We start from the raw sequence: 57,101 nt of genomic DNA, 5'->3' as shown, positions 1-57,101 counted from the left end.
TCACGTCGTATTCCACACCGGACGGTTTAATGATCATCATGCCGCTTTCGCGGTCAACCGCGCTGACGTTGCCCCAGGTAAAGGTCACCAGCTGGTGGGCGGGCAACGCCAGGTTTGCTGCCAGTACCTCGGCTTTAAGTTCGTCTAGCATGTCATGCCTCCTTCCTGCATACGGGCTTCAATCCAGCGGCGCGCCTGGATAATCTCCAGCACCGGCTCTTTTGCTTTTTCGGTCCACATTTCAATCAGAAATGCGCCGCGATAGTTCAGTTGATGCAGCGTGTTAAACACGCCAACGAAATCGACGCAGCCCTCGCCAAACGGCACGTCGCGGAACTGTCCGGGGCTTTGTGCGGTGACGGGTTGGGTATCTTTCAGGTGAATAGCCGCAATGCGGTCAATGCCCAGCGTCAGCTCGGCGGTGACGTCGTTACCCCACGCGCTCAGGTTGCCAACGTCCGGATAAACGCTGAACCACGGTGAGGCGAGCATGTCGTCCCACTTTTTCCATTTGCTGATGGAGTTCATAAACGCGGTGTCCATGATCTCCACCGCCAGCATCACCTGTGCGGCGGCGGCCTGCTCCACGGCCCAGGCCAGCCCGTCGGCAAAGCGCTGTTGCGTCCCCTCGTCATGCGCTTCGTAATAGACGTCATACCCGGCAAGCTGGATGGTGCGAATGCCTAAATCACGCGCCAGCCTGATGGCTTTGCTCATGATCTCACGGGCGCGTTCGCGCACGGTTTCATCGCGGCTGCCAAACGGGAAGCGACGGTGTGCAGACAAGCACATAGAGGGGATCGCCACGCCGGTTTCCAGCATCGCTTCCACCAGAGAGGCGCGCTGCGTGGTGCTCCAGTCGAGGCGTGATAATCGCTCATCGGTTTCATCGACAGACATCTCGACAAAATCGAACCCGCAGCTTTTCGCCAGTACCAGCCGCTCGGGCCAGGAGAGATCTTTTGGCAGCGCTTTTTCGTAAATACCTAACGGATGCTGACGCATGGGTACGCTCCCCAGATGTCGCGAATGTGCGAATGGAATGCCTGTGCCACCTGCGGCGGATTGGCGGCGCCTGCCAGCGCGCGTCCGGCAATAAAGGCTTTGACGTTGATTTGCTTAAACAGCGGCAGGTCGGCGGGGGTGATGCCGCCGGTAATAGAAAGCTGCAAACCGATCTCGGAGAGCGCTTTCATTTTTGCGAGATCCTCCTCACCCCACTGCTGGCCGCTCGCCTGTGCGTCACGTCCGCGGTGATAAATGGCCTGCTTCACGCCGATGCGATGCCATGCGCGAGCATCGTCCAGCGTCCAGTGACCAAAGAGCTCCATCTGGATTTCTCCCCCGCGGCGCAGGGCCACCTCGTGGCCGCGTTCAACGGTGGCCAGCGGGGCGGCGCAGATGATGGTCATCCAGTTTGCACCCGCGCCAAATGCCTGCTCTGCCAGGGTTTCTCCGGCATCGGCCACTTTCCAGTCCGCAACGATGATTTTATCCGGGCACTGCTCGCGCAGGGCGCGCACGGCGTTTAGCCCTTCGGTCAGGCACAAAATGGTGCCCGCTTCGACGATATCAACGTGATCGGCAAGCAACGCGACATCACGCTGCGCGGCCTGAAGAGAGGTATGGTCGAGCGCCAGCTGCAGTAATGGTCGGCTCATAGGTTGTTCTCCTTAACTCGGGCGTGATAGCCCTGTAGTGCTGAAATCAGTAGCTGATAGCGCTGATACTTGCGCTGATAGGCCTCATGGGCGCGCATGTCAGGCTCAATGACACGAATGTCGTGTCGGAGGGCGCATTGCGCCGCATGGAAATCGGGATACACGCCGGTGCCGACCAGGGCGGCCAGCGCCGCGCCGGAACAGCCGGTCTCTTCCAATTGCGGCAGTTCAATCGCCAGTCCGCTGACGTCCGCGAGCATTTGCATCCATACGTCCGAATGGGTTGGGCCACCCGTCACGCGCAGGGCATGCACGTGGGTAAAGCGCTCGAGCATGCGGTTGAGGTGGGTCATGTGGCAGAACACCACGCCCTCATAAACCGCCTGTAGCAGGTGCGCGCGCGTGTGTAGCGCCTGCATTCCGTAGAAACCGCTGGTCATCTCCAGCCCGGCGTTGCTGCCATAGAGGAACGGCAGGAAATACACATCGCTTTCGGCTTTCGGCAGGCTGGCGACGGCGTGGTTGATCTCGCTGAACGACATGTCGCCCCACTGCGCGGTGAGCCACTCAAGGTTGCCGGACGAGGTCGGGCTGGCTTCGTGAACGATGTACTGCTGCGGATGCACGTAGCGGCCATAAACGTAGGGGAAGGGTTCGTTGCTGCGAAGCGCACTGGCGATCCCGCTGGTGACGGCCCAGGTGCCCATCACGGCGTTCAGCGTGTGCTCGTCCTGCAGTCCGGCGCAGAGCGCGGTGGAAACCACATCAAACAGTCCCCCCACGACGGGCGTGCCCGCCGCGAGACCGGTCAGGGCGGCTGCCTGAGCGGTGATTTCCCCGCAGATTTCTGCTGAACCGACAATCGGCGGTAGGGCGCCGTCAATCTCGCTGATCCCGAGCCAGCGCGTAAGCTGCGGGTCATACTGCCCGGTATTCATGTTGTAGAGATTGGACTCGGAGATGTTGCTCTCTTCACCGCCCTTCATGCCGGTCAGGCACCAGCGCAGATAGTCGTGCGCCATCATCACGCAGCCAATTTGCTGATACCGCTGCGGCTCGTTCTCTTTGACCCAGCGCAGAAGCGAGGCCGGATGCCCGGTCCACAGCGTCTGGCGCGTATGCGGGTAGAGTTTTTCGGGAATGCCGTCCTGCTGCCAGCGCTGCACAATCTCCAGTGCCCGGCGATCGGAGGAGAGGATGGCGTTGCCCAACGGTTGGTCTTGTTTATCGAGCAGAAACAGCCCCTTACCCTGCGCAGAAATGCCGACCCCATTGATCTGGTTGCCGTTTACGCCTGCATTCTTGAGCAACGCGGCGATGGTGGCGTGGCAGTGCTGCCAGAGCTGATGCATATCCCGCTCGGCGTAGCCCGCTCGCGGGCTGAGCGTGGCAACGGAGCGGCGTTCGATACAAACTTCTTTGCCCTGGCGGGTGTATAAACCGGCTTTTAGATAAGTACCGCCACAATCGATACCCAGCCAGAAGGGCTCTTTTTCACTCATCTTCATCTCGCTTAATTGCCGGGTGGCGCTTCGCTTACCCGGCCTACTGTTCGGTTTTCTCCCTCTCCCCGTGGGAGAGGGCTGTGGTGAGGGCATCAGGCCGCACGCTTATGGGGATTTACCGTGGGATTGGGCTCTGCCCCGGCATCGCATTTCGCCGGCAACAGCAGGGCCAGCAGCGACGCCAGCGCGAGTGAAACGGCCAGGCAGTAGACGCCTGCATCTTTGCTGTACAGGGTGATCAGCACGCCAACGGCATACGGGCCGCAGAAGCCACCGAGGTTACCCAGGGCGTTGATCACGCCGCGCGCGCCGCCTGCCATTTCGGCGCTAAACAGTCTTGCCGGTATCGTCCAGAACACCCCCGCGGCGGATTGCAGGAAGAAACCACAGCCCACCAGTGCGGCATAGGCCAGCCAGATGTTTGCTTTCAGGGCAACGGAGAGGAACATGCAGAGCGCGAAGCCAATCAACGGCAGGGAGACAAACAGCTTGCGCTTGCCGGTGCGGTCAGAAAGCGAGGAGAACAGGAACATGCCCGCAATGGCGCCGATGTAGGGCAGGATGGCGAGCATCCCCACCTGACCAATACTGGTGTGCGTCAGCTCCTTCAGAATGGTCGGCAGCCAGAGGGTGTAACCGTAAATCCCGGTCTGATAGAAGAAATTCAGGGCGATCAGCTGCCACATGGTTTTGTCAGACAGCACCGCGCTGAGCGAGGCATTTTTCACCTCTTTTCCGGCGATGGCCTGCTGTTCAGCCGCCAGCGTTTGCACCAGATAGTTTTTCTCGGCCGCTGAGATCCAGCGGGCTTCCTGCGGACGGTCGTAGACCGTGAATGCCCAGAGCACCAGCACAACAATGGACATCAGACCTTCAATGATGAATAGCCAGCGCCAGTCAAGTGCGGTGATAATCCATCCCGACAGCGGGGCGGTAATTATCCCGGCGATGGGTACGAACATGATCACAATTGCGTTGGCGCGACCGCGTTCGGCATCCGGGAACCAGTTGCTGATCATGGTGAGCACAACGGGTAGCATCCCGCCTTCCGCCACGCCGAGTAAGAAGCGCAGCACCAGCAGCTGGTACTGATTCGTCACGAGACCCGTGAGCACCGAGATCACCGCCCAGGCGACCAGTGACCAGCCGATAAATTTCTTGCCGCTACCGTGCACCGCAATCTTGCCGCCGGGTACCTGCAGGAACAGATAGCCGATAAAAAATATGCCGCCCGCGAGGCCTGCCATGGTGGCGGTAATACCTAATTCTTCGTCCATACCTCCCGGCATTGCAAACGCGATATTCACGCGGTCCATATATGAAATAATACAGGCGATAAGAATAGGAGGAATGATTCTTAGCCAGCGCTGGCGCGGAATGTCCGTATGTAGAGCATGAGTAGAAATATTCATAGTTAATCTCTCAGTAGGTAACCGGAATAAACTTTTCTTATTGTTATTGCGTTGCTTTATTCATTGCGCTGATACCGTCGCGCAAAATGGCGATGCGATAGCTGACATCAGCATTAGCATTTATTTCCAGTAATTTAATACCGGAGAATTTCAACGTTGCGGCGCTCGCCGCAGTAAAGAGTGCTTTTGCACGTTCAGTGGACATCAAACTGTCGGCACAGAAGGAAGAAAATGGCGCGTGCAGATCCTGCCATTCACCGTACTCGCCGCTGGTGGTCGTACCCGAGAACATCAAGGCCCCCAGTTTCCCGGCATTAAGCGCGGCCTGAACGTGATCAAGCGGAAGGGTGGTGTTACGGCCTTCGATGGCCGACCGCGCCCAGTTGATGCAGACGCTGATATCCGTGTCTTTCACCACCTCCAGCACCTGCTCTAAGGGCAGGAAGCCTTTACGGGGTGCGACGCCGGTCATGGCATCGCAGTGCTCCAGCACCAGGTCGCAGCCCCAGTCCCAGCTTGTTATTTCACGGACGGAGCGGGAAAACGCGTCGGTGGCTTGTTCGACCGAGGCATTGCCCGCCTGCGGGGCCGCCTGCATCTCAAGAGCAATCACTTTCCCCGGGAAGCGGGTATTCACAGCGTTAATTTTTTTGTGCAAATGTCGGTAAAAGTCCACGCACGCTTTACGCTGCGCGTCGTCAGCCGAGGCCAGGCCAAACGCGCCGTTGATGCCGCGGCGCCGCATGGTTTCCATAACTGCCGTGACCACGATTTGCCAGTCCCCCGGGGTATGGCGGAACAGCCATTCGTCACCAAGGGGGTGAAGATTTTCAAGGCAAGGCTGTTCCAGCCCGCGAATATTCGGCGTGTCGGAAAGTTCACGCCAGAAGGTTTGTTCTTCTTGTTCCCCTTTCTGGTGAAACGAGGGTGCGCAGGGGTACGCACCAATAATAAAACCGGTATTAGTCATTTCGCGTTCCTGTATTTATACCCGTCATACTTCAAGTTGCATGTGCGTTGGCTGCGCTCGTTCACCCCAGTCACTTACTTATGTAAGCTCCTGGGAATTCACTCTCTTGCCGCCTTCCTGCAACTCGAATTATTTAGGGTATATCAGAAAATTAATCTAATTCGCTGATTGCCACTTTCACCACAATCTTACGAATTGTGGTTTCCTTGTTTTTAATACAGGCAGGACGGTGCACATCCTGCGGAAAAAATATGGCATAGCTGCCGGGTATCATTTCGATAAACGACTCATTTTCACTGTTGTGATAAAAAATAATATCGCGCTGTTCCAGCAATGATTCGCTTATTTCGTTATTACCAGTATCAATAGCGATACCGATTTTCTCTTCACCCCAGGCCAGGAATTGGATATCCAGATAGCGGCGATGCACTTCCGGGCGATTCTCGTGCAGATCCTTTGTTGTCAGGTCGAGAACCTGGGCAAAAATGTTGCGACCTTCAATTTCTACTACGCCTGGCTCCAGGGTGGTGAAATCCGTCGTGCGCAGAAAATGAAGGGCTTTTTCAATCGCCCGCGGCAGGCGACACGGATTTGGCTGGGAAATATGTCCGAATATCATGGCCCACTCCTTACAGAGACTGGATTTTCGCCCACACGCTGTCGTCAACCGTGATGCCGTTGCTGCGGTTCTCTTCAAGCAAACGGGTAAATTCATGCCCTGGCAGACGGATGGCGACATTTTCATCCGCGCGTTCGGCGGTGGTGATGAAGTCCATAATGCGCTGCAGTTTGGCATCGCGGGTTGGGCCATCGATCAGGCGATCCACCTCAATGGCGATGAAGATCTGCGATACGCCGTACTCGTCGCTGTTGTCCTGGGTCACTTCCGCGACGGAAGATCCGTTTGAGAGCAGGGTGGCGATCATATCGAGCACGATGGATAAGCCGGACCCTTTCCAGTAGCCCATGGGCAGAATACGGCGGTTTTTCTCGATCACGCCCGGCTCTCTGGTGAGGTGACCTTCGTCGTCAAAGCCGCCATCTACCGGCAACGCGCGCCCGGCCAGGCGGTTCACCTCCAGCATGCCGTAGGAGAACATCGACATCGACATGTCGACCATGGTGATCGGGTTCGACGGAATGGCAACGATCAGCGGGTTTGTGCCGATGCAGCACTCTTTTGATCCCCACGCGGGCATCACGGCAATCGAGTTGGTCCAGCAAATGCCGATATAGCCCTTCTCCGCCGCCTGCCAGCCGTAGCTGCCGCCGCGCATCCAGTGGTTCGCGTTACGCAGTGCCACCAGACCAATGCCGTGATCGGACGCCAGCTCGGTGGCGCGATCCATCATCTTCTTCGCCGTCAGGTTGCCAATGGAGCGCTGCGCATCCCACTGTTCGATGGCGCCTAATGTCATCACCCGTTTGGGCTGGGCGTCAGGAATGATATCCCCTGCATCAAGCTGCTGAATAAAACGCGGGAAACGGTTTACACCATGCGAATAGACGCCGGATTCCGTGGTGCGGGCAAACATCTCGGCGCAGGCGTCTGCGGTTTCCGCTTTCACGCCGCGGTCGAGCAGAACCCGATTGAACGCCGCTTTCAACTCTTCGAAGGTCACTTTCATCCCTGTTCTCCTGTTCTTTTAAGGGCAAGTGTGAGTGCTTTTTTATCGCTAAATTCCACTATGCGAAATCTGATTTCAAATATGGCGATCAAATTTTGTCAGATCAACGACATTCATGTTTTTCAAAATCGATTAAAATCAACTGGTTGTGTTTTTTCTGTTGAGATCGTGAACTGACCCACACTTTGCGCTACCATCAGGGCGCGCTAAACAGGAGCCATGTAATGAGCATGAAAGAGAGCGAAATGACGCAAGAAAAAGAGAGGCCAGCAGGCAGCCAGAGCTTGTTTCGCGGCCTGATGCTGATTGAGATCCTCAGCAACTATCCGAACGGGTGTCCGCTTGCACATTTATCGGAACTGGTGGGGCTGAATAAGAGCACCGTGCACCGCTTGCTGCAGGGGCTACAGTCGTGCGGGTACGTGACCCCGGCACCCGCCGCGGGCAGCTATCGCCTGACCACCAAATTTATCGCCGTCGGGCAAAAGGCGCTGTCGTCGCTGAATATCATTCATGTGGCCGCTCCGCACCTCGAAGCGCTGAACATTGCGACCGGCGAGACGGTGAACTTCTCCAGCCGGGAAGATGACCACGCCATCCTGATTTATAAGCTCGAACCGACAACCGGTATGCTGCGCACGCGCGCCTATATTGGCCAGCATATGCCGCTCTACTGCTCTGCGATGGGCAAGATTTACATGGCGTTTGGCCATCAGGATTACGTGGCAAGCTACTGGGAAAGCCATCAGGAACAGATCCAACCTTTGACGCGCAACACCATCACTGAACTGAGCGCCATGTATGATGAACTGGCGGAAATTCGCGACCGCAGCATGGCGATGGACAAAGAAGAGAACGAGCTGGGCGTCTCCTGTATTGCCGTGCCGGTGTTTGATATTCACGGCCGCGTTCCGTATGCGATCTCTATCTCGCTATCGACGTCGCGCATGAAGCAGGTGGGCGAGAAGAACCTGCTCAAGCCGCTGCGCGAAACGGCAGAGGCTATCTCAAAAGAGCTGGGTTTTAACGTACGCGAGGCGTAACAGATGAACCGATTTATCATGGCGGATGCGGAAAAATGCATCGGGTGCCGCACCTGTGAAGTGGCCTGTGCGGTCGCGCATCAGGATGACTTCACCGCAGAGGCTTTTACCTCTCGCCTGCGGGTGGTGAAGGGGGACGCCTACACTACGGCGGTGGGTTGCCATCAGTGCGAGGAAGCCCCCTGTGCCAATGTCTGCCCAACCCATGCCATCAGCCTTACGGCAGGCGCCTGGCTTGTTGAGCAGACGCGCTGTATTGGCTGTAAAAGCTGCATGGTCGCCTGTCCGTTTGGGGCGATGCAGGTACGGCTGGTGGGAAGCAGGGCACAAGCGCTGAAATGTGATTTATGTGTGCAGCGCGAAGGCGGACCGGCCTGCGTGGAGGCCTGTCCAACCCACGCGCTGCGCTGCGTTGATCCTGCCAGTATTCGGGCTGAAAGGCTTACTGCATTTTATTGAAATTCCACGTAAACGTCAGACTGTAGCGCCAGTCTCTGTTGCGACTGTCTGTCGGAACATCCCCGACGGGTCTTGCCGCCTCAACCGTGATGCTATAGTGGCGGGTATCGCCTACCATCACGCCAGCCGCCACTGACCCGAGCCGCTGATGAGGCAAGCCGGAGGTGTTAAACCAGGTTTGCGCGGTATCGGCCAGGATGTAGGGCTGGATTGTGGCAAGCCATGTGCTCTCTTTTCGCATCTGGATATAGCGCAGTTCTACCTGCCCGCCATAGCCGTAATCACCGCTTGCTTCGCTGTCCTGGTATCCACGGCCAAACCGCTGGGCACCGAAGCTAACGCGTTCGGGTTCTGGCAACGTGTTGTTTGACCAGTCCCCCTCCCAGGACGTTGATAGCCGCCACTTATCGGCAAACAGCCAGGCTGCGTCCAGATAGCTTTTCGTGAGCGTAAAATTAATATCGGGCCTGGGGGCCGAGACGATATCGGCTCCCATCGCATCCATACCCTGACGCACGTTGAGTCGGCCGCTGATGCTGGCGGTTGTGAACTGATGTGCACCGTTGATGCCCACTTCCAGCGCGGGATAACGCGCGTGCTGGTTGACGGAGTCCAGACGATAGGTTTTGCCCAGCAGTCTGGCCTGCAGGGCATAATCATCCTGGCGGTCGGTGTAATCAAAACCGCTGGTCAGATTAATTTGTGATTTTTGCGTCAGCAGCAGGGGATAGCCAAACGTCACGCCGCCGTTGTATTGCGTTGTTTTTTGCTTCGAATCGACGCTGATATTATTCGGCAAAGAGAGCAGGGGCGAAAAATCTCGCGGATCTTCACGGTAATAGCTGCCTTTGAGCTGCATCGTCAGCCCTTCATCGTTTAAAAACTGCTGCCAGTTGAGCCCGACATAGTTTTTTCGCGTGTTGCTATCTAACGGCACAAGCGTGGCTACGCCAAGCTGATCGCCATAGCTTGTCATGTTGCTGAGCGTGCCGTTCAGCATCATTAAATCTTGCCCTTTACGGGTATCAATCGTCGACGCGATATTCCAGCTCCGCTCCTGGTTGCCGGTGATTTGCATCGCCGCCGCGCCATAGATATTGGTTGGCAGCTGCGCGTTAGCCGTAACCGGAACGTTCGGGGTGCGCGTCATCAGCTGGCTGTAGCGATCGAACGTATCCTGAGACAGCGGTTTTTCCGCCATGATTTTTTCGGACAAACGTTTAAGACGTTCGGCGATGTGCGGGTTATTACTGGTGATGTCGCTATGAGCGACATAGCCTTCAACCAGAACAATTTTAATATTGCCCTGCTGGAAATTATTATCGGGCAGCCAGGCATAAGAGAGTGGAAAACCGTCGGCCTTATAGCGTTCCGTAATATCGTTTACCAGCCCCGTAAGCGTTTTTAGCGGCACGGTTTTTCCAGCGTAAGGCCTGAAGGGCTGAAGTAATTCCTTCAAGGGATAACGCGTGCCGCCAATAAACTGAATGTGATGAATGGTAATGGGCGTTTCAGGCGTCAGCGTTGACTTCGGTTTTTCTATTTTGACGTTCGGCTGTGGCGCGGCCTCAGTCTGTTCGGGGGCAACGTTACGAGAAACTTGCGCCGGGTTATCGGGGTTAATAATAGAGGGCAGAGTATCGGCGCGGGCCATGCTCAGCACAACCAGCCCCGTCAGCGAAAAAAGGAAGTGGTGTTTCATCGCGCTATCCCTGTTCGTCATCCCCGGTTGGGGTAAATGTCGCTGAATAAAGCGCCCCTGAACCAAGGGCGCAGACAGGCAGTAAAAGGATTACTGTTTTGGCGTCAGTAGGCTCGAGGTTAACGTGTTGAGCCCGTTAATCGGGTTTGTCGTAGATGTGTTTTGGGTTGTGCCTGCATTGGCCGTTACACCCGCAGTCAGCGTATTGAGGGTGGTATTGACCGTTGTGCTCAGGCTATTGTTTGTGGCTGTCACATTGGCATCGGCCGTCAGAGATCCTGTGCCGCTGCCTCCGGTGGTTGATGTGGGTTTCACTAGCGTACCGCTATCCGTGACCGTCTGGCCGACATTTTGAACGACCTGACCGACACCGCTAAGCCCGCTATTGCTGCTGCTAATGTTGGTCCCCACGCCGCTGACGGTGCCACCCACCTGAGTCAGCAGACCGTTGACCGGTGTGCCGAGACCCGTTGTGGTGCCTACGGTTTGCGTCACGCCTTGTACTCCGCCCAGCGTCTTGTTAGCCAGGGTCGTGGTATCGGTTGTTACCTGAGTGACAGCAGGGCTGCTTACCGTGTTGGTGAGACCCGTGCCGGTGTTACTGACCAGTTGTCCGGTACTGTTTACCACGCTGCCCGTCAGGCCGGTTACGCCGCTGACCGGGGTTCCGGAAGTGGAACTCGCCAGGCCCGTGCCTACCGTTGAAACGGTATTGCCGAGGGAGGTGACCGACGTGGTCACGCCTTTAACCGTGGTACCCACACCGTTCGGGTTGTTTGCATCGCCAACGCCAGTCGTAACGCCTGTCCCCACGGTGGACACGGCACTGCCAACACCGCTGACGGTGGTTGAGACGGTTGACGTGACGGGATTATTTGTCGGAAGCTGGCTTCCGAGGCTATCCACAGTGGATCCGACGCTGGTCACGGTTTTACCGGCATCACCCAGTATCGTATTTACGCCTGCGGTAGTGGTTCCTCCACTGCCTCCTGAGCCTGAGCCTGAGCCTGAGCCTGAACCTGATCCCGACCCTGAACCAGAACCCGTTCCGGTGCCCGATCCGTTGCTGCCCGAACCGCCATTGCTCGCGGTTGTGCCACTTCCATCATCTGAGCCGCTGCTGCTTCCCGTCGCAGGGTTATTTTTGGCCGTTGAGTGAGATCCGCCACCGCTTCCACTACAGGCAGAAAGAGAGAACGCGAGCAGTACCGCAACAGCAATAGCGCTGATGCGACTAACATTATTAGGTAGCATATGAATACTCCACGCAAAAGAACGCCGAGCGGCGTATTAGTGAGTATATGCAGTATTTTTAAATATGCATGAAAGCGACTCAGGAAGGTATTTTGCTGCGTTGAAGAGGGTTATTTAAAATAACAATAAGTTAGCAGATTTAATTTTTGCTTAATTATTGAGAGGGTGGTTAGCGAGCCTAAATTAAAGGAATATTCCTAAGAAAACTCAATGGGAATGATAAATGAAGCGCTACAGGATATATCCTTAATATAAGATTCAGATCACGGAAAAATAAGGCTCTTCATTTGAAGAGCCTTATTTTTAACAATTGCCTTCTTGCCAGGCTTTTTCGATCTCTTCGGCGAGAATTTTAACACCCGCTTCGATTTTTTCCGGGTCGGGGACGTAGTTCATGCGCATGCACTGATGGGTATGCGGCCATGGCTTATCCAGACCCGGGAAGAAATAATCGCCCGGCACCATCAGCACGCCGCGCTTTTTCAGGCGCTGGTAAAGCAGTTCGGTAGAGATAGGTAAATCCTTAAACCACAGCCACAGGAAAATCGCCCCTTCCGGTTTGTGGATAAGGCAGCGTTCTTCCGGCAAATAGCGACGAAGTGTCGCGATCGTCTCCTGAACGCGCTGGTAGTAGAACGGCTTGATAACGTCATTCGACAGACGCAGCAGGTCCTTGCGTTTGATCATTTCGCACATCATTGCCGGGCCAATGCCGCCCGGAGAAAGGCTGATAATGCCGTTCATATTGGTGATGGCGGTGATGATTTTCTCATTGGCGATGATGATTCCGCAGCGGCTGCCCGGCAGACCCAGCTTAGAGAGGCTCATGCACAGGACAATGTTCGGGTTCCACAGCGGACGTGCTTCGCTGAAGATGATGCCCGGGAACGGCACGCCGTAGGCGTTATCGATCACCAGCGGAATACCGTGCTGATTGGCCAGCGCATCCAGCTTCATCAGTTCGTCATCGGTGATCACGTTGCCCGTTGGGTTAGTCGGGCGCGATACGCAGATCATGCCCGTCTCTTCGCCAATATGCAGGTGTTCAAAATCGACGTGATATTTGAACTGGCCTTCCGGCAGCAGCTCGATGTTCGGGCGCGCAGAGACGAACAGATCCTCTTCCAGGCCGGAATCGGCATAGCCGATATACTCCGGCGCCAGCGGGAACAGCACTTTTTTGGTGGTGCCGTCCGCGCGACGTCCTGCGAACAGGTTAAACAAGTAGAAAAACGCGCTCTGGCTGCCGTTTGTCAGTGCAATATTCTGTGGTTCGATATCCCAGCCCAGCTCGTCACGCAGCATTTCGGCGAGGAGTGCCAGCAGCTCGGTTTTCCCCTGCGGGCCGTCGTAATTGCAAAGCGCATCGGTTGCTTTGCCGCTTTCCAGCATCTGAGCGAGCAGGGTCTGGAAATAGGTATTCATCTCCGGGATTTGAGCCGGGTTTCCGCCGCCGAGCATGATTGCGCCCGGTGTGCGCAGCCCGTCGTTGAGGTCCTCCATCAGGCGAGTAATGCCTGAATGGCGGGTAAATTTGTCGCCGAAAAGTGAAAACGTCATAGCAGGTGATCTGTCGAGCTTATTTTGAAAGTGGGTAACCATAACGCTAGCACCGTGTTGGTGCAAATCGGGTGGTGTGGTCCGATTTGTGGTTTTATAGGGCGGGAGTGGATTTGTGTAGTGAATAGTTCTGGAGCTTCTCCCCTCTCCCCATGGGGAGAGGGTTAGGGTGAGGGGTATGATCTACTGATTCCCCGCCCAGACGACCATCACCTTATCGCCATCATGTTCACGTACGAATCCATACCCCTCTTTCAGCGACAGCGTGGTTTGCTTGCCTTCACCAATCGCCGGGTGGCGGGCGCGGAACTGACCCAGCGTTTGCCAGTGGGCGACGGTTAAGGCCTGCTTGCCCGTGACGTCCTGCCAGTTCATATCCGAGCGGGTGCCCTGCAGCGGGTCGGAGCCTGTCGGCCCGAACGGACGCTCGGACTCATCCCCGTAATAGATTTGCACGCTGCCCGGTGCCAGCAGGAGCAGCTCCGCCGCGCGCTGGCCCCCTTCGCGGAACAGACGCGTATCGTGTGATGAGAGGTAGCTCAGCACATTGAAGCTTTGCAGCTTCTCCGCCATCTGCTGCCAGGTGAGATCCATATCGGCCAGGCAATTTACCGCTTTCGCCGCCTGCTCCTGATAATCAAAGTTGATCATCGCGTCGAAGCCGTGGCGGTAATAATCGCTCTGCATCACTCCGTGACCCCAGGATTCGCCGGTCATCCAGAACGGTGCGTTGTCGAGCTTTTTGTCCGGGTGAGCGCCTTTCCAGGCGGCCAGCGCCTGGCTTGCCTGGTCTTTCAGCTGCTGCCAGGCCGCAAGCTCAACGTGCTTCGCGGTATCCACGCGGAAACCGTCGATGCCGTAGTCACGTACCCACTGGCTGAGCCAGTGGGTCAGGTAATCGCGCGGGGTATAGCCCGGAATAGCTTTCGCGTGGGTATCGGGTTTGTGTTGATAGAAATTGGGTAGCCCGGAAGGGGCGGTGGATTCCGTTTTCAGGTCGGGCAGGAACGCCAGCGACATCGTTAAATCATCGAAGCCGGGGTTGTCGTAATCACCGATGTCGGTGCGGATCCACTTTTTACCCCACCATTTTTCCCATGCGGCTTTGTCGCTGAAGTTGATGTAGTCGTTGAAGCTATGCCAGGTCTGGCCTGCGCCAGGCTTCCAGTCCGTCCAGTGCTCTCCCAGCGTCTTTTTCAGCTCATCACCCTGCAGGTACAGGGCGCCAAACTGATACGCCTGCATGTCCGCAAGCGTCGCGTAGCCCGTGTGGTTCATGACGATATCAAACAGGATGCGAATGCCGCGCTTATGCGCTTCATCAACAAGCTGACGCAGGTCATCCCCGGTGCCCATGTTGGCGTCGAGCGTTGTCCAGTCCTGGGTGTAGTAGCCGTGGTAGGCATAATGCGGGAAATCACCTTTGGTGCCGCCGCCTACCCAGCCGTGGATCTGCTCAAGCGGGGAGCTTATCCAGAGCGCATTCACCCCCAGCTGCTGCAGGTAATCAAGCTTGCTGGCCAGTCCCTTGAGATCCCCGCCGTGGAACGTACCAATCTCCTGCATGCCGTCTTTGTGGCGGCCATAGCTGTTGTCGTTGCTCGGGTCACCATTCACATAGCGGTCAGTCAGTACAAAATAGACGGTGGCGTTTTGCCAGCTAAACGGCGCCGGCCTGTCGGTTTCGGCGCGCTCAAGCAGCAGCAGGCCGTTACTGTTGGCGGCTGGCTGCAGGGTGATTTTTCCACCTTGTACGTTCACCGTCTGTTTACTGTAGAAATCGCGCACGACGGAGCCTTCCGGGAAGGTATGGCTGACGTCCAGCGTCAGCGGCTTACCGTCCCACTTCGGGCACTGGCGGATAACGTTGGCCACCGGCTGTTCTGTCGCGCTCTGAACCGCCAGCAGCAGCGTGGGCGTGCCGGAGCGTGTATCGATTCGCATCTGGTATTTACCGTCGCGGAAAAGGCGCCACTGCGGCGGTGTACCGTCACAGGGCTTGAGCGACAGCATCTCATTGAGTTTTATCGCGCCTGTGGGCTGCCAGCACGTCTTGTCAAAACTGAGCGTAAGAGGACGCGTACCCTTCGCAAGCTTTGCCTGGCTGGTGAAAATCCCGGTGCCTTCGGCGCGAAATGCGTCAAACCCCGGCGATGACCAGTCGGCATGTGCCAGTGCGGGTAACATCAGAAAGGCTATTGCGGTGCGTTTCATTCCAGGTTCCTGTCGCGGCATTTTTGACCAGTTTGCCAGCCGGCGGGCGGGAAAAACTCATCCCGTGTCGCTTTCTGCCAGGAGGATGCGTGAGGATGAGTGATCTTGCGCAAAATTAGGCAGTTATCTGCGATAACGCACACATTTTTCCGGAAATGATGTTTTTATGAGCAAGTTTCAGGTGACATAGTTTCGGAATTGGACTATTTCTATACGTGCTCTTGAAGTCTATTTTTGATATGATTTGAGATTCCGCTCTCAAATTTGTGAAAAAAATAAGGTGTTGGGATGATTACATCCGACCAGGAGACCTAATGATATCGACTCCCATTCGACGATATGGGGCTGCGATACTCATGTTACTCACCACGGCATTTTCGGGTGGGGTGCTTGCGAAGACGCACACGGATACAACGAGTAAGAAAGCCCACGTAATAAAGACGACAAGTAGTAAGGTTAGCAGTAAACAAGAGTATTCTCGCAATAGTGCAAAGAGTAGTTCACTTCCTGATTTGCGAAAATACCCTTCCGGAACACCAAGGAAAAAAGCGTTTCTCCGGACGGTAATGCCTTACATCACGAGTCAAAATGCCGCGATTACTGCGGATCGTAACTGGCTGATTTCCAAACAGTACGATAGCCGCTGGTCGCCATCCGAGCGCGCGCGTCTGAAAGATATCACGAAGCGCTATAAGCTGAGCTGGAACGGGAACACGCGTCGTGTGCCGTGGAATGCTCTCCTTGAGCGTGTGGATATCATCCCGGGCAGCATGGTTGCGACCATGGCTGCAGCCGAAAGCGGCTGGGGAACGTCTAAGCTTGCGCGTAACAACAACAACCTTTTCGGCATGAAATGCGTGAAAGGTCGTTGTACGAATGCGCCTGGCAAGGTGAAAGGCTATTCGCAGTTTGAATCCGTGAAGGATTCCGTGAACGCCTACGTGGTGAATCTGAACACGCACCCGGCCTACTCATCGTTCCGTAAATCACGCGCTCAGCTGCGTAAAGCGGACCAGGAAGTGACGGCCAGTACGATGATCCACAAGCTGAAAGGGTATTCGACGAAGGGACAGAGCTATAACAACTATCTGTTCGCCATGTACCAGGATAACCAGCGCTTAATCGCCGCTCATATGTAATCTCAAAAAACGCCTTCCACTGGAAGGCGTTTTCTTTTCTATATCAGCACCTCGCTGTGGCGATCCCGATACTCCTTCGGCGTGGTGTCATACTCTTTGCGGAACACCGAGTAGAAATATTGCAGCGACGGGTAACCGCACATCTGCGAGATTTCGTTGATCGACAGCGACGTGGAAACGAGCAGGCTGCGTGCTTTCTCCAGCTTTTCAGCATGGATGACGGCATGAATGGTTTCGCCCACCTCTTCTTTAAAACGCTTCTCCAGATTCGAACGCGAAATGCCCACCGAATCCAGCACCTGATCGACCTTAATCCCTTTGCAGGCGTGGTTGCGAATATAGTGCATGGCCTGAATGACGGCCGGGTCGCTTAAGGAGCGATAATCGGTCGAGCGACGTTCCACGACGCGAACCGGTGGCACCAGCAGGCGCTGAAGCGGCAGAGATTCTTTATCCAGCAGACGGTGCAGCAGCTTCGCCGCCTGATAGCCCATTTGACGCGTGCCCTGAGCCACGGAAGAGAGCGCCACGCGGGACAGATAGCGGGTAAGCTCTTCGTTATCAATGCCAATCACGCACAGCTTTTCGGGCACCGGAATGTGTAAGTGTTCGCAGACCTGCAGCACGTGCCGCGCGCGGGCGTCCGTCACGGCAATAATGCCGGTTTGCGGCGGAAGCGTTTGCAGCCAGTCAGCGAGACGGTTCTGCGCGTGCTGCCAGTTTTCCGGGGCAGTTTCCAGCCCCTGATAGACCACGCCGCGATACTTCTCCTGCGCGACCAGCTGGCAAAATGCGTGTTCACGCTCAACGGCCCAGCGCTTGCCGCTGGTGGCGGGTAAACCATAAAACGCGAAGCGGTGGACGCCTTTCTCTTTTAAATGGAGAAACGCGGCTTCAACCAGGGCATGGTTATCGGTGGCAATATAGTGAACCGGCGGATAGTGTTCGGGCGAGTGGTAGGAGCCGCCGACGCCCACGATCGGCACGTCGACGTCGGTCAGCAGCTGTTCAATGACGGGGTCGTCATAGTCGGCGATGACGCCATCGCCCAGCCAGTCTTTAATGTTCTCCAGACGGGTGCGGAAATCTTCTTCAATAAAAATATCCCATTCGGATTGCGACGCCTGCAAATATTCACCCACGCCTTCTACCACCTGACGGTCATAGGCTTTGTTGGCATTGAATAACAACGTAATGCGGTGACGCTTTTCAAACATGGCTCACTTCCCAATTAAGTCACAATACCGTTATCAGGCCCGTCGCTTGGTGGCCGAGTCCATCCAGACTGCCAGTAAAAGAATGGCTCCCTTGACGATATACTGCCAAAACGTCGGGACGTCCATCATACTCATCCCGTTATCCAACGACGCCATGATAAATGCCCCCATCACCGCGCCCGCGACGCTGCCGATACCCCCTGCGAGGCTGGTGCCGCCAATAACGCAGGCGGCGATAGCATCCAGCTCGGCGATGTTGCCCGCGGAGGGAGAACCGGCCCCCAGGCGCGAGCTGAGGATCAGCCCGGCGATGGCGACCATCAGGCCGTTAATGGCGAAGACCGCGAGTTTGGTGCGTTCGACGTTAATCCCCGACAAACGGGCAGCCTCAAGGTTGCCGCCGATGGCATAAATACGGCGGCCAAACGCGGTGCGCGTCGCCATAAACATGCCGCCCAGCAGCAAAAGCGCCAGCAGCAGGACGGGGGTCGGGACACCGCGATAGTCATTCAGAAGCCAGATGGCACCCAGCACAATGACCGCCGTCAGCGCCTGACGTCCCACCACCGAGGTTGATGCTGGCGACGCCAGCCCCAGCGCCTGACGGCGCATGCGTCCACGCCACTGCCACGCGACAAACGCCAGCAGCCCCGCCACGCCGATGGTAAAGCCCACGCCATCCGGGAGATAGCTTTGACCAATCTGCGACATGGCCGCGCTGGTCGGGGAGACGGTGGTACCGTTGGTGATGCCGATTAAGATCCCGCGGAAGGCCAGCATCCCCGCCAGGGTGACAATGAACGACGGCACTTTACGGTAGGCTACCCACCAGCCGTTCCAGGCCCCCAGAACCAGACCCAGCACCAGCGTGACCGCCACGGTCAGCGGCAGCGGCCAGCCGAGCCAGACGTCAAAAATGGCCGCCACGCCGCCGAGGAGCCCCATCATCGAGCCGACCGACAGATCGATTTCCGCGGAGATAATCACGAACACCATGCCCACGGCCAGAATGCCGGTGATAGCGGTCTGGCGGAGCAGGTTGGAGACGTTACGCGCGCTCAGGTACGAGCCATCGGTCATCCAGGTAAAGAAGAGCATGATGACGATAATGGCCGCGATCATCACGAACACCTGCAGGTTCAGCGCTTTTAGCCCTGCGAACGCACCGGGCGTCGGAACGGCGACTTTGATATCAGACGGATTGCTTTTCGACATGACGTTCGCTCCTTAAAGCGGCTTCCATCACCTGCTCCTGCGTCAGGTTCTGGTTAATCAGATTGGCTTTCAGTTTTCCCTCGTGCATGACCAGCACGCGGTCGCTCAGGCCGAGCACTTCGGGTAACTCAGACGAGATGACAATGACGGCAATCCCTTGCTGTACAAGCTGATTAATCAGTTTGTAGATTTCATATTTGGCACCGATATCAATCCCGCGCGTGGGCTCATCGAGGATTAATATGCGCGGGTTGAGCAGCAGGCAGCGCGCCAGAATCGCCTTCTGCTGGTTGCCGCCGCTCAGGCGGCCAATGGCCAGTTCCGGTGAGGAGGTTTTGACCTTCAGACGGGCAAGCGACTGGAGGATGCACTGCTGCTCGGCGGCATCGTCCAGGCTGCTCAGCGCGCCGGAGAAGCGATCGAGTGCCGCAAGCGTAATGTTTTTCCCCACTGCCATGACCGGCACGATGCCGTCCTTTTTGCGGTCTTCCGGCACCATAGCAATGCCGTGGGCAATCGCCTGCTGGCAGTTGTCGATTTTCACCGGCTGGCCGTCGATATAAATCGTGCCCTCCCAGCGCCCCGGCCATACGCCAAACAGACACTGTACGGCCTCCGTGCGCCCGGCACCGACTAACCCGGCAATACCGAGAATTTCGCCGCTGTGCAGAGAAAACGAGACGTTATTGACGCGCTTAATGTGGCGGTTAACGGGGTGCCACGCGGTCAGGTTTTCCACGCGCAGCACTTCATCACCTTTGGTGTGAGGCTCATTCGGGTAGAGCGCCGTCAGCTCGCGCCCCACCATCATGGTGATGATGTCATCTTCGCTCATGCCCGCGGCTTCACGCGTGCCGATGTGCTGACCGTCGCGGATCACGCAGATGGTGTCCGAAATGGCTTTGACCTCGTTAAGCTTGTGCGAAATGTAGATACAGGCGATGCCGTGGTTTTGCAGATCGCGGATGATATTGAGCAGAACCGCGGTTTCCTGTTCGGTGAGCGAGGCCGTTGGCTCATCGAGGATCAGCAGCCTGACCTGCTTATTGAGCGCTTTAGCGATTTCAACCAGCTGCTGTTGCCCCAGGCCCAAGTCGCCCACGCGGGTATCCGGTGAAATGTGGAGGCTCACCTGCGCCAGCAGCTTTTCACAGCGGAGCGTCATGGTGTCGTAATCCAGCACGCCGTGGCGGGAGATTTCGGCTCCGAGGAAAATGTTCTCCAGCACGGTGAGATGTTTCACCAGCGCCAGTTCCTGGTGGATGATGGCGATACCTTTGCGTTCGGTATCGCGAATGTGAGTTGCCTGGATCACTTCGCCGGCAAAGACGATTTCGCCTTCGTAGCTGCCGTGCGGGTAGATCCCACACAGCACTTTCATCAGCGTTGACTTGCCTGAACCGTTCTCGCCACACAGCGAAACCACTTCGCCGGGATTTAGCCGGAGACTGACGTTGTCGACGGCTTTCACCGTGCCGAAGCGCTTGGTGATGCTTTTCATTTCAAGTAAATAAGGCATAACTGCTCCACATAACCCGAGGAAAGAACAGTGCAACGTGATGCGCCCCCGCAGAGCAGGGGCCGCGCCGGATTACAGTTCGCTCTTCTTGTGGAAACCGTCCTTAATGACGGTGGCGTCAATGTTCTCTTTATTGACTTCAATAGGGGTGAGCAGGCGAGCCGGAACGTCTTTCAGCCCGTTATTCAGCGTGGCGTCTGCTTTTGGTTGCTTACCGTTGCCCAGTTCCACGGCGATTTCCGCCGCCGTATTGGCCAACTCGGTAATCGGTTTGTAGACCGTCATGGTTTGGGTGCCGGCGATAATACGTTTTACGCCAGCCAGATCGGCATCTTGCCCTGAAATGGCGACTTTACCCGCCAGCCCCTGGGCGCTCAGGGCCTGAATCGCACCGCCTGCGGTGGCATCGTTGGAGGCCACAACCGCGTCAATTTTGTTGTTGTTGGCCGTCAGCGCGTTTTCCATAATCTTCAGGGCGTTTTCGGGTAACCATCCGTCGGCCCACTGATCGCCAACCACTTTTATTTTCCCGTTATCGATGTACGGTTTAAGGACCTTCATTTGCCCTTCGCGGAACAGCTTGGCGTTGTTATCTACCGGCGAGCCGCCCATCAGGAAATAATTGCCCTGAGGCACTTTGTCGATCAGGCTTTGTGCCTGTAATTCGCCGACTTTTTCATTGTCGAACGAAATATAATAATCAATGTCCGCATTATTAATCATGCGGTCATAGGCCAGCACTTTTATGCCTTCTTGTTTGGCTTCTTTCACCACGTTACTTAATACCTGGCCGTTATAGGGGATAATGACCAGCACATCGACGCCGCGGTTAATCATATTCTCGATCTGCGACATTTGCGTTTCTTCGTTGCCGTTAGCTGACTGAACAAACACATTCGCACCGAGTGATTCCGCTTTCTTCACAAAAATATCGCGATCTTTTTGCCAGCGCTCCAGACGCAGGTCGTCAATCGCCATGCCAATTTTGACCTCCTTGGCATGCCCTGCAAAGCTTGCAAGGAGGAGCGTAGTGCAGAGCGTTAGGGTCAGGTTCTTTATCTTCATAATTATTAGGCCTTTTTGTAGGGGTATGTGTTGCTGAGATAAAAGAAACATTCACTGCTGGGACGCAGCAAATTTTTAACGCGGAAAGGCAGGCTGGCAATTACAGATTTTTATCTTCTCATTATGATATTTGGTTTATTTCTGAATTTATGACCGCGATCGGATTTTAAAATACGTAACGTCTTAATTACATTTGATTCTGGAATCCGCGCCGAAAAATAGTTTGCCTGCGCATTATTTTGCGAGCCAGCGCACAGTTGTGCATTCTCTCAATAGCAGTGTGAAATAACGTAATTGAGCAACCCAAAATGTCTATTCACTATTACTCCTGTATCAACGACTCGCCGCATACCCTGATTATGGAGCTCAATATGCAAGCTTATTTCGACCAACTCGATCGTGTTCGTTACGAAGGCCCAAAAACGACCAATCCTTTAGCATTTCGTCACTACAACCCGGATGAGCTGGTGCTGGGTAAGCGCATGGAAGATCATCTGCGCTTTGCCGCCTGTTACTGGCATACCTTCTGCTGGAACGGCGCCGATATGTTCGGCGTGGGCTCCTTTGACCGCCCGTGGCAGCAGCCGGGTGAGGCCATCGAACTGGCAAAGCGCAAAGCCGATGTGGCGTTTGAGTTCTTCCACAAGCTGAACGTGCCGTACTACTGCTTCCATGACGTTGACGTGTCGCCGGAAGGGGCGTCGCTGAAAGAGTACCTGAACAACTTTGCGCAGATGGTGGATGTACTGGCGGCAAAACAGCAGGAAAGCGGCGTGAAGCTGCTGTGGGGCACGGCAAACTGCTTCACTAACCCACGCTACGGCGCAGGTGCGGCAACCAACCCGGATCCGGAAGTGTTTAGCTGGGCGGCCACGCAGGTGGTGACGGCAATGAATGCCACGCATCAGCTGGGCGGCGAAAACTATGTCCTGTGGGGAGGCCGTGAAGGCTATGAAACCCTGCTCAACACCGACCTGCGTCAGGAGCGCGAGCAGATTGGCCGCTTTATGCAGATGGTTGTCGACCACAAGCACAAAATCGGCTTCCGCGGCACGCTGTTGATTGAGCCAAAACCGCAGGAACCGACGAAGCACCAGTATGACTACGACGTGGCGACGGTGTATGGCTTCCTGAAGCAGTTCGGTCTGGAAAAAGAGATCAAAGTGAACATTGAAGCCAACCACGCCACGCTGGCGGGCCACTCTTTCCACCACGAGATCGCGTCGGCGATTGCGCTGGGCATCTTCGGCTCTGTCGATGCGAACCGTGGCGATGCACAGCTGGGCTGGGACACCGATCAGTTCCCGAACAGCGTTGAAGAGAATGCGCTGGTGATGTATGAGATCGTCAAAGCGGGCGGCTTCACTACCGGCGGCCTGAACTTTGACGCCAAGGTGCGTCGCCAGAGCACCGACAAATACGATCTGTTCTACGGCCACATTGGCGCGATGGACACCATGGCGCTGGCGCTGAAGGTAGCGGCACGTATGATTGAAGACGGCGAGCTCGATAAACGCGTGGCGAAGCGCTACAGCGGCTGGAACAGTGAGCTGGGCCAGCAAATTTTGAAAGGTCAGTTATCGCTTGCGGAGATCGCGAAGTACGCTGAACACCATCAGCTGGCGCCGCAGCACCAGAGCGGGCACCAGGAGCTGCTGGAAAATCTGGTCAACCACTACCTGTTCGATAAATAACGGCATCCAGCTTGTAGGCCCGGTAAGCGCAGCGCCACCGGGCATTTTCACTTAAGGAATCCACTATATGTATATCGGGATCGATCTGGGCACATCGGGTGTGAAAGCCATCCTGTTAAGCGAGCAGGGCGACGTGTTAGCAACGCAGACTGAAAAGCTGCAGGTTTCACGTCCGCATCCGCTGTGGTCGGAACAGGGCCCGGAGCAGTGGTGGCAGGCAACGGAACGTGCAATCAAGGCGTTAGGTGAACAGCATTCTCTGCGTGACGTGAAAGCGCTGGGGATTGCCGGGCAAATGCACGGTGCAACCTTGCTGGACAGCGAGCATCGCGTGTTGCGTCCTGCGATCCTCTGGAATGACGGCCGCTGTGCGGAAGAGTGTGCGCTTCTTGAGGCGCGCGTACCTACGTCTCGTGAGATTACCGGCAACCTGATGATGCCCGGCTTTACCGCGCCCAAGCTGCTGTGGGTGCAGAGACACGAGCCGGAGATTTTCCGGCAGGTGGCGAAAGTCCTGCTGCCGAAAGACTATCTGCGCTTTCGTATGACGGGCGATTTTGCTTCCGACATGTCCGATGCCGCCGGCACGATGTGGCTCGACGTGGCGAAACGTGACTGGAGCGAGGCGATGCTGGATGCCTGCCACCTGACCCGTGAACACATGCCCGCGCTATTCGAAGGTAGCGAGGTAACAGGCACATTGCTGCCGGACGTTGCGGAACGCTGGAATATGTCTGCCGTGCCGGTGGTTGCCGGGGGCGGTGACAATGCCGCAGGGGCCGTGGGCGTCGGCATGGTTGAGGCAGGTCAGGCGATGCTGTCGCTGGGAACCTCTGGCGTCTATTTTGCCGTCAGTGACGGCTATCGCAGCAATCCCGAAAGCGCGGTGCACAGTTTCTGTCATGCGCTGCCAGGAAAATGGCATTTGATGTCGGTGATGCTGAGTGCAGCGTCGTGCCTGGACTGGGCGGCGAAGCTGACCGGGATGGCCGATGTTCCTGCGTTGATTGCCGCAGCACAGCAGGCGGATGAAAATGCCGGTACCGTCTGGTTTTTACCGTATCTGTCAGGCGAGCGTACGCCACACAACAATCCGGAAGCGAAAGGGGTGTTCTTTGGCTTAACCCATCAGCATGGTCCGGCAGAACTGGCGCGTGCGGTTCTCGAAGGCGTCGGATATGCGCTGGCTGACGGAATGGACGTGGTTCACGACTGCGGCCTGAAACCCGCAAGCGTCACCCTGATTGGCGGCGGTGCGCGAAGCCCTTACTGGCGACAAATGCTGTCGGACATCAGCGGGTTGCAGCTGGATTTCCGCACCGGTGGCGATGTTGGCCCCGCGCTCGGCGCCGCGCGTCTGGCGCAGATTGCTATGAACCCGGAAAAACAGCTTTCACAACTGCTGCCGCAGCTTACGCTTGAACAGGCGCATTTGCCTGACGCGGCGCGCCATGCGCGGTACGCGGAAAGGCGCGACGTGTTCCGCAAAATCTACCAGCAGCTGCTGCCGCTAATGACGTAAATTCGCTTGTCCGGGAGAGGCACGAGGATGTCCTTTTTTGGTCTGTGCGCGCCTTCCTTTCCTTGCCAGTATGGTGTCACACCCACTGGCGAGGAGAACCATCATGTCACGCATTGCACTCATCAACATTGATACTCAGCAGTCCTTCCATCACCGCAATTACTGGCAGGAGGATGACATTCCCGCGTTTCAGCAGGCGATGCTGGGGCTGATTGAAGGCTGCCAGGCGCGCGGTATTCCGGTCGTTGATATTTTTCATGTGGATGAAGACGGCCCATTTACGCTGGAAAGCGGCTATGTCAAACCGATGGCCTTTTTGCGTCATCAGCCGGATGTGGTTTTCCAGAAACACGTTCATAATGCCTTCACGGATACCGGGCTCGATCGCTGGCTGCGCGAGCGCGATATCAATAGTGTGATTATCTGCGGCATTCGCACGGAGCAATGCTGTGAAACCACCGCCCGGGTGGCATCCGATCTGGGGTATGCTGTGACCTTTGTGAGCGAGGCAACGCTGACGTTCCCCATGACGTACAAGGGCATTACCCTTAGCGCAGCGGACATTCGCCACCGTACCGAAACGGTACTGTCCGGGCGTTTTGCCGACATTAAAACGGTAGCGGAGACGCTGGAGTCACTGTAATGCCCATCGACGTCTGGTTCGTGATGTTGCCCGGGGTGCTGTCATTAGACATGACCGGCCCGGCAGAAACCTTTGTGCTGGCAGGCGACGCGTTTCGTCTGCATTACATTGGCCCGCAGCCGGAGGTTCCGACGTCGATAGGTCTGACGATGAGCGGCATCCAGCCGTTGCCGGAAAGCCTGTCTCCGGGCAGCTTGCTGGTCCTGCCGGGGGTGAGCGACTCCCGCTTTCAGTTCTCAACCCCGCAGGCGCAGCAGATTCAGCACTGGCTGATGCGCCGGCAGCCGCAGATCCAGCGCCAGGAAATCACCGTGATGTGCGTCTGTTCAGGAGCGTTGCTGGCGGCGAAATCGGGCCTGCTGAATAACAAACAGTGCACAACTCACCATGACGTTATCAGCCGTTTACGCACCGCGGCCCCTACGGCGACGATTAAAGAAAACCGCATCTTTGTGCAGGACGAGAACATCTGGACCAGCGCGGGGATCACGTCGGGCATCGACCTGGCGCTGCATATGATTAACCGCCTGTGCGGCCCCGAAAAGGCGCTGAATGTGGCGCGCGAGATGGTGGTCTGGTTCCGCCGTTCTGGTGACGATCCCCAGCTCTCCCCGTGGCTACGCTACCGCAATCATCTTCATCCGGCGATTCATCGGGCGCAGGATGCGCTCACAGCCGAGCCGCAAAAAGCGTGGAACTTGCCTGATATCGCCGCGCTGGCGCACGTCAGCCCGCGCCATCTCACCCGGCTTTTCCAGACACATTTAGGGATTAGCGTCCGCGATTATCTGGAGCAGCTGCGTCTGGCGGTGGCGGAACAGTGGCTATTGCAGGGGCGCGGCGTGGAGCAGGCTTCCCTGGCGGCAGGGTTTTCCTCCCCGCGCCAGTACCATCGCGCCCGGCAGCGAAGCGTTAGCTGACGAAGCGGCGAACGTCTATTTTTTGCAGCAGCATCGACAGCAGCAGGCTGATCGCCAGGGTCGCAGCAAAAATCCAGATGATATCCAGCACCGGCCAGGTTTTAAGCTCGACGCCTCGTGTCCGAAGCGCGTGGATCACCAGCGCGTGAAAACCGTAAATCCCGAGAGAGTGTCGTGAAATGACGCTCAGTACGGGAAGGTGACGCGCATTCAGGGTGTTTTTAACGAGCGTGAGCAGCGATACGGCACAGATAAAGACCATCGGCCCGCAGTAGAGATACCAGGTATCGGCAAAATTACCGCGCCATTGAAGCTCATGCAGCGTCCCGCGTGAAATCACCGCCACGCCGGCGATAAACAGTGCCCCGCAGAGCCAGTTCAGACCGCGTTTTTGCGTGTCCATCATCCCGATGGCGCGCCCCAGCATGCCGTAAAGCACGTAATAGAAGGTATCGCCGTTGATATAGAGGTTCACCGGCAGCCACTCAAATCCGTCGATTTTCTGCGAGACCGTATTCGGGTTGGCGACAATGCCAATCACCACCATCAGGGCCAGAAGCATTTTCCCGCTGACGTTTTTCACCTGAATGAGCGGAGAGACCAGATAGATCACGATAATGGCGAAGAAGAACCACAGGTGGTAGAACACCGGTTTTTGCAGCAAATATTTGAGGGATAACCCGGCGTTAATGGAGGTGAACAGGGTGATATAGAGCAGGGCAACGGCGCTGTAGAACCCCAGGCAGGCCGCGATGCGGATGAAGTGCCGCGGCTGCGCGCTGCGTTCGCCAAAAAAGAGAAAGCCAGAAATCATAAAGAACAGCGGCACGCTGACGCGCGACGCAGAGTTGAGAATATTGGCGATATCCCAGTTAACGGGGCTGATGCTGTGGGCGTTCGTGACGTACCAGGTCGTCGTGTGGATCATGACCACCATCAGACACGCTATTCCTCGCAGGTTATCAATCCAGTTAATTTTTGACGGCATCAGTTCCTCGTATTCCCTGTAAAGTGAATGTGACTCCCATTGTCCAAAAGTCTTCGTTTGGAAAATTCTGAGTTTTATTCGCAGGCTTGCCGGGAGACCGCGAGATTCGCAGAATGGCTGACCATAATCTATAAACGTATTGATACTAAAAATAACAGCCACTGACCAGGACGGTAATAAAAATGATGATGAAGCGTGTGGCATCACTCATTCTGCTTTTCATGCTGGCGGGATGCAGTGCGCCACAAGAAGCACCAGTGCAAAAAGCCCAGCAGGGCAAAATGAGCCCGGAACGTTCACTGAATATGGAGTCACTCTGCAAGGACCAGGCCGCACGCCGCTATAACTCGGACGTGCAGAAAATCAACGTCACCGGGTTTGAGCGCTTTCAGGGCAGCTATGAGCTCAAGGGCTATACGGCGCGTAAAGAAGGCTTTGTCTGCTCGTTTGATGCGGACGGCCAGTTTTTACACCTCTCCATGCGCTAGCCTGCTCGCATAATCAACAGCCAGACGCCGTCAGCGCCCTGGCGTGAATGCTTATTTCCCAATTTTCCCTAAACAACCCCGTTTCGTACTGTATATCTTGCAGCCAGCGGGTATACTGGTCCCTTCCATTTAAAACCACACGTATCCAGCACGAAATACTATGCAAAAGTTTGATACCAAGACCTTCCAGGGCCTGATCCTGACCTTACAGGATTACTGGGCTCGTCAGGGCTGTACCATTGTTCAACCTTTGGACATGGAAGTCGGCGCCGGCACTTCACACCCGATGACCAGCCTGCGCGCGTTGGGGCCAGAGCCAATGGCGACCGCGTATGTGCAGCCTTCCCGTCGTCCGACCGATGGTCGTTACGGTGAGAACCCGAACCGTCTGCAGCATTACTATCAGTTCCAGGTGGTGATTAAGCCATCACCCGACAACATTCAGGAACTGTACCTCGGGTCGCTGAAAGAGCTGGGTATGGATCCCACCATCCACGACATCCGTTTCGTGGAAGATAACTGGGAAAACCCAACGCTGGGTGCCTGGGGTCTGGGTTGGGAAGTGTGGCTGAACGGCATGGAAGTGACCCAGTTCACTTACTTCCAGCAGGTTGGCGGTCTGGAATGTAAGCCGATCACCGGTGAGATCACCTACGGTCTGGAACGTCTGGCGATGTACATTCAGGGCGTAGACAGCGTTTACGACCTGGTCTGGAGCGACGGCCCGCTGGGTAAAACCACCTACGGCGACGTGTTCCATCAGAACGAAGTGGAACAATCCACCTATAACTTCGAATACGCGGACGTGGACTTCCTGTTCACCTGCTTCGAGCAGTATGAGAAAGAAGCGCAGCAGCTGCTGGCGCTGGAGACTCCGCTGCCGCTGCCTGCCTACGAGCGTATTCTGAAGGCCGCCCACAGCTTCAACCTGCTGGACGCCCGCAAAGCGATCTCCGTGACTGAACGTCAGCGCTACATTCTGCGTATTCGCACCCTGACCAAAGCCGTTGCAGAAGCTTACTATGCGTCCCGTGAAGCCCTTGGCTTCCCGATGTGCAACCGAAACAAATAAGAGGCGGCCATGTCTGAGAAAACTTTCCTGGTGGAAATTGGCACCGAAGAGCTGCCACCAAAAGCCCTGCGCAGCCTGGCTGAATCTTTTGCTGCGAACGTGACTGCCGAGCTGGATAACGCTGGCCTGGCGCACGGTAAAATTGAGTGGTTTGCTGCTCCGCGTCGTCTGGCGCTGAAAGTGGCAAACCTGGCGGCGTCTCAGCCGGATCGCGAAGTCGAAAAACGTGGCCCGGCGATTGCCCAGGCGTTTGACGCGGAAGGCAAGCCGAGCAAAGCGGCGGAAGGCTGGGCGCGCGGCTGCGGCATCACCGTCGATCAGGCCGAGCGTCTGACCACCGATAAAGGTGAGTGGCTGCTGTATCGTGCCCATGTGAAAGGCGAAAGCGCGGAAGCGCTGCTGCCGGACATGATTGCCACGTCTCTGGCGAAGCTGCCCATTCCTAAGCTGATGCGCTGGGGCGCGTCCGATGTGCACTTCGTGCGTCCGGTTCACACCGTGACCCTGCTGCTGGGCGACACCGTTATTCCGGCGACCATTTTGGGCGTGGCGTCCGATCGCGTGATTCGCGGCCACCGCTTTATGGGCGAGCCTGAGTTCACCATCGACAATGCCGACCAGTATCCGCAAATCCTGCTGGAGCGCGGCAAGGTCATTGCTGACTATGAACAGCGTAAAGCCAAAATCAAAGCGGACGCGGAAGACGCGGCGCGTAAGATTGGCGGTAAAGCCGATCTGAGCGACAGCCTGCTGGAAGAAGTGACCTCGCTGGTGGAATGGCCGGTTGTGCTGACCGCGAAGTTCGAAGAGAAATTCCTGGCCGTTCCGGCTGAAGCGCTGGTTTACACCATGAAGGGTGACCAGAAGTACTTCCCGGTCTATGCCAACGACGGCAAGCTGCTGCCAAACTTCATTTTCGTGGCGAACATCGAATCGAAAGATCCGAGCCAGATTATCTCCGGTAACGAGAAGGTCGTGCGCCCACGTCTGGCGGATGCCGAGTTCTTCTTCAACACCGACCGTAAAAAGCGTCTGGAAGATCATCTTCCACGCCTGCAGACCGTACTGTTCCAGCAGCAGCTGGGTACGCTGCGCGACAAGACCGACCGTATTGCGGAGCTGTCCGGCTGGATCGCTCGTGAAATCGGTGCCGACGTTAACCACGCGACGCGTGCGGGCCTGCTCTCCAAGTGTGACCTGATGACCAACATGGTGTTCGAATTTACCGACACCCAGGGCGTGATGGGCATGCACTACGCGCGTCACGATGGCGAAGCGGAAGACGTGGCGGTTGCCCTGAACGAGCAGTATCAGCCGCGCTTTGCGGGTGACGAACTGCCGTCCAACCCGGTAGCTTGTGCTGTCGCAATTGCCGATAAGATGGACACCCTGGCGGGTATCTTCGGTATCGGCCAGCATCCGAAAGGCGACAAAGACCCGTTTGCGCTGCGTCGTGCTGCGCTCGGCGTGCTGCGTATCATCGTTGAGAAGAACCTGAACCTGGATCTGCAGACCCTGACCGAAGAAGCGGTGCGTCTGTACGGCGACAAGCTGACCAACGCCAACGTTGTGGATGACGTGATCGACTTTATGCTCGGTCGTTTCCGCGCCTGGTATCAGGATGAAGGTTACACCGTCGACACCATTCAGGCGGTGCTGGCGCGTCGTCCGACCCGTCCGGCTGATTTCGATGCGCGTATGAAGGCGGTTTCCCACTTCCGTACGCTGGAAGCGGCATCTGCTCTGGCGGCGGCCAACAAGCGTGTCTCCAACATCCTGGCGAAGTCCGACGAGACGCTGAACGAGCGTGTGAACGCCGCGACGCTGAAAGAGCCGGAAGAGATCGCCCTGGCGATGCAGGTTGTGGTGCTGCGCGACAAGCTCGAGCCGGTCTTCGCGGAAGGTCGCTACCAGGAAGCGCTGGTGGAGCTGGCCGAGCTGCGTGACGTCATCGACGCCTTCTTCGAGAAAGTGATGGTAAACGTAGAAGATAAAGAGCTGCGTATTAACCGTCTCTCTATGCTCGAGAAACTGCGTGAGCTGTTCCTGCGCGTGGCGGATATTTCGCTGCTGCAGTAATGTGCCCGTTGTGACAAATGCTAAAAACCCGCTTCGGCGGGTTTTTTTATAGTGTGTTGCTGAAAATTTAACCTTGAAATGGTCAACCCATTCCCGCTATCCTTATCCCCGTTAACTTTCTCGCGCTGGAGTGCCCCCCAAAAATGAACAAACACGACTGATGAATTTCGATCCTTGCTAAACGCCATCGCGTCGGCAGGGGATGTTTTGATTTCATTCAGGAGTGCTTATGGCTCATTTTGCGCAGTCCCCTTCTTTTATTTTGCATCAGGTCACCTGTCAGTTTCCGACGGGCGATACCCTTTTTGGTCCGCTGAATCTCACGCTGGAACCCTCCCTGTGTGCGCTGGTTGGCCGCAACGGCAGCGGAAAAACGCGTCTGCTGCGTCTGCTGTCGGGGCTGGACGAACCGGCTACCGGTCATATTGAACGCTTTGGCTCGCATGCCTGGGTGGCGCAGCAGCATGTTATTTCTTCGCAGACGACGCTGGCTGAACTTCTCGGGTATGACGCGATTTTTGCGGCGCGTAAGCGCATTGACAGCGGTGATTATCAGCCTGACGATCTGGCGTTACTCGACGGCCACTGGGATATAGCCGAACGTCTGAGCGAAGCGTTTATCAATGCGACGCTCCCACCGTTTGAGCCTGATAAGCCCGCCATAGAACTCAGCGGCGGCGAGCGCATCCGCGCCCTGCTGTGCGGGGCGTTTACGGCGGGCGCGGACTTTCTTCTGCTGGACGAACCGACTAACCATCTGGATCGACAAGGCCGGGTGTGGTTCTACGACCAGTTGAGTCGGTATCAGGGCGGCGTGCTGGTGGCCTCTCATGACCGCGAACTTCTGGAGCAGGTGCCGCGTATTCTTGAGCTGAGCGCCTCGGGTCTGCGCAGCTACGGCGGAAATTATGCGGATTATCAAGCCCAGCGCGATGCCGAACAGCAGGCTGCCCGCGCGGCGCTGGAACATGCGGCAACCGAGCGCAAACGCACCCGCGCGCGCATGCAAAAAGAGCATGATGACAGCCAGCGGCGGTCGGCAAAGACGTTACGCACCGTCGATACCCTGAATATCGCATCGTTCGAGCGGGTCAAATATAAAGGCGCGGCAAAGGAGCGGATTGGCTCCTGGAAAAAACAGCACAGCGAGCAAAATGAAGCGCTGAACGCCGCGGTTAACAAGGCGCGTGAGCGGGTTGAAGACGATAACCCGGTCATGTTCACCCTGCCGGGAAGTCAGATCCCGGAGGGGAAGCAGGTGCTGGTGCTGGAGGATCTGGTGCTGCAGCATGTACCTGTTCCTCCGCTCAACTGGCGGATGGACGGACCGATGCGTGTGGCGTTAAAGGGGCCGAACGGCTGCGGGAAGTCGACGCTGTTAAAAACCCTCCTCGGCGAGGTTGCCCCACGGTCGGGTAGCTGTAAAGTGTCCGTCAGCTGCGCTTATCTCGACCAGCATCTCTCCCGGTTCGATCTCTCGCAGTCGGTCATGACGCATCTCAATTTGAGTCATACCCCTCTGGAAGAGGGGGTATTGCGAACCCGTTTAGCGCAGCTTCAACTGGGGGCTGACAAAGTGATGCTCCCATTGGCGGCGCTCAGCGGCGGTGAGCGTCTTAAGGCTGCCCTGGCCTGCGTGCTGTGGCGCGCGGAAGCCACGCAGCTTCTGCTGCTGGATGAACCGACCAACCATCTGGATCTGGCTTCAGTCCAGGCCATTGAAGCGGCGCTGGCCGGTTTCCCTGGGGCACTGCTGGTGGTATCACACGATGAGGCGTTTTTAAGCGGCTTAACGTTAACGCATGCGCTGGTGTGGGAAGAGGCGGGGTGGCGTTGTGATAGCCTGTAAAACACAAGCCCCCGCAAAGGCGGGGGCATTCAATCTTCACTACGCGATCTGCTTGCTGAGTGCAGGGTTGGCCTGAATCAGGCGCATCAGCCGTAACTCGGTTGGGGTGGGTTTCTCACGTTTTGACTCCCACTCCTGCACCATAGCCACGCTGACACCCATCGCTCTGGCGAATTCTTCGGTTTTCAGTCCTGTCCCTTTGCGCAATTGCTCATATTCTGTAAAGGGATTGGATTTTTGTTGCAGGGTAATCGTCTGCGGTACATCTTTAAAAATGATCTGTTCCAGGCTACTCAGCAGCTCAAACTCAGGATCTTTATATTCCATTGAGGACTCCTCTTAAATCTCACATCGTGATCAAGAACATCAGAGAGCCAGTTAAGAATAGTCCCTAATACCAACCCAGGATCGTCACGGGTGTGATTAATCGTGCGGTAACGATCGCTGTATCCGATTCAGCAATATGGAGAGTTATGCTAATTCCCTGATTAGTCATATGTCGGCTTCGCCAGGTATTTTTTTGTAAATGGTAAGAAATAAATCGGCAATAGCCGTTTTGCATGAAAAGAGTATCTTGCAAGGCTGACCTGGACTATCCTTGTCAGCGTCGGGCACGCGTGTGCCGGTGTGCGCTTTTTTGGGTGAAAGGAGTAATAAAATGGCGACAGGAAAGTCCTGCTCTCGCTGGTTTGCGCCTATTGCGGCGTTGTTGATGGTTGTTAGCCTGAGTGGGTGTTTTGATAAAGAAGGCGATCAGCGCAAAGCGTTTATCGATTTTCTGCAGAATACAGTGATGCGCAGCGGCGAGCGGTTGCCAACGCTGACTGCGGATCAGAAAAAGCAGTTTGGCCCCTTTGTGTCCGATTACGCCATTCTTTATGGTTATTCACAGCAGGTGAGCCAGGCGATGGATTCCGGTATCCGCCCGGTAGTGGATAGCGTGAACGCCATCCGCGTTCCACAGGATTACATGACGCAGCGTGAACCATTGCGCCAGTCCAACGGTGCGCTTGGCGTGCTGAGCCAGCAGCTGCAGAATGCGAAAATGCAGGCTGACGCGTCACGTTCTGCGCTGAAGCAGGGCGACGATCTCAAACCGGTCTTCGACAAAGTGTATGAGAAAGTGGTGACCAAACCGTCAGAAGCACTGCAGCCGTTGATTCCGGCCGCGCAAATCTTCACGCAGCAGCTGGTCCAGGTGGGTGACTTTATTGCCCAGCAGAATACGCAGGTAAGCTTTGTTGCCAACGGTATTCAGTTCCCGACCTCCCAGCAGGCAAGCCAGTACAATACGCTGATTGGGCCGCTGGCCTCTCAGCATCAGGCCTTTAGCCAGGCCTGGAGTGCCGCAGTCGCTGCCACAGAATAAACCGAAAAAACCCCGCTTCTGGCGGGGTTTTTTTATGCGTTGCGAAAATAACGCTTGTCATTCCTCTACCACATCGGTATAACTATTCCCGTCGGTTTGTTACACAGACCTAAAGCAGTTTAGTAAAGCAGTCCAGATTGTTATCCATAGATACCCTTCGTAGTGACCCTTCCTTCATCGCTTAAAAATCTGTAACGCAATCCATCAAGCCGGAAGGCACAATATATTTGTTAATAAGGTAATTTCTATGTCTGCTAAAATGACTGGTCTGGTAAAATGGTTCAACGCTGATAAAGGTTTCGGCTTCATCACTCCTGACGATGGCTCTAAAGACGTGTTCGTACACTTCTCTGCTATCCAGAACGATGGCTACAAATCTCTGGACGAAGGTCAGAAAGTGTCCTTCACCATCGAAAGCGGCGCTAAAGGCCCAGCAGCTGGTAACGTTGTAAGCCTGTAAGCTTCCAACCCAGTAGCAAAGAATTTAAAAACCCGCCTTCTGGCGGGTTTTTTCGTTTCTACCGTTGCACCTGCGGGTTCACGCAGTTTCTCTCCACCTTTCCGCTAAGGGCGGCAATAAGGTTATCGACCGCGGTGGCCGCCATGTTGTAGCGCGTCTCATGGGTGGCTGAGCCGATGTGGGGCAGGGCAACCACGTTAGGCATTGTCAGCAGCGGGGAGTCCACCGGCAGCGGCTCCTGCTCAAACACGTCCAGACCTGCTGCATGGATCTCACCGTTTTTCAGGGCCTCAATCAGCGCCTTCTCATCCACCACCGGGCCACGACCCGCATTGATGAAAATGGCTGACCTCTTCATTTTTTCAAACGCCTCTTTGCCGATCAGATGACGGGTTTCGTCCGTTAGCGGCAGAACCAGGCAGACAAAATCGGCTTCCTGCAGCAGGGTATCCAGCTCGCAGTAACGGGCGTTGAAGCGTTCTTCGGCTTCACTGTGATGGCGACGCGCGTTATACAGAATCGGCATGTTAAAACCAAAATGCGCGCGCTGCGCCAGCGCCAGCCCGATACGCCCCATACCGACAATGCCCAGCGTTTTGCAGTGAACATCCACACCGAACCAGTCCGGACCAATGCTTTTTGTCCATTCGCCCGCTTTGACGCGCTCAGCCACTTCCACCACGCGACGGGCCGTGGTGAGCATGAGCGCCATCAGCGTATCGGCCACGGTTTCCGTCAGAGCATGCGGGGTATGCATCAGCAGGATTTTGCGGGCGTTAAGCGCATCCACGTCGAAGTTGTCGTAACCCACGGAAACGGTTGAGGTAGCACGAAGCTTCGGCATTTTCTCCAGCAGGGCGACATCTACTTTTTCGCTTGAACCCAGCAGGCCTTCCGCGCTCGCGAACGCGTCGGCATGCTGTGCCACGGTTTCCGGGCGCAGGTTCTTCACCTGCGTGACGGTGAAGTGCTCTTCAAGGCGTTTCTGCAGATCTTCCGGCAGGGTTTTATACAAAATGACGGACGGCTTCATGCTAATCTCCGTTGATTTTTTAAGGATTCAGGCGTGGCGAGCGCCGACAGGGTGTTGTTGATTATTAGCAGGCTTAACAATCAGAGTAAGCCATACCGAGGCGAAAAGCGCCACCCCCATAAAGATGTACGATGCGGATGGGCTGCCGGTGGCACCGTTCAGGTAACCGACGAACCAGGAGCCGCAGAACGAACCCAGCGCACCCATACTGTTAATCAGCGCCATCGCCCCCCCCGCCACGTTACGCGGCAGCATCTCGGGGATGATGGCAAAGAACGGTCCGTAAGGGGCGTACATGGCCGCACCGGCAACCACCAGCAGCGTATAAGAGACCCAGAAGTGGTTTGCGCCCACGGCCCAGGAGCCAATAAAGGCGAAGGCAGCAATCAGCAGCAGCGGCCAGACAAAGAGCTTGCGGTTCTGCAGCTTGTCCGACGCCCAGGAAACGATAATCATCGCGATGGTTGCCGCCAGATACGGTACGGATGACAGCCAGCCTACTTCGACCATACCGAGGTTTTCACCGCCGCTGCGGATAATGGACGGCAGCCACAGCACAAAGCCGTACACGCCAATGCTCCAGGTAAAGTACTGCGCGCAGAGCAGGATCACGTTACGCGAGCGGAAGGCTTCACCATAGTTACGCACCGCCTTCAGACCTTGCTGTTCTTTGTCCAGCTGCGCCTGCAGCGCTGCTTTTTCATCTTCGGAAAGCCACTTCGCCTGGGCAGGTTTATCTTTCACCAGCACCCACCAGCAGAAGGCCCAGATAATTGCCGGTACCCCTTCAATGATAAACATCTCGCGCCAGCCGAAGGCCTGGATCAGGTAGCCGGACACCACCGACATCCACAGTACCGTGACCGGGTTACCGAGGATCAGGAAGGTATTCGCGCGCGAGCGCTCAGATTTGGTAAACCAGTTGCTGATGTAGATCAGCATCGCGGGCATAACCGCCGCCTCAACGACGCCGAGGATAAAGCGAATGGCGGCCAGGGCAGGAATATTGTTCACCATGCCGGTCAGCGACGCGCAGGCGCCCCACAGGATCAGACAGATGAAGATCAGCTTACGCACGCTGCGGCGTTCCGCATAGATCGCGCCGGGGATCTGGAAGAAGAAGTAGCCCAGGAAGAAAAGGGCACCCAGCAGGGAGGAGATCCCTTTGGTGATCCCGAGGTCCTCGGTGATCCCTGCGGCGGACGCGAAGCTGAAGTTGGCACGGTCAAGGTACGCCAGGCTGTACGTGATAAACACGATTGGCATGATGTACCACCAGCGTTTTACTGCATTGGTCGAACTGTTCATAGGCTTGCCTCTGTTGTTGAGGTTGTTACCGCCGTTGTCTGTAGGGTACACGGTGGCTTAATTATCTGGTGCGGCTTGCTGCCTCACCCTGGCCCTCTCCCACAGGGAGAGGGAATTTAAACGCCGAGCTGTGCTCGTGTTGGTAATCCTTCGCTGTCGCCCTGCACCTGAATGGCCAGCGAGCCAATCTTGTTGCCTCGCGCGACGGCCTGCGGCAGCGTTTTACCTTCCAGCAGGGCGCTAATCACGCCCACGGCAAAGCCGTCACCTGCGCCGACGGTGTCGACGACGTTCTCGACCTTCACTGCCGCGACCGCGCCCTGCTCGCCGTTGGCCGTTTTAAACCACGCGCCATCGGCACCGGTCTTCAGCACCACCGCTTTTACCCCTTTATTCAGGTAGAAGTCGGCGATGCCTTCCGGCGTGCTTTCGCCGGTCAGAATCATCCCTTCTTTCAGGCCTGGCAGAACCCAGTCCGCCCGGAACGCCAGACGGTTCAGTTTCTCCACCATTTCCGCTTCGCTTTTCCACAGCACCGTACGCAGGTTGGGGTCGAACGATAGGGTTTTCCCCTGAGCTTTCATGGTGGTCGCGGCATGATCCAGCAGCTCATACGAGCTGGCAGAGAGTGCCGCGGCTACGCCGCTCAGGTGCAGATGACGTGCGGAGGCAAAGTAATCGGCGTGGTAATCCGCGACAGAAAGGTGGCTTGCAGCCGAGCCTTTGCGGAAATACTCCACGATGGGATCGGTTCCATTTTCGACCTTGGATTTAAGCTGAAAGCCGGTAGGGAAGCGTCCGTCGAGGGTGACCCCTGCAGCATCAATCCCCTCTTTTTTCAGCGAATCGAGAACGAAATGGCCAAAGCTGTCATCCCCCACGCGGCTGACCCAGCCCACGTTCAGGCCGAGACGCGCCAGGCCGGTCGCGACGTTGAGTTCAGCGCCTGCGACGCGTTTGATAAAGTGCTCCACCGCACTCAGCTCGCCCGTTTCGGTGGCGACAAACATGGCCATGGCCTCGCCGATCGTGATGACATCCAGCGTCTTGTGCATGGTTTACTCCTCGCGCAGCAGGTTGACGTAATGGCGGGTAACGGCGGTTAAATCCGACCCTTCCAGCGGGAATTCGATACCGCGCGGGGCATCGGCAGGCAGCTGGCCGAGCAGATCCAGCCAGCGCGCATCGGCGCGGTCCGGTGCGACGGCGCGGAAGTTATCTTTATGCGGCACGGCGGCTTTCACGTGGATATAGCTCACCGCAGGGGCCAGATGACGCGCGGCCTCTTCCGGGGAGTCGCCCACCCACAGCCAGTTCCCCATGTCGAAGGTCAGCGTGACGGGAAGCGCCATTTCCCGACAGGCGGCCTGGAAGCGCTGCATGGGCGCGAGCTGTCCGCAGTCGGTCTGATCGTTCTCCACGACCAACGCCATACCGCTGGTGTTCAATAGCGTACGCAGGGCGTCGAGTGGTTGCGTGTCGCTGAAATGGCCGAGGGAAACCTTCAGCCACAGGGCGTTCAGGGTGTTGGCTTCAGAGAGATAGTGGGGCAGGTCCGGGTTGAGGGTGCCGTCGGGCATAAACAGGGCGGCGGGTGCGGAGTAGCACGCCAGCAGACCCAGCAGCTCAATGGATTCGCCCAGCGCGGGCAGCGCCAGCAGCTCTTCGCTGTTGAACAGTTCCCGGCGGATCTCCACGCCGTCTGCCCCCGCGCCAGCAATAACGGGGAGCATCGCCCGTTGACCGCCCGCCTGTCGCACCTGTTCCGCACCGTACGCGGCGGTGACCACCATAATTTTCCTGCCCATCTTCGGACTCCATCGCAACATATCAATACTATTACGCTAGATGGAACCGGTTCCAAAGAAAAGGTCAGGATGTTGAATTTATGATCGCTATCACAAGGGAAATTTAACGCGCGGTGGAGCCACGAACGATCAGCTCGCCGGAGAAGACCTGCTCGCGAACGGCATCGCTGGTGCCTTCAATACGACGAACGACTTGTTCAACAGCAGCATAGCCAATCTGCCAGGTGGGCTGTTTGAGGGTAGTAATGCCGACGCCAGCCAGCTCCGCCCACTCCAGTTCATCAAACCCCAGCAGACCGATGTCGCTGCCCCAGTGCAGGCCAATGCGCTTGAGCGAGCGGGCAACCTGCAGCGTCAGCGCCCCGTTGGCGGAGATAACCGCTTTGCGCATCCCACGATGGCGCGTATGGAACTGACGCAGGGTGTTGTCGAGCTGCCCGGCTTCGTGAAGCGGCGTTTCGGCATTTTCGGCGATCACGCCGGGATAACGCTCCAGCGTGGCTCGAAATGCGCTCAGGCGTTCACGTCGGGTATTGACCATCCCCAGCGGTTCACTCAGAAACAGAATGGCCTCGAAGCCCTGTTCAATCAGATGTTCGGTGGCGGTCGTGGCGGCCTGGATGTTATCCAGCCCGACCACGTCGCAGGCAAATTCCGGGATTTTACGGTCGATGAGGACCATGGGCAGGGAGGATTGCTGCAGGCGATTCAAGCCTTCTTCACGCATGCCTACCGCGTTGACCACAATCCCTTCCACCTGATAGCTGCGCAGCAGGTCGAGATAATGCAGCTCCTGGTCGACTTCGTTGTTGGTATTACAGACCAGCGGCGTGAAACCCTTCTCGCGACAGGCGGCTTCGATACCGCTGAGCACGTTCACGGAGTAGGGGTTGGTGATATCGGCGATGATCAGCCCGATAAGGCGGGTGCGGCCGCGTTTGAGCCCGCGCGCCATGAGGCTGGGACGGTAGTCGAGATCGGCAATAGCCTGTTCAATACGCGCCAGCAACGCATCGGATAGCAGGTGTTTCTCGCCGTTAAGGTAGCGCGAAATGCTGGTTTTGCCGGTTTTGGCGGCTTTCGCCACGTCGCTGATGGTGGCCCGGGCTGGTTTGCTCATCGCTGATTTCCCTGAATTTAGTGAGAATACCTTAGCGGGAAAATCGGACGAATCAAGTAATTTGCCCGGTGGTGCTGCGCTTACCGGAGGTTGCGGTCTGATGCCCTCACCCCAACCCTCTCCCACGGGAGAGGGCGCAAACACAAAAACGGCAACGGGGTTGCCGTTTTGCTTTTACTTACTGAATTGGGCTTAACGTAATCTCTACGCGGCGGTTCTGCGCTTTGCCTTCCGCCGTGCTGTTGCTGGCGATAGGGTTGGCAGGGCCCATGCCGCTGGTGCGGATGCGGTTTGCTTCAACGCCCTGGGTAATCAGCGAGCTGGCCACGGAATCGGCGCGCTGCTGGGACAGACGCATGTTCAGATCCTGGCTGCCGGTGCTGTCGGTGTAGCCAATCACGTTCACGGCGGTCTTGTTGTACTCTTTCAGCACCATCGCCACGCCGGTAAGGGTGTTCGCACCCGCGGGTTTCAGCGTTGCGCTGCTGCTGTCGAAGGTGACGTTGTTCGGCATGTTCAGGATGATGTTATCGCCGCTGCGCGTCACGCTCACGCCGGTTCCCTTCATTTTGTCGCGCAGTTTTGCTTCCTGCACGTCCATGTAATAACCGACGCCGCCGCCCAGGGCCGCGCCCGCCGCTGCGCCAATCAGCGCGCCTTTGCCGCGGTCTTTCTTGGAGGAGGAGAGCGCCCCAACGCCTGCGCCGACCAGCGAGCCGATACCCGCGCCAATGCCGGATTTACCCGCTTCGCGCTCACCGGTGTAAGGGTTGGTTGTGCAGCCAGAAACAGCCAGTGCACCGCTCACCAGAGCGGCAATAACGAGTACGCGTTTTTTCATCTTCTTTCCTTAATCCTTTTTATTCTTTGCCACGGCGAACGTGGCAGTTGATTATGACGTCCAGATACGGAGAAAATTCCGGGTATAACTCTGAAATTTGTGACAAACCATAAACGGTCTCAGCAAGAAGGCCGTAAAACCTGCACGCAACCAGGAGCGCACGCTTGAGCACCTCAACGAAAACCATTCTGACCGCCGCCCACTGGGGGCCAATGCTGGTCGAAACCGATGGCGAAAATGTTCTGTCGTCTCGCGGAGCATTGCCAACACAACATCCCAACTCTTTACAGACCGTCGTTCGCGATCAGGTGCACAGCAAAACACGCGTGCGCTGGCCGATGGTGCGTAAAGGTTTTCTCGCCTCACCTGACAAGCCGCAGGGCATTCGCGGTCAGGATGAGTTTGTTCGCGTGAGCTGGGATGACGCGCTGGCGCTGATCCACACCCAGCACAAGCGCATTCGCGACAGTTACGGTCCGTCGTCGATTTTCGCCGGGTCCTACGGCTGGCGCTCTAACGGGGTGCTGCATAAGGCGTCGACGCTGCTGCAGCGCTATATGAGCCTGGCGGGAGGCTATACCGGTCATCTGGGGGATTACTCCACCGGTGCGGCGCAGGCGATCATGCCGTACGTCGTGGGCGGGAACGAAGTGTACCAGCAGCAGACCAGCTGGCCGCTGGTGCTGGCGCATACCGACGTGGTGGTGCTGTGGAGCGCTAACCCTCTTAACACGCTGAAAATTGCCTGGAATGCCAGCGACGAGCAGGGCATTGGCTATTTCGACGCGCTGCGCAAAAGCGGCAAGCGCATCATCTGCATTGACCCGATGCGCTCTGAAACCCTGGATTTCTTCGGCGACAGCGCCGAGTGGATTGCCCCGCATATGGGCACCGATGTGGCAATGATGCTGGGTATCGCCCATACCCTGGTGGAAAACGGCTGGCACAATGTCGAATTCCTGACGCGCTGTACCACCGGCTTCGATAAATTCGCCGACTATCTGACGGGTAAAACGGATGGCGTGGCCAAAACGGCAGAGTGGGCGGCTGACATTTGCGGTGTTTCTGCGGATAAACTCCGCGAACTGGCGGCGTTATTCCATAAAAACACCACGATGTTGATGTCCGGCTGGGGGATGCAGCGCCAGCAGTTTGGCGAGCAAAAACACTGGATGCTGGTGACCCTCGCCGCGATGCTGGGGCAGATCGGTACGCCGGGCGGCGGTTTTGGTCTCTCCTATCACTTTGCCAATGGCGGTAACCCCACGCGTAAAGCGGCGGTGCTGGCGTCTCTGCAAGGTTCGGTGCAGGGGGGCGAGGATGCCGTGGATAAAATCCCGGTGGCGCGTATTGTTGAAGCCCTGGAAAATCCGGGCGGTTTTTATCAGCACAATGGTCTCGACCGCCACTTCCCCGATATTAAATTTGTCTGGTGGGCGGGCGGGTCGAACTTCACGCACCATCAGGATACCAACCGCCTGATCCGCGCCTGGCAGAAGCCGGAGCTGGTGGTGATCTCCGAGTGCTTCTGGACCGCCTCGGCGAAACACGCTGATATCGTGCTCCCGGCGACCACCTCGTTTGAGCGTAACGATCTCACCATGACCGGCGACTACAGCAATCAGCATATGGTCCCGATGAAGCGCGTGGTGGCCCCGCGCGATGAGGCGCGCGATGATTTCGACGTGTTTGCTGAACTGAGCGAGCGGTGGGAAGCGGGCGGTCGCGCGCGTTTTACCGAGGGAAAAACCGATCTCGAATGGCTGGAAACCTTCTACCAGATTGCCGGACAGCGCGGCGCGGCGCAGGGCGTGACGCTCCCGCCATTTACTGAGTTCTGGGAGGCGAACCAGATCGTCGAAATGCCGGAGAGCGAACAGAACGCGAAGTTTGTTCGTTTTGCCGATTTCCGCCGCGATCCGGAGAACCACCCGCTGAAAACCGAGAGCGGTAAGATCGTGATCTACAGCGAGCGCATCGCCAGCTTTGGCTATGCTGACTGCCCGCCGCATCCCACGTGGCTCGAGCCGGACGAATGGCACGGCAACGCCCGGCCGGATCAGCTGCAGGTGTTATCTGCCCATCCCGCGCACCGTCTGCACAGCCAGCTTAACTATACCTCCCTGCGCGAGCAGTATGCGGTCGCCGGGCGAGAGCCCATCACGCTGAATACCCTTGATGCGCAAGCGCGCGGGATTGCGGACGGCGACGTGGTGCGCGTCTGGAACGCGCGTGGACAGGTGCTGGCAGGGGCGGTGGTGAGCGACGGGATTAAGCCGGGCGTGATCTGCATTCATCAGGGCGCATGGCCTGACCTTGAGCTCGCCGAAGGCGGTATCTGTAAAAACGGGGCGGTTAACGTGCTGACCAAAGATCTCCCCAGCTCGAAGCTGGGGAATGGTTGCGCAGGGAACACGGCGCTGGCCTGGGTCGAGAAATATACGGGTCCCGAGCTTACCTTAACGGCGTTTGATCCGCCTGCCAGCTCATAATCCACGTCGGGTGTTGGGTGTCATCCTGCCAGGCGCTGTCTTCAATGCGAAAGCCCTGAGCATGGTAGAAATTCACCGCCCGGACATTTTTCTGATACACCTCCAGGGTTAAGTGCGGGAAGCGCTGTTGAACATGGTTCAGCAGCGCGCGCCCGATGCCTTTCCCGATGCATGACGGCGCCACAAACAGGGCGCCGACAAACTGAGACTGCATCACGCTGATAAATCCGCAAGGTTCGCCGTCCTGCTCCCAGACCCAGGTTTCAGCGGACGGCAGATAAACGTCCCGCACCATGGCCTCATTCTCTTTCCAGTAATTCGGCGCGATGAACGGATGCGCTTCCGTGGTACTTTCCAGCCACAGGCTCAGCAGCGGCGCGGTATTTTCATTTTGCCATTTGCGGATCATGATGGCCTCCCGGATGACAGAAGCAGCCGGTAACGTGGTCGTTGACCAGGCCACAGGCCTGCATAAAGGCGTAGCAGATGGTGGAGCCGACAAACTTAAAGCCGCGTTTTTTCAGGGCCTTCGAGAGCGCATCCGAGGCCGGAGTGGCGGCCGGAATTTCCGCGAGCGTGGTCGCCTCCGTGACTTGCGGATCGTTATTCACAAACGTCCAGACAAAATCTGAAAATGATTCGCCGTTTTGTTCCATCGCCAGATAAGCGCGTGCGTTACCGATGATGGCCTGGATCTTACCACGATGGCGGATGATGCCGGCATCCTGCACCAGTCGCTCGACGTCCTCATCGGTCATCGCGGCGACGGCGACGGGGTCGAACTGGTGGAAAGCGCTGCGGTAATTTTCGCGTTTTTTCAGTACCGTAATCCATGATAACCCCGCCTGCTGGCCCTCCAGGCAGATCATCTCAAAGAGCTTTTTGCCATCCCTTTCCGGCACGCCCCATTCCCGATCGTGATAGTCGATATAAAGCTGATCCTGGCTTACCCAACCGCAACGTTCCATCCGTCATCTCCCTTATTGATACTGATTTCGCAAAAATTTCGTTCTGACTGGCTTGACGTGTTTACTATAAAGACAATAGTTAATACAGGGCCATATGCTCTCTAAGCTCTTCCTGAATAACGACAAATATCGCCGAATTCGGCTCTCTCTGGGGTCGCGTTGAAGATGATAAAAAAAATCAGTGGTCGCCATGCTGTGTCTGGCCTGGTGGGGATTTCAGCCTGCCTGTTTTTTTGTAATACAGCGTCTGCCTGGCAACAGGAATATATCGTTTCAGACGCCCAAAATAATACGGCGGAACGCTATACATGGGACGCGGATCACCAACCGCGCTATGAGGATATTCTCGCGGAGCGTATTCAGTCTTCGCAAAATGCGCCGGGTCTTGCTCTGAATATACCGTCTGGCAGCACGACAGAGGGGGCGATGAGCGTAGGCTGGAATTTTCCCGTTTCAGCGCGAATTACCACCGGCCCGGTGGTGGCGTGGCGGTACGACGGCACGGCTCCTATGATGATTAACGAGTTTGGTGATAGCGCGTCGACACAGTCAGTTACGGACCCGCTCTGGCATGCCAGCGTCAGCACGCTGGGGTGGCGTGTTAACACCCAGTACGGCGATCTCCGGCCCTGGGCGCAGATCAGCTATAACCAACAGTTTGGTGAAAACCAGTGGAAATCGCAGTTTGGTATGCCGCAAACGCCAGCTCCTGCCCAAAACGGCAGCTGGATGGATGTCACCGTGGGAACGGATATTCCCTTTAATACGCACATGGCGGCCTATGCCTCGCTGGCTCAGGGGGAGCATACCACCACCGGTGAGGAGTTTTTATACACCCTCGGCGTCAGCGCCAATTTCTAGCGTTGTTACTTTTTTAAACGTTACGATAACATCTCGAATACAATAACCACGGGCTTTACAGCGATAGCAGATACTAACACGCTGTCGCTTTATTCCCGTGCCAGGTCATTCATTCCCGATTCCAGGCATTTCATTCCGTTCCGCCTGCATTTCATGCCGTTTTACCCCAGGCATATTGAGGTTTTGTTTATCGTTGTCCTCAGCGAATTCCCTCAATTTATCTTGCAGGACAACTGCCATGAACACATCAACCTATAACCGCACGCGCTGGCTCACGCTCTTTGGTACCATCGTCACTCAGTTTGCGCTGGGATCGGTCTATACCTGGAGCCTGTTTAACAGTGCGCTTTCTGACAAACTCGGCGCACCGGTCAGCCAGGTCGCGTTCTCCTTTGGTTTGCTGAGCCTGGGTCTGGCGATTTCATCTTCCGTCGCGGGCAAGCTGCAGGAGCGTTTTGGCGTGAAGCGCGTGACCATGGCGTCCGGCATCCTGCTGGGGCTGGGCTTTTTCCTGACCGCGCATTCCAGCAATCTGATGATGCTCTGGCTGAGTGCGGGCGTGCTGGTGGGACTGGCGGACGGCGCGGGCTATCTGCTGACGCTGTCAAACTGCGTGAAGTGGTTCCCGGAACGTAAAGGCTTAATCTCCGCGTTTGCCATTGGTTCTTATGGTTTGGGCAGCCTCGGGTTCAAATTTATCGATGCCCATCTGCTGGCGTCCGTTGGCCTCGAAAAGACCTTCATGATCTGGGGCGCAATCGTGCTGGTGATGATTCTGTTCGGCGCCACGCTGATGAAGGATGCGCCGCAGCAGGAAGTGAAATCCGTGAATGGCGTGGTGGAGAATGATTTCACCCTCGCGCAGTCCATGCGTAAACCGCAGTACTGGATGCTGGCGGTGATGTTCCTGACGGCCTGCATGAGCGGCCTGTATGTCATCGGCGTGGCGAAAGATATCGCGCAGGGGATGGTGAAACTGGATGCAGCCACGGCGGCCAACGCGGTGACTGTGATCTCCATTGCTAACCTCTCCGGTCGTCTGGTCCTCGGTATTCTGTCCGACAAAATCGCCCGCATCCGCGTGATTACGATTGGGCAGGTGGTCTCGCTGGTCGGTATGGCGGCGCTGCTGTTCGCTCCGCTGAATGAAGCCACCTTCTTCGCGGCAATTGCCTGCGTGGCCTTTAACTTCGGCGGCACCATTACCGTCTTCCCGTCACTGGTGAGCGAGTTCTTTGGCCTGAACAATCTGGCGAAAAACTACGGCGTGATCTATCTGGGCTTCGGGATCGGCAGTATCTGCGGCTCGCTGATTGCTTCCCTGTTCGGCGGGTTCTACGTAACCTTCTGCGTGATATTTGCCTTGCTGATTATCTCCCTGGCGCTGTCAACCACGATTCGCCAGCCGCAACGTGAAGTTTTTAAAGAAGTTCATGCATAATCGCGACGAGAAAGGCCGGTAATCCGGCCTTTTTATTTTCTTAACCTGGAAATAAAGCGATTTTGTCTGTTTTTGGATTTGCTTTTTTGTAAATAACTGTACTGATCACACTCTCTGCTGCCACTTTTCCGCTTCCCTGTGGTCTACTTACCACGCCTGTAGACGTTTCATTGAACGATCCCCTGAGCGTATGTCTAATCTGCCCACTTTTTTGATTGAGGTGGGCGGCGGTATTGTCCCTTTTTCCGGGTAGCTTGCATGAAATACATTAAATCGATGGCGCAACAAAAGCTCTGCTTTTTGCTGGCGTTGTACATCGGCCTGTTTATGAACGGCGCAGTTTTTTTCCGTCGGTTTGACGGTTACGCGCATGATTTTACCGTCTGGAAAGGAATTGCAGCGGTTGTCGAATTGGTCGCTGCGGTACTGGTCACCTTCTTTTTATTCCGTATTCTTACCCTGTTTGGCCGTCGCGTGTGGCGAGTGCTGGCAACGTTTATCGTGCTGTGCTCGGCGGGTGCCAGCTATTACATGACTTTTATGAACGTGGTGATTGGCTACGGCATTATTGCCTCGGTGATGACCACGGATATCGACCTCTCTAAAGAGGTTGTGGGGCTGCACTTTATCCTCTGGCTGGTAGCGGTCAGCGCCTTGCCGCTGCTGCTCATCTGGAGCAACCGCTGCCGCTATACCCTTGTTCACCAGATCCGCACGCCAGGAAAGCGATTCAGAAGCGTCGCCGTGGTGCTGCTGGCGGGCCTGATGGTCTGGGGGCCGATTCGTCTGCTGGAGGTGAAGCAGAAGAATGATGAGCGTACCTCCGGCGTGGATATGCCGAGCTACGGTGGCGTGGTTGCCAACTCGTATTTACCGTCTAACTGGATCTCCGCGCTAGGGCTGTATGCGTGGGCGCAGGTGGATGAGTCCTCGGATAATAAGTCGCTGATAAACCCGGCGAAGAAGTTTACCTATGTGGCGCCAAAGGATATCGACGATACCTACGTCGTCTTTATTATCGGAGAGACCACACGCTGGGATCATATGGGCATTCTCGGCTATAACCGTGATACCACGCCTAAACTGGCGCAGGAAAAGAACCTGATTGCCTATCGTGGCTATTCCTGTGATACCGCCACCAAGCTTTCCCTGCGCTGCATGTTTGTGCGCGAGGGCGGGGCGAGCGACAACCCGCAGCGTACGCTAAAAGAGCAAAACGTCTTCTCGGTGCTGCATCAGCTTGGGTTTACCTCCGACCTCTATGCGATGCAGAGTGAGATGTGGTTCTACAGCAACACCATGGCGCAAAACATCTCCTACCGCGAGCAGATTGGCGCAGAGGCGCGCAACCGTGGCAAACCTGTCGATGACATGTTGCTGATTGATGAGATGAAACTCTCACTCAACGGGAATCCTGATGGTAAGCATATGATCATCCTTCATACCAAAGGGTCGCACTTTAACTACACGCAGCGCTACCCCCGCAGCTTTGCCAAATGGACGCCGGAGTGCGTCGGAGTGGATAAAGACTGCACCAAAGCCCAGTTGATTAACTCTTATGACAACTCCGTGATGTATGTGGATCACTTTATTGATTCGGTGATTGACCAGGTTCGCGATAAGAAGGCTATTGTCTTCTATGCGGCGGACCACGGTGAATCTATCAATGAGTTCGAACATCTGCACGGTACGCCACGCAAGATGGCGCCGCCGGAGCAGTTCCGCGTGCCAATGATGGTGTGGATGTCCGATAAGTACCTGGAAGACCCGGAGAAAGCGAAGATGTTTGCCCATCTGAAGAAAGAGGCGGAAATGAAGGTGCCGCGTCGTCACGTTGAGCTGTACGACACCATTATGGGTTGTCTCGGCTACACCTCACCGAACGGTGGGATTAACGAAAACAACAACTGGTGTAAACTCCCTGATAACAGCGCAAAAGCCGCGCAGTAGCTGCTCTGGCGAGAATATCGCCAGTTGAATGGCTTTTTGAAAATAAGGGATTGACGGGGGCGCACCTCAGCAGTAAGATGCGCTCCGCATTCGGCGAGTAGCGCAGCTTGGTAGCGCAACTGGTTTGGGACCAGTGGGTCGGAGGTTCGAATCCTCTCTCGCCGACCACATTCTGAAAAGGGCTAACCGTAAGGTTAGCCCTTTTTGCATTATGGCCTTAGCTCTTCAGAGTAATCAAAACGCCCCTTACGCCCGCTTCTCCCTGCCTGTTAACGATTTTGTGACATAATCCATTGTATTTTTTTATATATAGATTGATCTTTTTTCGCGTTGCTTATGGATAACCTCAGCATTTTTCGCTGTGCGTTTTAACGTTCGCGGTATTTAGTGCTCAGATAATCACCATTCTGCAAGAAAATTTACCCATTCTGAATAAAAGTTAATCACTGATTGTTGCGAAATATGAAGATAGTTGTGCTGCAACATGGCGAGTAGCATAAATTTCCCTGCTGAAAACTGACGCTCATGGTTTTTTTAATCTTTGTTTGCGATTTCTCACACTCAGCGTAAATCCCCGTCACCTGTATTGACGTTTTCACATTCTGTTGACAGATTGTAGGGCATGAGGGGCATTTCAGGGACGATCTGCGCTGCAACTCAAACGCTCTTCTGAAAGGATTCTCCATCCCTTTAACGCCTTCGGGCACCTCCGACCGGACCGGGTAAAAAATAAATAAAGGTCTGGCGGCGTAACACAACAAAGCAAAACATCACATTGGAGCAGAATAATGAGTATTTCCTTGAAGAAGTCAGGGATGCTGAAGCTTGGTCTGAGCCTGGTGGCTATGACCGTGGCAGCAAGCGTACAGGCAAAAACCCTGGTTTACTGTTCTGAAGGCTCGCCGGAAGGCTTTAACCCACAGCTCTTTACCTCTGGTACGACTTACGACGCAAGCTCTGTACCGATCTATAACCGTCTGGTTGAATTCAAAACCGGCACCACGGAAGTGATTCCGGGTCTGGCCGAGAAGTGGGACGTCAGCGAAGACGGTAAAACCTACACCTTCCACCTGCGCAAGGGCGTGAAGTGGCAGGACAGCAAAGAATTCAAACCAACGCGCGACTTTAACGCCGACGACGTTGTGTTCTCCTTCGACCGTCAGAAAAACGCTCAGAACCCGTACCACAAAGTCTCTGGCGGCAGCTATGAATACTTCGAAGGGATGGGTCTGCCGGATCTGATCTCTGAAGTGAAAAAAGTGGACGATAATACCGTTCAGTTCGTGCTGACACGTCCGGAAGCACCGTTCCTGGCTGACCTGGCCATGGACTTCGCCTCAATTCTGTCCAAAGAGTACGCGGACAACATGCTGAAAGCCGGTACGCCGGAAAAAGTCGACCTGAACCCAATCGGTACCGGTCCATTCCAGCTGCTGCAGTATCAGAAAGACTCCCGCATTCTGTATAAAGCATTCGAAGGCTACTGGGGTACCAAGCCGAAGATTGATCGTCTGGTCTTCTCCATTACGCCTGATGCGTCAGTACGTTATGCAAAACTGCAGAAAAACGAATGCCAGGTGATGCCATACCCGAACCCGGCTGACATCGCCCGCATGAAGCAGGATAAGAACATCAACCTGCTGGAGCAGGCTGGCCTGAACGTGGGCTATCTCTCCTTCAACACCGAGAAGAAACCGTTTGATGACGTGAAAGTGCGTCAGGCGCTGACCTACGCGGTGAACAAAGAAGCGATTATCAAGGCGGTTTACCAGGGCGCTGGCGTTGCAGCCAAAAACCTGATCCCACCAACCATGTGGGGCTATAACGACGACGTTAAAGATTACTCCTACGATCCTGAGAAAGCGAAAGCGCTGCTGAAAGAAGCGGGCCAGGATAAAGGCTTCACCGTTGAGCTGTGGGCGATGCCGGTACAGCGTCCGTACAACCCGAACGCACGCCGTATGGCAGAAATGGTTCAGGCTGACTGGGCGAAGATTGGCGTACAGGCCAAGATTGTGACCTACGAGTGGGGCGAGTACCTGAAGCGCGCCAAAGCGGGTGAGCACCAGGCAGTGATGATGGGCTGGACCGGTGACAACGGGGATCCGGACAACTTCTTCGCCACCCTGTTCAGCTGCGCGGCGGCAAAAGACGGTTCTAACTACTCTCGCTGGTGCTACAAGCCGTTTGAAGACCTGATCCAGCCGGCGCGTGCGACGGACGATCACAACAAACGTATTGAACTGTACAAGCAGGCGCAGGTTGTTATGCACGATCAGGCTCCGGCGCTGATTGTTGCTCACTCCACCGTGTACGAGCCAGTGCGTAAAGAAGTGAAAGGCTACGTGGTTGATCCACTGGGCAAACACCACTTCGAAAACGTATCGGTTGAATAATTAAAAGCAACGCCAGGCGGCGCTGCGCTTGCACTGGCCTACGGTATGTAGGCCGGGTAAGCGTAGCGCCACCCGGCAGCAGTGCTTAATTCTCTCTCTGAAAGGAGAGGGGATAAGATTTGTGAGCAATACAGACGTCACGCCACTGGTCGTGCGTCATCAGAGAGAATCCGGGTTATGTTGCAGTTCATCCTCCGACGTTTGGGACTTGTTATCCCCACGTTTATCGGTATCACCCTTCTCACTTTTGCCTTCGTCCATATGATCCCCGGCGACCCGGTAATGATTATGGCGGGCGAGCGTGGTATTTCCCCTGAGCGCCATGCACAGCTGCTGGCTGAACTTGGCCTCGATAAGCCAATGTGGCAGCAGTATCTCCACTATATCTGGGGCGTGCTGCACGGTGATTTAGGGATTTCGCTGAAAAGCCGTCTTCCGGTGTGGGACGAGTTCGTGCCGCGTTTTAAAGCGACGCTGGAGCTTGGCGTCTGCGCCATGATTTTCGCCACCGCGGTGGGTATTCCTGTCGGGGTACTGGCTGCCGTTAAGCGTGGCTCTATTTTTGACCACACCGCTGTGGGCCTGGCGCTGACCGGCTACTCCATGCCTATCTTCTGGTGGGGCATGATGCTGATCATGCTGGTCTCGGTGCAGCTTAACCTGACACCGGTCTCCGGGCGCGTCAGCGATATGGTCTTCCTGGATGACTCCAACCCGCTCACCGGCTTTATGCTGATTGATACGGCTATCTGGGGCGAAGAGGGCAACTTCATGGATGCCGTCGCGCATATGATCCTGCCTGCCATGGTGCTGGGCACCATTCCTCTGGCGGTGATCGTGCGTATGACCCGTTCATCGATGCTGGAAGTGCTGGGTGAGGATTATATCCGCACCGCGCGCGCCAAGGGCCTGACGCGTATGCGCGTTATCATCGTCCATGCGCTGCGTAACGCCATGCTGCCGGTGGTGACCGTTATCGGTCTCCAGGTGGGGACGTTGCTGGCGGGGGCGATCCTGACCGAAACCATCTTCTCCTGGCCGGGCCTGGGCCGCTGGCTGATTGACGCGCTGCAACGCCGTGACTATCCGGTGGTGCAGGGCGGTGTGCTGCTGGTCGCGACGATGATTATCCTCGTCAACCTGCTGGTCGATTTGCTGTACGGCGTGGTGAACCCGCGTATTCGTCATAAGAAGTAAGGGGCCATCATGTCACAGGTTTCTGAAAACAAAGTTGTTGCTGCACCGGTTCCGATGACGCCGATGCAGGAGTTCTGGCACTACTTCAAGCGCAACAAAGGCGCGGTGGTGGGGCTGGTGTATGTCGCTATCATGATCCTGATTGCGGTGTTTGCGAACGTCCTCGCGCCGTATAACCCGGCGGATCAGTTCCGCGATGCGCTGCTCGCCCCGCCTGCCTGGCAGGATGGCGGTAGCCTGGCGCACCTGCTGGGGACCGATGATGTGGGCCGCGATGTGCTGTCGCGTCTGATGTACGGTGCGCGCCTGTCGCTGCTGGTCGGCTGCCTGGTGGTGGTGTTATCCCTGATTATGGGGATCGTACTGGGTCTGGTTGCCGGCTACTTCGGCGGTATCGTTGATAACATCATCATGCGTATCGTCGACATCATGCTGGCGCTGCCAAGCCTGCTGCTGGCCCTGGTGCTGGTGGCGATCTTCGGTCCGTCGATCGGTAACGCCGCCCTGGCGCTGACGTTCGTGGCGCTTCCTCACTACGTGCGTTTAACCCGTGCGGCGGTGCTGGTGGAAGTGAACCGCGATTACGTCACCGCCTCTCGCGTGGCGGGTGCCGGTGCGATGCGCCAGATGTTCGTCAATATCTTCCCAAACTGCCTTGCGCCGCTGATCGTTCAGGCGTCGCTCGGTTTCTCTAACGCCATTCTTGATATGGCCGCTCTTGGCTTCCTGGGCATGGGTGCGCAGCCGCCAACACCGGAGTGGGGCACCATGCTCTCCGACGTGTTGCAGTTCGCACAAAGCGCCTGGTGGGTTGTCACCTTCCCGGGTCTGGCAATCCTGCTGACGGTGCTGGCATTTAACCTGATGGGTGATGGCCTGCGTGATGCGCTTGATCCCAAACTGAAGCAGTAAGAGGCACGAGATGGCGTTATTAAATGTAGATAAATTATCGGTGCACTTCGGCGATGAAGGCACCCCGTTTCGCGCCGTGGACCGCATCAGCTATAGCGTAAATCAGGGCGAAGTGGTTGGCATTGTCGGGGAGTCCGGTTCCGGTAAGTCAGTGAGCTCGCTGGCGATCATGGGGCTGATTGATTACCCGGGCCGCGTGATGGCGGAAAACCTGCAGTTCAACGGTCAGGACCTGAAGCGCATTTCTGAGAAACAGCGCCGCCAGCTGGTGGGCGCGGAAGTGGCGATGATTTTCCAGGATCCGATGACCAGCCTGAACCCGTGCTACACCGTCGGTTTCCAGATTATGGAAGCAATCAAGGTGCATCAGGGCGGGAATAAGAAAACGCGTCGTCAGCGGGCAATCGATCTGCTCAACCAGGTGGGTATTCCTGACCCGGCATCGCGTCTGGACGTTTACCCGCACCAGCTTTCAGGCGGGATGAGCCAGCGCGTGATGATCGCCATGGCGATTGCCTGTCGGCCAAAGCTGCTGATTGCGGATGAACCGACGACGGCGCTGGACGTGACCATCCAGGCACAGATCATCGAGCTGCTGCTGGAGCTGCAGCAGAAAGAGAACATGGCGCTGGTGCTGATTACGCACGATCTGGCGCTGGTGGCTGAAGCTGCGCACAAAATCATCGTGATGTATGCCGGCCAGGTGGTCGAGACCGGAAATTCACACGATATCTTCCGCGCGCCGCGTCACCCGTATACCCAGGCGCTTTTACGCGCGCTGCCGGAGTTTGCTCAGGATAAAGCGCGTCTGGCGTCGCTGCCGGGTGTGGTGCCGGGCAAATATGACCGTCCGCAGGGCTGTCTGCTCAATCCGCGCTGTCCATATGCGACGGACAAATGCCGGGCGGAAGAACCAGAGCTGAACCAGCTGGCTGACGGTCGTCAGTCGAAATGCCACTACCCACTCGATGATGCCGGGAGGCCAACACTATGAGTACGCAACAGGCCACCACGCAACAGCCGCTGTTGCAGGCCATCGACCTGAAAAAATATTACCCGGTGAAGAAGGGGCTGTTTGCCCCTGAACGCCTGGTGAAAGCGCTGGACGGCGTCTCCTTTAACCTCGAACGCGGTAAAACGCTGGCGGTGGTGGGGGAGTCCGGCTGCGGGAAATCCACGCTGGGCCGTCTGCTGACGATGATTGAAGTGCCGACCGGCGGCGAGCTCTATTATCAGGGGCAGGATCTGCTCAAGCACGATCCGCAGGCGCAGAAGCTGCGTCGCCAGAAAATCCAGATTGTGTTCCAGAACCCGTATGGTTCGCTGAACCCGCGTAAAAAGGTGGGGCAGATTCTGGAAGAGCCGCTGCTGATTAACAGCAATCTCAGCAAAGAGCAGCGCCGTGAAAAAGCGCTGGCGATGATGGCGAAGGTCGGCCTCAAAACCGAGCACTATGACCGCTACCCGCACATGTTCTCCGGCGGCCAGCGCCAGCGTATCGCCATCGCGCGCGGTCTGATGCTTGACCCGGACGTGGTGATTGCCGATGAGCCGGTGTCGGCGCTTGACGTCTCCGTGCGGGCGCAGGTGCTGAACCTGATGATGGATCTCCAGCAGGAGCTGGGGCTCTCCTACGTGTTCATCTCCCACGACCTGTCGGTGGTGGAGCATATTGCCGATGAAGTGATGGTGATGTACCTGGGGCGCTGCGTGGAGAAGGGGACCAAAGACCAGATCTTTAATAACCCTCGTCACCCTTATACCCAGGCGCTGCTGTCTGCGACGCCGCGTCTGAACCCGGACGATCGTCGTGAGCGTATTAAGCTGACGGGTGAACTGCCAAGCCCGCTGAATCCGCCTCCGGGATGTGCATTCAACGCCCGCTGCAGTCGCCGCTTTGGCCCGTGCACCCAGCTCCAGCCGCAGCTGAAGGAGTATGGTGGTCAACTGGTTGCCTGCTTCGCGGTCGATCAGGATGAAAATGGCGAGAAGCCACAGGCATAACGAAAAAAACCGGCGATAAGCCGGTTTTTTTATGTCTGCTTTATTATTTCCGCAGGCGAATCTGGTCGACGGCGTGCTTCTCGCTCTTGGTGAGGATCAGGCTCGCACGCTCGCGCGTCGGCAGGATGTTCTCTTTAAGATTCACATAGTTGATCTCATTCCATAGCCCCGTTGCCACATTGATCGCTTCTTCTTCAGAAAGCTGAGCATAGTGGTGGAAATAGGAATCCGGATCGGTGAATGCCCCTTCACGGAACTTCAGGAAGCGGTTGATGTACCAGTTCTGCAGCAGGTCTTCCGGCGCATCGACATAAATAGAGAAATCGACGAAATCCGAGACAAAGACGTGATGCGGATCGTGAGGATAGTCCATGCCGCTTTGCAGCACGTTGAGACCTTCCAGAATGAGAATATCCGGCTGGACCACCGTCTTATCCCCACCCGGGATGCGATCGTAGATCAGGTGCGAATAGACCGGCGCCGTCACGTGAGGCACGCCGGATTTCAGATCGGAGACAAATTTCACCAGACGGTGCATATCATAAGAGAGCGGGAAGCCTTTCTTCTTCATCAGCCCGCGTTCTTTTAATACTTCGTTCGGATGCAGGAAGCCGTCGGTCGTGATCAGCTCCACGCTGCGGTGTTCCGGCCAGCGGCTCAACAGTGCCTGCAGGACGCGTGCGGTGGTGCTTTTACCCACGGCCACGCTGCCTGCGATACTGATGATATAAGGAATGCGTTGACCGTTCGTCCCGAGAAACTGCTCCAGCACCGCCTGACGACGCAGGTTCGAGCTGATATAGAAGTTAAGCAAGCGCGAGAGGGGGAGATAAATTTCTGCCACTTCTTCAAGGGACAGATCTTCGTTTATCCCTTTTAACCGTGCGATTTCACCTTCCGTCAGCGTCATAGGGACGGAATCACGCAGGGCAGCCCACTGGCTGCGGTTAAAGTGAAGATAAGGCGTCATTAACGTTTGCTCTTTTTTGCTCATAAGCATGCTTCAGTGAGCCAGCATGAAACTGCCGGATCGTGGCTCATCACACAGTTAATTTTGGACAATGGGCAGGAGGTTAACACCAGATGACAGGAATAATAAGAAAAAAGATGGAAAGCGCTGCGTTACGCGGAGGCCGTCACGCTACGGTGTTTACAGTGCAAATACCCCTTACATGTTGATTATTTGACCGTGAATGACTACTTTTACAGCGCTCAACACGCTGTTAGCATAAAATGTGAGCGAAAGAACGTTTTATGCAAATTTTTAGTTGCATGACCGCGCAGGTATCCATAGAATGCGCGCTACTTGATGCCGACTTAGCTCAGTAGGTAGAGCAACTGACTTGTAATCAGTAGGTCACCAGTTCGATTCCGGTAGTCGGCACCATCAAGTCCGGTGGGGTTCCCGAGCGGCCAAAGGGAGCAGACTGTAAATCTGCCGTCACAGACTTCGAAGGTTCGAATCCTTCCCCCACCACCACTTTCTGGCAGCGTAAATGCCGCCGGAGCTGGTTGGAAAAATTAGCCAGCTCAAACTGAAAAAGAGAGAAATCTCTTTTTTTGTTACAGAAAGAACTGGGTAGCCGAGTTTCAGGATGCGGGCATCGTATAATGGCTATTACCTCAGCCTTCCAAGCTGATGATGCGGGTTCGATTCCCGCTGCCCGCTCCAATACGTGCTGATATGGCTCAGTTGGTAGAGCGCACCCTTGGTAAGGGTGAGGTCCCCAGTTCGACTCTGGGTATCAGCACCACTTCACTTCTCCTTCCCGTTTCTCTCTGTTTCAATTTTACTGTATTCAACAATTCAGGCATTTCGCCTGGTTGATGTGGTGATATCACCGATTTATCCGTGTCTTAGAGGGACAATCGATGTCTAAAGAAAAGTTTGAACGTACAAAACCGCACGTTAACGTCGGTACTATCGGCCACGTTGACCATGGTAAAACAACGCTGACCGCTGCAATCACTACCGTTCTGGCAAAAACCTACGGTGGTTCTGCTCGTGCATTCGACCAGATCGATAACGCACCAGAAGAAAAAGCTCGTGGTATCACCATCAACACCTCTCACGTTGAGTACGACACCCCGACTCGCCACTACGCACACGTAGACTGCCCAGG

At 56.2% G+C, this 57,101-nt stretch carries 51 protein-coding genes and 5 tRNA genes (1 of these 56 running past the window's edge); 28 read left to right on the top strand and 28 right to left on the bottom strand.

Annotated features, from left to right (window positions below):
- From araD to yiaK, 8 genes are all read right to left on the bottom strand, one after another.
- Window positions 1–151 carry the 5' end (the start) of an L-ribulose-5-phosphate 4-epimerase gene (araD, locus tag ACVCAM_RS19620; RefSeq protein ID WP_025910547.1) on the bottom strand. Its footprint begins 545 nt before the window's first position, so 151 of the gene's 696 nt are visible here — the first part of the coding sequence; its start codon is at window positions 149–151; its stop codon lies beyond the left edge, outside the window.
- On the bottom strand, window positions 145–1,005 hold the full coding sequence (locus tag ACVCAM_RS19615; protein WP_025910545.1) for an L-ribulose-5-phosphate 3-epimerase: 861 nt from the start codon (window positions 1,003–1,005) through the stop codon (window positions 145–147). Before ACVCAM_RS19615 ends, araD begins: the two co-directional genes overlap by 7 nt.
- Window positions 987–1,661 carry a 3-keto-L-gulonate-6-phosphate decarboxylase UlaD gene (gene ulaD / locus ACVCAM_RS19610; RefSeq protein ID WP_407222943.1) on the bottom strand — a complete coding sequence of 225 codons (675 nt, stop codon included), beginning with the start codon at window positions 1,659–1,661 and terminating at the stop codon, window positions 987–989. Before ulaD ends, ACVCAM_RS19615 begins: the two co-directional genes overlap by 19 nt.
- Entirely contained in the window at window positions 1,658–3,163 is a 1,506-nt protein-coding gene (locus ACVCAM_RS19605; RefSeq protein WP_025910541.1) for an FGGY-family carbohydrate kinase, read from the bottom strand. Before ACVCAM_RS19605 ends, ulaD begins: the two co-directional genes overlap by 4 nt.
- A 95-nt stretch (window positions 3,164–3,258) precedes the next feature.
- Window positions 3,259–4,578: an MFS transporter gene (locus tag ACVCAM_RS19600; protein ID WP_407222945.1), complete on the bottom strand. Its 1,320-nt coding sequence runs from the start codon at window positions 4,576–4,578 to the stop codon at window positions 3,259–3,261.
- 43 nt (window positions 4,579–4,621) lie between these two features.
- Window positions 4,622–5,548, bottom strand: coding sequence for a DUF4862 family protein (locus ACVCAM_RS19595; RefSeq protein ID WP_407222946.1), 927 nt, complete (start codon window positions 5,546–5,548; stop codon window positions 4,622–4,624).
- A gap of 151 nt (window positions 5,549–5,699) precedes the next feature.
- Entirely contained in the window at window positions 5,700–6,167 is a 468-nt protein-coding gene (locus ACVCAM_RS19590; RefSeq protein ID WP_023294828.1) for a YhcH/YjgK/YiaL family protein, read from the bottom strand.
- Window positions 6,168–6,177: 10 nt separating this feature from the next.
- Window positions 6,178–7,176, bottom strand: a complete 999-nt coding sequence (yiaK, locus tag ACVCAM_RS19585) for a 3-dehydro-L-gulonate 2-dehydrogenase (protein ID WP_025910535.1) — start codon at window positions 7,174–7,176, stop codon at window positions 6,178–6,180.
- Between the two features lie 224 nt (window positions 7,177–7,400).
- Here yiaK and yiaJ point away from each other — a divergent pair, with 224 nt between their 5' ends.
- A complete protein-coding gene (yiaJ, locus tag ACVCAM_RS19580) occupies window positions 7,401–8,219 on the top strand; it encodes an IclR family transcriptional regulator YiaJ (protein WP_407222948.1) in 819 nt (272 codons plus the stop codon).
- A 3-nt stretch (window positions 8,220–8,222) separates the two neighbouring features.
- The gene (locus ACVCAM_RS19575; RefSeq protein WP_025910532.1) at window positions 8,223–8,678 is read left to right on the top strand and encodes a 4Fe-4S dicluster domain-containing protein; all 456 of its coding nucleotides are present in this window, start codon (window positions 8,223–8,225) and stop codon (window positions 8,676–8,678) included.
- Here the strand turns inward: ACVCAM_RS19575 and ACVCAM_RS19570 are convergent.
- From ACVCAM_RS19570 to ACVCAM_RS19550, 5 genes are all read right to left on the bottom strand, one after another.
- Entirely contained in the window at window positions 8,662–10,380 is a 1,719-nt protein-coding gene (locus ACVCAM_RS19570; RefSeq protein ID WP_025910530.1) for a ShlB/FhaC/HecB family hemolysin secretion/activation protein, read from the bottom strand. The genes ACVCAM_RS19575 and ACVCAM_RS19570 overlap by 17 nt on opposite strands.
- Window positions 10,381–10,470: 90 nt before the next feature.
- Complete coding sequence (locus tag ACVCAM_RS19565) at window positions 10,471–11,307, bottom strand: collagen-like triple helix repeat-containing protein (RefSeq protein WP_233396194.1); 837 nt, start codon at window positions 11,305–11,307, stop codon at window positions 10,471–10,473.
- Between the two features lie 29 nt (window positions 11,308–11,336).
- A complete protein-coding gene (locus ACVCAM_RS19560) occupies window positions 11,337–11,621 on the bottom strand; it encodes a hypothetical protein (RefSeq protein WP_050547800.1) in 285 nt (94 codons plus the stop codon).
- A 316-nt stretch (window positions 11,622–11,937) separates the two neighbouring features.
- On the bottom strand, window positions 11,938–13,194 hold the full coding sequence (gene avtA / locus ACVCAM_RS19555; protein WP_023294831.1) for a valine--pyruvate transaminase: 1,257 nt from the start codon (window positions 13,192–13,194) through the stop codon (window positions 11,938–11,940).
- 183 nt (window positions 13,195–13,377) lie between these two features.
- Window positions 13,378–15,408: an alpha-amylase gene (locus ACVCAM_RS19550; protein WP_407222950.1), complete on the bottom strand. Its 2,031-nt coding sequence runs from the start codon at window positions 15,406–15,408 to the stop codon at window positions 13,378–13,380.
- 314 nt (window positions 15,409–15,722) lie between these two features.
- On the opposite strand from ACVCAM_RS19550, the gene ACVCAM_RS19545 reads away from it, so the two are divergent.
- Window positions 15,723–16,547, top strand: coding sequence for a protein bax (locus ACVCAM_RS19545; RefSeq protein WP_021242459.1), 825 nt, complete (start codon window positions 15,723–15,725; stop codon window positions 16,545–16,547).
- Between the two features lie 38 nt (window positions 16,548–16,585).
- On the opposite strand, the gene xylR is transcribed toward ACVCAM_RS19545, so the two are convergent.
- From xylR to xylF, 4 genes are all read right to left on the bottom strand, one after another.
- Window positions 16,586–17,764, bottom strand: a complete 1,179-nt coding sequence (xylR, locus tag ACVCAM_RS19540) for a D-xylose utilization transcriptional activator XylR (protein ID WP_023345227.1) — start codon at window positions 17,762–17,764, stop codon at window positions 16,586–16,588.
- A gap of 33 nt (window positions 17,765–17,797) precedes the next feature.
- Window positions 17,798–18,979 carry a xylose ABC transporter permease XylH gene (gene xylH / locus ACVCAM_RS19535; protein WP_008502744.1) on the bottom strand — a complete coding sequence of 394 codons (1,182 nt, stop codon included), beginning with the start codon at window positions 18,977–18,979 and terminating at the stop codon, window positions 17,798–17,800.
- Entirely contained in the window at window positions 18,957–20,498 is a 1,542-nt protein-coding gene (locus ACVCAM_RS19530) for a xylose ABC transporter ATP-binding protein (protein WP_008502745.1), read from the bottom strand. Before ACVCAM_RS19530 ends, xylH begins: the two co-directional genes overlap by 23 nt.
- A gap of 72 nt (window positions 20,499–20,570) precedes the next feature.
- The gene (xylF, locus tag ACVCAM_RS19525; RefSeq protein ID WP_008502746.1) at window positions 20,571–21,563 is read right to left on the bottom strand and encodes a D-xylose ABC transporter substrate-binding protein; all 993 of its coding nucleotides are present in this window, start codon (window positions 21,561–21,563) and stop codon (window positions 20,571–20,573) included.
- 371 nt (window positions 21,564–21,934) lie between these two features.
- Between xylF and xylA the strand changes: the two genes are divergently transcribed.
- The 4 genes from xylA (at window position 21,935) to ACVCAM_RS19505 (ending at window position 26,342) form a co-directional block, all read left to right on the top strand.
- Window positions 21,935–23,257: a xylose isomerase gene (gene xylA / locus ACVCAM_RS19520; RefSeq protein ID WP_119312291.1), complete on the top strand. Its 1,323-nt coding sequence runs from the start codon at window positions 21,935–21,937 to the stop codon at window positions 23,255–23,257.
- 67 nt (window positions 23,258–23,324) lie between these two features.
- Entirely contained in the window at window positions 23,325–24,779 is a 1,455-nt protein-coding gene (gene xylB, locus ACVCAM_RS19515; RefSeq protein WP_407222951.1) for a xylulokinase, read from the top strand.
- Between the two features lie 103 nt (window positions 24,780–24,882).
- Complete coding sequence (locus ACVCAM_RS19510; RefSeq protein ID WP_008502749.1) at window positions 24,883–25,422, top strand: isochorismatase family protein; 540 nt, start codon at window positions 24,883–24,885, stop codon at window positions 25,420–25,422.
- The gene (locus ACVCAM_RS19505) at window positions 25,422–26,342 is read left to right on the top strand and encodes a GlxA family transcriptional regulator (RefSeq protein ID WP_023326456.1); all 921 of its coding nucleotides are present in this window, start codon (window positions 25,422–25,424) and stop codon (window positions 26,340–26,342) included. Before ACVCAM_RS19510 ends, ACVCAM_RS19505 begins: the two co-directional genes overlap by 1 nt.
- Here ACVCAM_RS19505 and ACVCAM_RS19500 read toward each other — a convergent pair.
- Entirely contained in the window at window positions 26,335–27,330 is a 996-nt protein-coding gene (locus ACVCAM_RS19500; RefSeq protein ID WP_181368051.1) for an acyltransferase, read from the bottom strand. The genes ACVCAM_RS19505 and ACVCAM_RS19500 overlap by 8 nt on opposite strands.
- Window positions 27,331–27,512: 182 nt before the next feature.
- On the opposite strand from ACVCAM_RS19500, the gene ACVCAM_RS19495 reads away from it, so the two are divergent.
- From ACVCAM_RS19495 to ACVCAM_RS19480, 4 genes are all read left to right on the top strand, one after another.
- Window positions 27,513–27,818, top strand: coding sequence for a YsaB family lipoprotein (locus tag ACVCAM_RS19495; protein WP_021242465.1), 306 nt, complete (start codon window positions 27,513–27,515; stop codon window positions 27,816–27,818).
- Between the two features lie 160 nt (window positions 27,819–27,978).
- Window positions 27,979–28,890, top strand: coding sequence for a glycine--tRNA ligase subunit alpha (glyQ, locus tag ACVCAM_RS19490; RefSeq protein ID WP_003860141.1), 912 nt, complete (start codon window positions 27,979–27,981; stop codon window positions 28,888–28,890).
- Window positions 28,891–28,899: 9 nt separating this feature from the next.
- Entirely contained in the window at window positions 28,900–30,969 is a 2,070-nt protein-coding gene (gene glyS / locus ACVCAM_RS19485) for a glycine--tRNA ligase subunit beta (RefSeq protein ID WP_008502753.1), read from the top strand.
- A gap of 229 nt (window positions 30,970–31,198) precedes the next feature.
- A complete protein-coding gene (locus ACVCAM_RS19480; protein WP_025910499.1) occupies window positions 31,199–32,818 on the top strand; it encodes an ABC-F family ATP-binding cassette domain-containing protein in 1,620 nt (539 codons plus the stop codon).
- 39 nt (window positions 32,819–32,857) lie between these two features.
- Here the strand turns inward: ACVCAM_RS19480 and ACVCAM_RS19475 are convergent, their stop codons facing one another.
- Entirely contained in the window at window positions 32,858–33,145 is a 288-nt protein-coding gene (locus ACVCAM_RS19475) for an HTH-type transcriptional regulator (protein WP_008502755.1), read from the bottom strand.
- A gap of 331 nt (window positions 33,146–33,476) precedes the next feature.
- Between ACVCAM_RS19475 and ACVCAM_RS19470 the strand changes: the two genes are divergently transcribed.
- A complete protein-coding gene (locus ACVCAM_RS19470; RefSeq protein ID WP_008502756.1) occupies window positions 33,477–34,187 on the top strand; it encodes a DUF3053 domain-containing protein in 711 nt (236 codons plus the stop codon).
- A gap of 247 nt (window positions 34,188–34,434) precedes the next feature.
- Window positions 34,435–34,647, top strand: a complete 213-nt coding sequence (gene cspE, locus ACVCAM_RS19465; protein ID WP_003860775.1) for a transcription antiterminator/RNA stability regulator CspE — start codon at window positions 34,435–34,437, stop codon at window positions 34,645–34,647.
- Between the two features lie 58 nt (window positions 34,648–34,705).
- Here the strand turns inward: cspE and ghrB are convergent, their stop codons facing one another.
- The 6 genes from ghrB to ACVCAM_RS19435 form a co-directional block, all read right to left on the bottom strand.
- Window positions 34,706–35,680 (bottom strand): glyoxylate/hydroxypyruvate reductase GhrB, encoded by a 975-nt coding sequence (gene ghrB, locus ACVCAM_RS19460; RefSeq protein ID WP_306699774.1) that lies wholly within the window; start codon window positions 35,678–35,680, stop codon window positions 34,706–34,708.
- A 27-nt stretch (window positions 35,681–35,707) separates the two neighbouring features.
- Window positions 35,708–36,988 carry an MFS transporter gene (locus ACVCAM_RS19455; protein WP_021242469.1) on the bottom strand — a complete coding sequence of 427 codons (1,281 nt, stop codon included), beginning with the start codon at window positions 36,986–36,988 and terminating at the stop codon, window positions 35,708–35,710.
- A gap of 116 nt (window positions 36,989–37,104) precedes the next feature.
- Window positions 37,105–38,043 (bottom strand): sugar kinase, encoded by a 939-nt coding sequence (locus ACVCAM_RS19450; protein WP_407222953.1) that lies wholly within the window; start codon window positions 38,041–38,043, stop codon window positions 37,105–37,107.
- Window positions 38,044–38,046: 3 nt separating this feature from the next.
- Window positions 38,047–38,796, bottom strand: a complete 750-nt coding sequence (locus ACVCAM_RS19445) for a sugar phosphate isomerase/epimerase family protein (protein ID WP_025910491.1) — start codon at window positions 38,794–38,796, stop codon at window positions 38,047–38,049.
- A 103-nt stretch (window positions 38,797–38,899) separates the two neighbouring features.
- The gene (locus ACVCAM_RS19440; protein ID WP_023345235.1) at window positions 38,900–39,916 is read right to left on the bottom strand and encodes a LacI family DNA-binding transcriptional regulator; all 1,017 of its coding nucleotides are present in this window, start codon (window positions 39,914–39,916) and stop codon (window positions 38,900–38,902) included.
- A 178-nt stretch (window positions 39,917–40,094) separates the two neighbouring features.
- Window positions 40,095–40,757: an OmpA family lipoprotein gene (locus ACVCAM_RS19435; RefSeq protein WP_008502762.1), complete on the bottom strand. Its 663-nt coding sequence runs from the start codon at window positions 40,755–40,757 to the stop codon at window positions 40,095–40,097.
- Window positions 40,758–40,969: 212 nt separating this feature from the next.
- Here ACVCAM_RS19435 and ACVCAM_RS19430 point away from each other — a divergent pair, with 212 nt between their 5' ends.
- Entirely contained in the window at window positions 40,970–43,249 is a 2,280-nt protein-coding gene (locus ACVCAM_RS19430) for a molybdopterin guanine dinucleotide-containing S/N-oxide reductase (protein WP_050437722.1), read from the top strand.
- Here ACVCAM_RS19430 and ACVCAM_RS19425 read toward each other — a convergent pair.
- Together ACVCAM_RS19425 and tag are read right to left on the bottom strand one after the other, a co-directional pair.
- Window positions 43,212–43,658 (bottom strand): N-acetyltransferase, encoded by a 447-nt coding sequence (locus ACVCAM_RS19425; protein WP_008502764.1) that lies wholly within the window; start codon window positions 43,656–43,658, stop codon window positions 43,212–43,214. The genes ACVCAM_RS19430 and ACVCAM_RS19425 overlap by 38 nt on opposite strands.
- Entirely contained in the window at window positions 43,636–44,217 is a 582-nt protein-coding gene (tag, locus tag ACVCAM_RS19420; RefSeq protein ID WP_008502765.1) for a DNA-3-methyladenine glycosylase I, read from the bottom strand. The genes ACVCAM_RS19425 and tag overlap by 23 nt, the downstream gene beginning before the upstream one ends.
- 165 nt (window positions 44,218–44,382) lie before the next feature.
- On the opposite strand from tag, the gene ACVCAM_RS19415 reads away from it, so the two are divergent.
- The 9 genes from ACVCAM_RS19415 (at window position 44,383) to dppF (ending at window position 54,978) form a co-directional block, all read left to right on the top strand.
- The gene (locus ACVCAM_RS19415) at window positions 44,383–45,078 is read left to right on the top strand and encodes an autotransporter domain-containing protein (RefSeq protein WP_021242477.1); all 696 of its coding nucleotides are present in this window, start codon (window positions 44,383–44,385) and stop codon (window positions 45,076–45,078) included.
- Window positions 45,079–45,316: 238 nt separating this feature from the next.
- Complete coding sequence (locus ACVCAM_RS19410) at window positions 45,317–46,519, top strand: L-lactate MFS transporter (RefSeq protein WP_008502767.1); 1,203 nt, start codon at window positions 45,317–45,319, stop codon at window positions 46,517–46,519.
- Window positions 46,520–46,777: 258 nt separating this feature from the next.
- The gene (gene eptB / locus ACVCAM_RS19405) at window positions 46,778–48,469 is read left to right on the top strand and encodes a kdo(2)-lipid A phosphoethanolamine 7''-transferase (RefSeq protein ID WP_008502768.1); all 1,692 of its coding nucleotides are present in this window, start codon (window positions 46,778–46,780) and stop codon (window positions 48,467–48,469) included.
- A 91-nt stretch (window positions 48,470–48,560) separates the two neighbouring features.
- Window positions 48,561–48,637, top strand: a tRNA-Pro gene (locus ACVCAM_RS19400).
- A gap of 620 nt (window positions 48,638–49,257) precedes the next feature.
- The gene (dppA, locus tag ACVCAM_RS19395) at window positions 49,258–50,865 is read left to right on the top strand and encodes a dipeptide ABC transporter periplasmic-binding protein DppA (protein WP_008502769.1); all 1,608 of its coding nucleotides are present in this window, start codon (window positions 49,258–49,260) and stop codon (window positions 50,863–50,865) included.
- Between the two features lie 177 nt (window positions 50,866–51,042).
- Window positions 51,043–52,062, top strand: coding sequence for a dipeptide ABC transporter permease DppB (gene dppB / locus ACVCAM_RS19390; protein WP_008502770.1), 1,020 nt, complete (start codon window positions 51,043–51,045; stop codon window positions 52,060–52,062).
- Between the two features lie 9 nt (window positions 52,063–52,071).
- Window positions 52,072–52,974 (top strand): dipeptide ABC transporter permease DppC, encoded by a 903-nt coding sequence (gene dppC, locus ACVCAM_RS19385; RefSeq protein ID WP_008502771.1) that lies wholly within the window; start codon window positions 52,072–52,074, stop codon window positions 52,972–52,974.
- Window positions 52,975–52,984: 10 nt separating this feature from the next.
- Complete coding sequence (gene dppD / locus ACVCAM_RS19380) at window positions 52,985–53,968, top strand: dipeptide ABC transporter ATP-binding protein (RefSeq protein WP_008502772.1); 984 nt, start codon at window positions 52,985–52,987, stop codon at window positions 53,966–53,968.
- A complete protein-coding gene (gene dppF / locus ACVCAM_RS19375) occupies window positions 53,965–54,978 on the top strand; it encodes a dipeptide ABC transporter ATP-binding subunit DppF (RefSeq protein ID WP_044597339.1) in 1,014 nt (337 codons plus the stop codon). Before dppD ends, dppF begins: the two co-directional genes overlap by 4 nt.
- A 43-nt stretch (window positions 54,979–55,021) precedes the next feature.
- Here dppF and coaA read toward each other — a convergent pair whose 3' ends face one another.
- Window positions 55,022–55,972, bottom strand: coding sequence for a type I pantothenate kinase (coaA, locus tag ACVCAM_RS19370; protein ID WP_021242480.1), 951 nt, complete (start codon window positions 55,970–55,972; stop codon window positions 55,022–55,024).
- Window positions 55,973–56,289: 317 nt separating this feature from the next.
- Between coaA and ACVCAM_RS19365 the strand changes: the two genes are divergently transcribed.
- The 5 genes from ACVCAM_RS19365 to ACVCAM_RS19345 all read left to right on the top strand — a co-directional run.
- A tRNA-Thr gene (locus ACVCAM_RS19365) sits at window positions 56,290–56,365 on the top strand.
- A gap of 8 nt (window positions 56,366–56,373) precedes the next feature.
- Window positions 56,374–56,458, top strand: a tRNA-Tyr gene (locus ACVCAM_RS19360).
- A gap of 117 nt (window positions 56,459–56,575) precedes the next feature.
- Window positions 56,576–56,650, top strand: a tRNA-Gly gene (locus ACVCAM_RS19355).
- A gap of 6 nt (window positions 56,651–56,656) precedes the next feature.
- Window positions 56,657–56,732, top strand: a tRNA-Thr gene (locus ACVCAM_RS19350).
- 118 nt (window positions 56,733–56,850) lie between these two features.
- Window positions 56,851–57,101 (top strand): GTP-binding protein (locus ACVCAM_RS19345; RefSeq protein ID WP_032983140.1); only part of this gene is annotated, 251 nt, incomplete at its 3' end.

This window comes from Enterobacter sp. CFEC122 (assembly GCF_052983755.1).
This window is presented reverse-complemented; position numbering and strand designations above follow the sequence as displayed.

Bases quoted from the DNA above. Each gene is read 5' to 3' on its own strand.
- ACVCAM_RS19615 (WP_025910545.1), bottom strand. From the start codon at position 1,005: ATGCGTCAGCATCCGTTAGGTATTTACGAAAAAGCGCTGCCAAAAGAT.
- ulaD (WP_407222943.1), bottom strand. From the start codon at position 1,661: ATGAGCCGACCATTACTGCAGCTGGCGCTCGACCATACCTCTCTTCAG.
- ACVCAM_RS19605 (WP_025910541.1), bottom strand. From the start codon at position 3,163: ATGAGTGAAAAAGAGCCCTTCTGGCTGGGTATCGATTGTGGCGGTACT.
- ACVCAM_RS19600 (WP_407222945.1), bottom strand. From the start codon at position 4,578: ATGAATATTTCTACTCATGCTCTACATACGGACATTCCGCGCCAGCGC.
- ACVCAM_RS19595 (WP_407222946.1), bottom strand. From the start codon at position 5,548: ATGACTAATACCGGTTTTATTATTGGTGCGTACCCCTGCGCACCCTCG.
- ACVCAM_RS19590 (WP_023294828.1), bottom strand. From the start codon at position 6,167: ATGATATTCGGACATATTTCCCAGCCAAATCCGTGTCGCCTGCCGCGG.
- yiaK (WP_025910535.1), bottom strand. From the start codon at position 7,176: ATGAAAGTGACCTTCGAAGAGTTGAAAGCGGCGTTCAATCGGGTTCTG.
- yiaJ (WP_407222948.1), top strand. From the start codon at position 7,401: ATGAGCATGAAAGAGAGCGAAATGACGCAAGAAAAAGAGAGGCCAGCA.
- ACVCAM_RS19575 (WP_025910532.1), top strand. From the start codon at position 8,223: ATGAACCGATTTATCATGGCGGATGCGGAAAAATGCATCGGGTGCCGC.
- ACVCAM_RS19570 (WP_025910530.1), bottom strand. From the start codon at position 10,380: ATGAAACACCACTTCCTTTTTTCGCTGACGGGGCTGGTTGTGCTGAGC.
- ACVCAM_RS19560 (WP_050547800.1), bottom strand. From the start codon at position 11,621: ATGTTAGTCGCATCAGCGCTATTGCTGTTGCGGTACTGCTCGCGTTCT.
- avtA (WP_023294831.1), bottom strand. From the start codon at position 13,194: ATGACGTTTTCACTTTTCGGCGACAAATTTACCCGCCATTCAGGCATT.
- ACVCAM_RS19550 (WP_407222950.1), bottom strand. From the start codon at position 15,408: ATGAAACGCACCGCAATAGCCTTTCTGATGTTACCCGCACTGGCACAT.
- ACVCAM_RS19545 (WP_021242459.1), top strand. From the start codon at position 15,723: ATGATATCGACTCCCATTCGACGATATGGGGCTGCGATACTCATGTTA.
- xylR (WP_023345227.1), bottom strand. From the start codon at position 17,764: ATGTTTGAAAAGCGTCACCGCATTACGTTGTTATTCAATGCCAACAAA.
- xylH (WP_008502744.1), bottom strand. From the start codon at position 18,979: ATGTCGAAAAGCAATCCGTCTGATATCAAAGTCGCCGTTCCGACGCCC.
- ACVCAM_RS19530 (WP_008502745.1), bottom strand. From the start codon at position 20,498: ATGCCTTATTTACTTGAAATGAAAAGCATCACCAAGCGCTTCGGCACG.
- xylF (WP_008502746.1), bottom strand. From the start codon at position 21,563: ATGAAGATAAAGAACCTGACCCTAACGCTCTGCACTACGCTCCTCCTT.
- xylA (WP_119312291.1), top strand. From the start codon at position 21,935: ATGCAAGCTTATTTCGACCAACTCGATCGTGTTCGTTACGAAGGCCCA.
- xylB (WP_407222951.1), top strand. From the start codon at position 23,325: ATGTATATCGGGATCGATCTGGGCACATCGGGTGTGAAAGCCATCCTG.
- ACVCAM_RS19510 (WP_008502749.1), top strand. From the start codon at position 24,883: ATGTCACGCATTGCACTCATCAACATTGATACTCAGCAGTCCTTCCAT.
- ACVCAM_RS19505 (WP_023326456.1), top strand. From the start codon at position 25,422: ATGCCCATCGACGTCTGGTTCGTGATGTTGCCCGGGGTGCTGTCATTA.
- ACVCAM_RS19500 (WP_181368051.1), bottom strand. From the start codon at position 27,330: ATGCCGTCAAAAATTAACTGGATTGATAACCTGCGAGGAATAGCGTGT.
- ACVCAM_RS19495 (WP_021242465.1), top strand. From the start codon at position 27,513: ATGATGATGAAGCGTGTGGCATCACTCATTCTGCTTTTCATGCTGGCG.
- glyQ (WP_003860141.1), top strand. From the start codon at position 27,979: ATGCAAAAGTTTGATACCAAGACCTTCCAGGGCCTGATCCTGACCTTA.
- glyS (WP_008502753.1), top strand. From the start codon at position 28,900: ATGTCTGAGAAAACTTTCCTGGTGGAAATTGGCACCGAAGAGCTGCCA.
- ACVCAM_RS19480 (WP_025910499.1), top strand. From the start codon at position 31,199: ATGGCTCATTTTGCGCAGTCCCCTTCTTTTATTTTGCATCAGGTCACC.
- ACVCAM_RS19475 (WP_008502755.1), bottom strand. From the start codon at position 33,145: ATGGAATATAAAGATCCTGAGTTTGAGCTGCTGAGTAGCCTGGAACAG.
- ACVCAM_RS19470 (WP_008502756.1), top strand. From the start codon at position 33,477: ATGGCGACAGGAAAGTCCTGCTCTCGCTGGTTTGCGCCTATTGCGGCG.
- cspE (WP_003860775.1), top strand. From the start codon at position 34,435: ATGTCTGCTAAAATGACTGGTCTGGTAAAATGGTTCAACGCTGATAAA.
- ghrB (WP_306699774.1), bottom strand. From the start codon at position 35,680: ATGAAGCCGTCCGTCATTTTGTATAAAACCCTGCCGGAAGATCTGCAG.
- ACVCAM_RS19455 (WP_021242469.1), bottom strand. From the start codon at position 36,988: ATGAACAGTTCGACCAATGCAGTAAAACGCTGGTGGTACATCATGCCA.
- ACVCAM_RS19450 (WP_407222953.1), bottom strand. From the start codon at position 38,043: ATGCACAAGACGCTGGATGTCATCACGATCGGCGAGGCCATGGCCATG.
- ACVCAM_RS19445 (WP_025910491.1), bottom strand. From the start codon at position 38,796: ATGGGCAGGAAAATTATGGTGGTCACCGCCGCGTACGGTGCGGAACAG.
- ACVCAM_RS19440 (WP_023345235.1), bottom strand. From the start codon at position 39,916: ATGAGCAAACCAGCCCGGGCCACCATCAGCGACGTGGCGAAAGCCGCC.
- ACVCAM_RS19435 (WP_008502762.1), bottom strand. From the start codon at position 40,757: ATGAAAAAACGCGTACTCGTTATTGCCGCTCTGGTGAGCGGTGCACTG.
- ACVCAM_RS19430 (WP_050437722.1), top strand. From the start codon at position 40,970: ATGCTGGTCGAAACCGATGGCGAAAATGTTCTGTCGTCTCGCGGAGCA.
- ACVCAM_RS19425 (WP_008502764.1), bottom strand. From the start codon at position 43,658: ATGATCCGCAAATGGCAAAATGAAAATACCGCGCCGCTGCTGAGCCTG.
- tag (WP_008502765.1), bottom strand. From the start codon at position 44,217: ATGGAACGTTGCGGTTGGGTAAGCCAGGATCAGCTTTATATCGACTAT.
- ACVCAM_RS19415 (WP_021242477.1), top strand. From the start codon at position 44,383: ATGATAAAAAAAATCAGTGGTCGCCATGCTGTGTCTGGCCTGGTGGGG.
- ACVCAM_RS19410 (WP_008502767.1), top strand. From the start codon at position 45,317: ATGAACACATCAACCTATAACCGCACGCGCTGGCTCACGCTCTTTGGT.
- eptB (WP_008502768.1), top strand. From the start codon at position 46,778: ATGAAATACATTAAATCGATGGCGCAACAAAAGCTCTGCTTTTTGCTG.
- dppA (WP_008502769.1), top strand. From the start codon at position 49,258: ATGAGTATTTCCTTGAAGAAGTCAGGGATGCTGAAGCTTGGTCTGAGC.
- dppB (WP_008502770.1), top strand. From the start codon at position 51,043: ATGTTGCAGTTCATCCTCCGACGTTTGGGACTTGTTATCCCCACGTTT.
- dppC (WP_008502771.1), top strand. From the start codon at position 52,072: ATGTCACAGGTTTCTGAAAACAAAGTTGTTGCTGCACCGGTTCCGATG.
- dppD (WP_008502772.1), top strand. From the start codon at position 52,985: ATGGCGTTATTAAATGTAGATAAATTATCGGTGCACTTCGGCGATGAA.
- dppF (WP_044597339.1), top strand. From the start codon at position 53,965: ATGAGTACGCAACAGGCCACCACGCAACAGCCGCTGTTGCAGGCCATC.
- coaA (WP_021242480.1), bottom strand. From the start codon at position 55,972: ATGAGCAAAAAAGAGCAAACGTTAATGACGCCTTATCTTCACTTTAAC.